This window comes from Streptomyces sp. NPDC104096, assembly GCF_055584385.1.
Genome location: NZ_JBVJMD010000018.1, coordinates 56,725 through 114,395, shown reverse-complemented (window position 1 = coordinate 114,395; position 57,671 = coordinate 56,725). Strand labels below are relative to the sequence as shown.

49 protein-coding genes (2 of these 49 only partly in view) are annotated in these 57,671 nt (G+C 72.1%); 30 read left to right on the top strand and 19 right to left on the bottom strand.

Translation table 11 applies throughout. The features are described from left to right. Positions 1–243, top strand: partial view of a sugar ABC transporter substrate-binding protein gene (locus ACZ60B_RS20285; RefSeq protein ID WP_469388766.1) — the 3' end only. Its footprint begins 729 nt before the window's first position; the window shows 243 of its 972 coding nt (coding positions 730–972); the start codon falls outside the window, past its left edge; it ends in the stop codon at positions 241–243. Between the two features lie 76 nt (positions 244–319). Here the strand turns inward: ACZ60B_RS20285 and ACZ60B_RS20280 are convergent, their stop codons facing one another. The 8 genes from ACZ60B_RS20280 to ACZ60B_RS20245 all read right to left on the bottom strand — a co-directional run bounded on the left by ACZ60B_RS20280 (position 320) and on the right by ACZ60B_RS20245 (position 6,805). Then, complete coding sequence (locus ACZ60B_RS20280; RefSeq protein WP_469388811.1) at positions 320–727, bottom strand: rhodanese-like domain-containing protein; 408 nt, start codon at positions 725–727, stop codon at positions 320–322. Next, the gene (locus ACZ60B_RS20275) at positions 718–1,269 is read right to left on the bottom strand and encodes a cupin domain-containing protein (RefSeq protein WP_469388764.1); all 552 of its coding nucleotides are present in this window, start codon (positions 1,267–1,269) and stop codon (positions 718–720) included. The genes ACZ60B_RS20280 and ACZ60B_RS20275 overlap by 10 nt, the downstream gene beginning before the upstream one ends. 79 nt (positions 1,270–1,348) lie before the next feature. Continuing rightward, positions 1,349–1,420 (bottom strand): putative leader peptide, encoded by a 72-nt coding sequence (locus tag ACZ60B_RS20270; protein WP_309544753.1) that lies wholly within the window; start codon positions 1,418–1,420, stop codon positions 1,349–1,351. A 143-nt stretch (positions 1,421–1,563) separates the two neighbouring features. Then, positions 1,564–3,165: an FAD-dependent monooxygenase gene (locus ACZ60B_RS20265; RefSeq protein ID WP_469388762.1), complete on the bottom strand. Its 1,602-nt coding sequence runs from the start codon at positions 3,163–3,165 to the stop codon at positions 1,564–1,566. Between the two features lie 232 nt (positions 3,166–3,397). After that, positions 3,398–4,306 (bottom strand): amino acid ABC transporter permease, encoded by a 909-nt coding sequence (locus tag ACZ60B_RS20260; RefSeq protein WP_469388760.1) that lies wholly within the window; start codon positions 4,304–4,306, stop codon positions 3,398–3,400. Then, the gene (locus ACZ60B_RS20255; RefSeq protein WP_469388758.1) at positions 4,303–4,971 is read right to left on the bottom strand and encodes an amino acid ABC transporter permease; all 669 of its coding nucleotides are present in this window, start codon (positions 4,969–4,971) and stop codon (positions 4,303–4,305) included. The genes ACZ60B_RS20260 and ACZ60B_RS20255 overlap by 4 nt, the downstream gene beginning before the upstream one ends. Before the next feature lie 120 nt (positions 4,972–5,091). Next, on the bottom strand, positions 5,092–5,940 hold the full coding sequence (locus ACZ60B_RS20250; protein ID WP_469388757.1) for a glutamate ABC transporter substrate-binding protein: 849 nt from the start codon (positions 5,938–5,940) through the stop codon (positions 5,092–5,094). Between the two features lie 88 nt (positions 5,941–6,028). Further along, positions 6,029–6,805 (bottom strand): amino acid ABC transporter ATP-binding protein, encoded by a 777-nt coding sequence (locus tag ACZ60B_RS20245; protein ID WP_469388755.1) that lies wholly within the window; start codon positions 6,803–6,805, stop codon positions 6,029–6,031. A gap of 296 nt (positions 6,806–7,101) precedes the next feature. On the opposite strand from ACZ60B_RS20245, the gene ACZ60B_RS20240 reads away from it, so the two are divergent. After that, entirely contained in the window at positions 7,102–7,788 is a 687-nt protein-coding gene (locus tag ACZ60B_RS20240) for a response regulator transcription factor (protein WP_469388753.1), read from the top strand. A gap of 10 nt (positions 7,789–7,798) precedes the next feature. After that, positions 7,799–9,205 (top strand): sensor histidine kinase, encoded by a 1,407-nt coding sequence (locus ACZ60B_RS20235; protein ID WP_469388751.1) that lies wholly within the window; start codon positions 7,799–7,801, stop codon positions 9,203–9,205. Here the strand turns inward: ACZ60B_RS20235 and ACZ60B_RS20230 are convergent. Continuing rightward, the gene (locus tag ACZ60B_RS20230) at positions 9,195–10,193 is read right to left on the bottom strand and encodes a TAXI family TRAP transporter solute-binding subunit (protein WP_469388749.1); all 999 of its coding nucleotides are present in this window, start codon (positions 10,191–10,193) and stop codon (positions 9,195–9,197) included. The genes ACZ60B_RS20235 and ACZ60B_RS20230 overlap by 11 nt on opposite strands. A 121-nt stretch (positions 10,194–10,314) precedes the next feature. Here ACZ60B_RS20230 and ACZ60B_RS20225 point away from each other — a divergent pair, with 121 nt between their 5' ends. Further along, on the top strand, positions 10,315–10,722 hold the full coding sequence (locus ACZ60B_RS20225) for a pyrophosphohydrolase domain-containing protein (RefSeq protein WP_469388747.1): 408 nt from the start codon (positions 10,315–10,317) through the stop codon (positions 10,720–10,722). Positions 10,723–10,780: 58 nt separating this feature from the next. Here ACZ60B_RS20225 and ACZ60B_RS20220 read toward each other — a convergent pair whose 3' ends face one another. After that, positions 10,781–12,031, bottom strand: coding sequence for a cation:proton antiporter (locus tag ACZ60B_RS20220; protein ID WP_469388745.1), 1,251 nt, complete (start codon positions 12,029–12,031; stop codon positions 10,781–10,783). A 2-nt stretch (positions 12,032–12,033) separates the two neighbouring features. Then, positions 12,034–12,519: a cation:proton antiporter regulatory subunit gene (locus tag ACZ60B_RS20215; RefSeq protein ID WP_351612175.1), complete on the bottom strand. Its 486-nt coding sequence runs from the start codon at positions 12,517–12,519 to the stop codon at positions 12,034–12,036. A gap of 334 nt (positions 12,520–12,853) precedes the next feature. Here ACZ60B_RS20215 and ACZ60B_RS20210 point away from each other — a divergent pair, with 334 nt between their 5' ends. The 4 genes from ACZ60B_RS20210 (at position 12,854) to ACZ60B_RS20195 (ending at position 16,874) form a co-directional block, all read left to right on the top strand. Continuing rightward, on the top strand, positions 12,854–13,786 hold the full coding sequence (locus ACZ60B_RS20210) for a HAMP domain-containing sensor histidine kinase (RefSeq protein WP_469388809.1): 933 nt from the start codon (positions 12,854–12,856) through the stop codon (positions 13,784–13,786). Further along, positions 13,783–14,487, top strand: coding sequence for a response regulator (locus ACZ60B_RS20205; RefSeq protein WP_469388744.1), 705 nt, complete (start codon positions 13,783–13,785; stop codon positions 14,485–14,487). Before ACZ60B_RS20210 ends, ACZ60B_RS20205 begins: the two co-directional genes overlap by 4 nt. A 115-nt stretch (positions 14,488–14,602) precedes the next feature. Then, positions 14,603–16,132: a tRNA (N6-isopentenyl adenosine(37)-C2)-methylthiotransferase MiaB gene (gene miaB / locus ACZ60B_RS20200; RefSeq protein WP_469388742.1), complete on the top strand. Its 1,530-nt coding sequence runs from the start codon at positions 14,603–14,605 to the stop codon at positions 16,130–16,132. Positions 16,133–16,160: 28 nt separating this feature from the next. After that, positions 16,161–16,874, top strand: coding sequence for a class III extradiol dioxygenase subunit B-like domain-containing protein (locus tag ACZ60B_RS20195; protein WP_469388741.1), 714 nt, complete (start codon positions 16,161–16,163; stop codon positions 16,872–16,874). A 156-nt stretch (positions 16,875–17,030) separates the two neighbouring features. On the opposite strand, the gene ACZ60B_RS20190 is transcribed toward ACZ60B_RS20195, so the two are convergent. Further along, positions 17,031–17,303, bottom strand: a complete 273-nt coding sequence (locus tag ACZ60B_RS20190; protein ID WP_469388740.1) for an antitoxin — start codon at positions 17,301–17,303, stop codon at positions 17,031–17,033. Between the two features lie 25 nt (positions 17,304–17,328). Beyond that, positions 17,329–17,607 (bottom strand): hypothetical protein, encoded by a 279-nt coding sequence (locus ACZ60B_RS20185; RefSeq protein WP_469388738.1) that lies wholly within the window; start codon positions 17,605–17,607, stop codon positions 17,329–17,331. 183 nt (positions 17,608–17,790) lie between these two features. On the opposite strand from ACZ60B_RS20185, the gene miaA reads away from it, so the two are divergent. The 6 genes from miaA (at position 17,791) to hflX (ending at position 26,122) form a co-directional block, all read left to right on the top strand. Beyond that, the gene (gene miaA, locus ACZ60B_RS20180; RefSeq protein ID WP_469388736.1) at positions 17,791–18,729 is read left to right on the top strand and encodes a tRNA (adenosine(37)-N6)-dimethylallyltransferase MiaA; all 939 of its coding nucleotides are present in this window, start codon (positions 17,791–17,793) and stop codon (positions 18,727–18,729) included. A 108-nt stretch (positions 18,730–18,837) separates the two neighbouring features. Next, on the top strand, positions 18,838–19,341 hold the full coding sequence (locus tag ACZ60B_RS20175; protein ID WP_469388807.1) for a hypothetical protein: 504 nt from the start codon (positions 18,838–18,840) through the stop codon (positions 19,339–19,341). Positions 19,342–19,410: 69 nt separating this feature from the next. Further along, a complete protein-coding gene (gene dapF, locus ACZ60B_RS20170) occupies positions 19,411–20,304 on the top strand; it encodes a diaminopimelate epimerase (protein WP_469388734.1) in 894 nt (297 codons plus the stop codon). A gap of 297 nt (positions 20,305–20,601) precedes the next feature. Beyond that, on the top strand, positions 20,602–22,788 hold the full coding sequence (locus tag ACZ60B_RS20165) for a RelA/SpoT family protein (RefSeq protein ID WP_469388733.1): 2,187 nt from the start codon (positions 20,602–20,604) through the stop codon (positions 22,786–22,788). A 130-nt stretch (positions 22,789–22,918) separates the two neighbouring features. Further along, positions 22,919–24,454, top strand: coding sequence for a M1 family metallopeptidase (locus ACZ60B_RS20160; protein WP_469388731.1), 1,536 nt, complete (start codon positions 22,919–22,921; stop codon positions 24,452–24,454). A gap of 174 nt (positions 24,455–24,628) precedes the next feature. After that, positions 24,629–26,122 carry a GTPase HflX gene (gene hflX / locus ACZ60B_RS20155; protein WP_469388730.1) on the top strand — a complete coding sequence of 498 codons (1,494 nt, stop codon included), beginning with the start codon at positions 24,629–24,631 and terminating at the stop codon, positions 26,120–26,122. An 80-nt stretch (positions 26,123–26,202) separates the two neighbouring features. On the opposite strand, the gene ACZ60B_RS20150 is transcribed toward hflX, so the two are convergent. After that, the gene (locus ACZ60B_RS20150; protein WP_469388728.1) at positions 26,203–27,429 is read right to left on the bottom strand and encodes a trypsin-like serine peptidase; all 1,227 of its coding nucleotides are present in this window, start codon (positions 27,427–27,429) and stop codon (positions 26,203–26,205) included. 312 nt (positions 27,430–27,741) lie between these two features. Here ACZ60B_RS20150 and ACZ60B_RS20145 point away from each other — a divergent pair, with 312 nt between their 5' ends. The 4 genes from ACZ60B_RS20145 to ACZ60B_RS20130 all read left to right on the top strand — a co-directional run bounded on the left by ACZ60B_RS20145 (position 27,742) and on the right by ACZ60B_RS20130 (position 34,450). Beyond that, positions 27,742–29,163: a diaminobutyrate--2-oxoglutarate transaminase family protein gene (locus ACZ60B_RS20145; protein ID WP_469388726.1), complete on the top strand. Its 1,422-nt coding sequence runs from the start codon at positions 27,742–27,744 to the stop codon at positions 29,161–29,163. A gap of 178 nt (positions 29,164–29,341) precedes the next feature. Beyond that, complete coding sequence (locus ACZ60B_RS20140; protein WP_469388805.1) at positions 29,342–31,417, top strand: IucA/IucC family protein; 2,076 nt, start codon at positions 29,342–29,344, stop codon at positions 31,415–31,417. 92 nt (positions 31,418–31,509) lie between these two features. Continuing rightward, positions 31,510–32,280 carry a GNAT family N-acetyltransferase gene (locus tag ACZ60B_RS20135; protein ID WP_469388725.1) on the top strand — a complete coding sequence of 257 codons (771 nt, stop codon included), beginning with the start codon at positions 31,510–31,512 and terminating at the stop codon, positions 32,278–32,280. 184 nt (positions 32,281–32,464) lie between these two features. Continuing rightward, positions 32,465–34,450: an ATP-dependent DNA helicase gene (locus ACZ60B_RS20130; protein WP_469388723.1), complete on the top strand. Its 1,986-nt coding sequence runs from the start codon at positions 32,465–32,467 to the stop codon at positions 34,448–34,450. A gap of 227 nt (positions 34,451–34,677) precedes the next feature. Here the strand turns inward: ACZ60B_RS20130 and lexA are convergent, their stop codons facing one another. Then, positions 34,678–35,457, bottom strand: a complete 780-nt coding sequence (gene lexA, locus ACZ60B_RS20125; RefSeq protein WP_351621887.1) for a transcriptional repressor LexA — start codon at positions 35,455–35,457, stop codon at positions 34,678–34,680. Between the two features lie 613 nt (positions 35,458–36,070). Between lexA and nrdR the strand changes: the two genes are divergently transcribed. Beyond that, on the top strand, positions 36,071–36,652 hold the full coding sequence (gene nrdR / locus ACZ60B_RS20120) for a transcriptional regulator NrdR (RefSeq protein ID WP_469388722.1): 582 nt from the start codon (positions 36,071–36,073) through the stop codon (positions 36,650–36,652). 162 nt (positions 36,653–36,814) lie between these two features. Beyond that, positions 36,815–39,709, top strand: coding sequence for a vitamin B12-dependent ribonucleotide reductase (locus ACZ60B_RS20115; RefSeq protein ID WP_469388720.1), 2,895 nt, complete (start codon positions 36,815–36,817; stop codon positions 39,707–39,709). 129 nt (positions 39,710–39,838) lie between these two features. Here ACZ60B_RS20115 and ACZ60B_RS20110 read toward each other — a convergent pair whose 3' ends face one another. Beyond that, positions 39,839–40,372, bottom strand: a complete 534-nt coding sequence (locus ACZ60B_RS20110) for a TerD family protein (protein WP_469388718.1) — start codon at positions 40,370–40,372, stop codon at positions 39,839–39,841. 154 nt (positions 40,373–40,526) lie between these two features. Between ACZ60B_RS20110 and ACZ60B_RS20105 the strand changes: the two genes are divergently transcribed. The 3 genes from ACZ60B_RS20105 (at position 40,527) to ACZ60B_RS20095 (ending at position 43,021) form a co-directional block, all read left to right on the top strand. After that, a complete protein-coding gene (locus tag ACZ60B_RS20105) occupies positions 40,527–41,132 on the top strand; it encodes a YdbC family protein (RefSeq protein WP_469388716.1) in 606 nt (201 codons plus the stop codon). A 279-nt stretch (positions 41,133–41,411) separates the two neighbouring features. Then, entirely contained in the window at positions 41,412–42,071 is a 660-nt protein-coding gene (locus tag ACZ60B_RS20100) for a histidine phosphatase family protein (protein ID WP_469388715.1), read from the top strand. Between the two features lie 41 nt (positions 42,072–42,112). After that, entirely contained in the window at positions 42,113–43,021 is a 909-nt protein-coding gene (locus ACZ60B_RS20095; RefSeq protein WP_469388713.1) for an ADP-ribosylglycohydrolase family protein, read from the top strand. A 163-nt stretch (positions 43,022–43,184) separates the two neighbouring features. On the opposite strand, the gene ACZ60B_RS20090 is transcribed toward ACZ60B_RS20095, so the two are convergent. Continuing rightward, positions 43,185–44,732 carry an MFS transporter gene (locus ACZ60B_RS20090; RefSeq protein ID WP_469388711.1) on the bottom strand — a complete coding sequence of 516 codons (1,548 nt, stop codon included), beginning with the start codon at positions 44,730–44,732 and terminating at the stop codon, positions 43,185–43,187. A gap of 188 nt (positions 44,733–44,920) precedes the next feature. Between ACZ60B_RS20090 and ACZ60B_RS20085 the strand changes: the two genes are divergently transcribed. The 3 genes from ACZ60B_RS20085 (at position 44,921) to ACZ60B_RS20075 (ending at position 47,025) form a co-directional block, all read left to right on the top strand. Continuing rightward, positions 44,921–45,544: a TetR/AcrR family transcriptional regulator gene (locus ACZ60B_RS20085; protein WP_469388709.1), complete on the top strand. Its 624-nt coding sequence runs from the start codon at positions 44,921–44,923 to the stop codon at positions 45,542–45,544. An 81-nt stretch (positions 45,545–45,625) separates the two neighbouring features. Then, positions 45,626–46,327 (top strand): ribonuclease HII, encoded by a 702-nt coding sequence (locus ACZ60B_RS20080; protein WP_469388707.1) that lies wholly within the window; start codon positions 45,626–45,628, stop codon positions 46,325–46,327. Positions 46,328–46,395: 68 nt separating this feature from the next. Continuing rightward, entirely contained in the window at positions 46,396–47,025 is a 630-nt protein-coding gene (locus ACZ60B_RS20075) for a hypothetical protein (protein WP_469388706.1), read from the top strand. A gap of 508 nt (positions 47,026–47,533) precedes the next feature. On the opposite strand, the gene ACZ60B_RS20070 is transcribed toward ACZ60B_RS20075, so the two are convergent. Continuing rightward, a complete protein-coding gene (locus ACZ60B_RS20070) occupies positions 47,534–48,154 on the bottom strand; it encodes a hypothetical protein (RefSeq protein WP_469388704.1) in 621 nt (206 codons plus the stop codon). A 305-nt stretch (positions 48,155–48,459) separates the two neighbouring features. Beyond that, on the bottom strand, positions 48,460–50,625 hold the full coding sequence (locus ACZ60B_RS20065; RefSeq protein ID WP_469388702.1) for a RecQ family ATP-dependent DNA helicase: 2,166 nt from the start codon (positions 50,623–50,625) through the stop codon (positions 48,460–48,462). A 194-nt stretch (positions 50,626–50,819) separates the two neighbouring features. On the opposite strand from ACZ60B_RS20065, the gene ACZ60B_RS20060 reads away from it, so the two are divergent. From ACZ60B_RS20060 to ACZ60B_RS20045, 4 genes are all read left to right on the top strand, one after another. Continuing rightward, positions 50,820–52,334: a DUF4192 domain-containing protein gene (locus tag ACZ60B_RS20060; RefSeq protein ID WP_469388700.1), complete on the top strand. Its 1,515-nt coding sequence runs from the start codon at positions 50,820–50,822 to the stop codon at positions 52,332–52,334. A gap of 929 nt (positions 52,335–53,263) precedes the next feature. After that, positions 53,264–55,162, top strand: a complete 1,899-nt coding sequence (locus ACZ60B_RS20055; protein WP_469388698.1) for a glycogen debranching N-terminal domain-containing protein — start codon at positions 53,264–53,266, stop codon at positions 55,160–55,162. Between the two features lie 156 nt (positions 55,163–55,318). Then, complete coding sequence (locus tag ACZ60B_RS20050; RefSeq protein ID WP_351614301.1) at positions 55,319–56,077, top strand: NUDIX hydrolase; 759 nt, start codon at positions 55,319–55,321, stop codon at positions 56,075–56,077. A 136-nt stretch (positions 56,078–56,213) separates the two neighbouring features. After that, positions 56,214–57,671: the 5' portion of an ABC transporter ATP-binding protein gene (locus ACZ60B_RS20045; RefSeq protein ID WP_469388696.1), read on the top strand. Its footprint extends 1,227 nt past the window's final position; the window shows 1,458 of its 2,685 coding nt (coding positions 1–1,458); its start codon is at positions 56,214–56,216; the stop codon falls past the right edge of the window.

Sequence of the window (57,671 nt, the reverse complement as noted above, 5' to 3'; positions counted from 1 at the left end):
GAGGACGTCGAGATCGTGACGGTCAACGGCACCGACGAGGCCCTGGCCGCCCTCAAGGACGGCCGTTTCTCCGCCACGGTCGCCAACTCGGCCGCGGACACCGGCGCACTGGCCGTCACCGACGCCGTGGCCCTGCTGCGCGAGGACGACCGGGTCGACAGGATCGCCCGGACGCCCCTGCGCCTGGTCACCAAGGACAACGCGGACACGGCCCCGCTCTACTGCCCGTCGGACGACCTGTGAGCGGACGGCCTCGGCGCGCCCGTGCCTGCCACGAGCACCGCCCTCCGGGCGGACGACGGGGATGGTCGGACAGGTCCTAGGCCACCGGAAGCCCCGCCGTCCGCCACGCCTGGAAGCCGCCGACCAGGTCGGTCGCCCGGTGCAGGCCCAGTCGGTGCAGGGACGCGGCGGCCAGGCTGGAGGCGTAGCCCTCGTTGCAGATCACGACGATGCGCAGATCGTGACCGGTGGCCTCCGGGGCGCGGTGACTGCCCTGCGGGTCGAGGCGCCATTCCAGCTCGTTGCGTTCCACGACGAGCGCGCCGGGGATCAGCCCGTCCCGCTCGCGCAGCGCCGCGTACCGGATGTCCACCAGCAGGGCCTCGCCCGCCCGGGCGGCCTCGTACGCCGCCGGAGCCTCGATCCGCTCGTAGCCCTCGCGCACCCGCTCCAGCAACTCGTCGATGCCGGTCGGCCGGCGCTCGCCCGGGCCGCTCACTGCCAGTCCTGCGGACGCTCGACGTGCTCCAGCCGCAGCACCGGGCCGGTACGGCTGTAGCGGCGGATCTGCGGCAGCGGCGGGTAGTAGGCGTGTACGGAGATCGCGTGCTCGGCGGCGGACTCGTTGAGGACCTCGTGGACGTGGTGGCGGCCGAAGGAGCGGCCCCGTCCCGCCGGGAGCCGGCGTGCGCGGTCGACGCCGTCGGAGAGTTCCAGGGTCTTCCAGCCGTCGGTGGGCAGGCGCGCGGCGAGCGAGTGCTCCTTGAGCTCGCCCCGCGCGGTGAGGAAGGCGCCGACCGACTCGGCGTGGTCGTGCCAGCCGGTGCCGCTGCCGGGCGGCCAGCCGATCAGCCAGGCCTCGCTGCCGCCGGGCCCGTCCAGGCGCACCCAGGTGCGGCCCTGCGGGTCGAGCGGGAGCGAGGCGATCAACTCGGTGTCGGCGGCGGTGCGCCGTACGAAGTCGAGGAGGTCCGCCTGCGTGGGAGTCCGGGCCGGGTGGGACAGGGAGGGGGAGGCGGGAGCGGGGGCAGAGGGAGTGACAGACACGGGCACCGTCCTGATCAGCGTTCGCGAGAGCGCGCGCGGCAGCCGAGGGCGGCGCGCGCGGGTGAAGAGGGATGCGAATTCAGCAGGACGGGCGACACACGCAGCCCGCGTAGCGGACGAGGTCCATATGGACCCTCCGCCAAAGGCGCACGCAGGTGTCGGTCACGATCCGGAGTAGACCATGCCGGTGCCGGACGGTCAACTCACTGTCACTATGCGGACCGCAGGGTGACAGCGAGTCGTGCTCGGGTGGCAGCGCGGGCGCGCGCCCGACCTCCGCCGACCTCCGCCCGGTCACGTGGAGGCGGAGCCGACCGTCGCCTCCCTGCGGGCCGGGCCGCCGAGCGTCGCCTCGGCGGCCGCGTACAGGTCGGCCGGGCGCACGCCGTTCAGGGCGGTGACGAGATGGCCGTCGGGGCGGACGAGGAGCACGGTGTGGGGGGCCGCCCCCGGGTAGCTCTCGGCGACCAGCAGTTCCGCCGGATGCGGCAGCGCGGTCACCGCGGCGGCGAGCCGGGGCATGATCCCGGCCGTCACCCAGTGCTTGCGCTCCCACACACCCGTGCCCGGTGCGACCAGGACGACGAGCAGCGCCCCCCGGCCGAGCCGCTCCCGCAGCGGTACGAAGGAGCCGTCCTCCGCCGTCACCGGTACGTCCGCGACCTGGGCGCCCGGCGTGGTGTCGACCGGGACCTCCGCCTCCAGGAGCGGCGGTGCGAGCGGGGAGCCGGCGTACCCACCGGGTTCCCCCAGCGGGCCGCGGCCCAGGTGGCCGTCGGTGAGCAGTGTCTCGTGACCCCGGGCCGAGCCGGGGACGAAGGCGCGGAGCCCGCCGCCGCCGCGCAGCAGCGGCAGTACCTGGTCGGCGGCGCGCAGCCGGGCGGCGACGACGGCACGCCGTTCCGTCTGGTAGCTGTCGAGCAGCGTCTCGTGCGGGCCGTGGTGCCAGGCGAGGGCCAGTTTCCAGGCGAGGTTGTCGGCGTCCCTGAGCCCCTCGTCCAGTCCCTGGGTGCCGAGCGTGCCGAGCAGGTGGGCGGCGTCCCCGGCGAGGAAGACCCGCCCCGCACGCCAGCGACGGGCCAGCCGGTGGTGGACCGTGTGGACGCCGGTGTCCAGCAGTTCGTACGGCGGCGTGGAGCCGTCCGTCCAGCCGGCCAGGGTCTCCCGGACCCGGGTCACCAGGAGCTCGGGGGTGACCAGGTCCTTGCCGGGCGGCAGCAGCCAGTCCAGCCGCCAGACGCCGTCCGGCAGCGGGCGTCCGGTGACCTCTCCGGCCCAGGGGCCGGACGTCCGCCACGGCGGCATCCGATGGATCAACGCTTCGTCGGTCCAGGGAAGTTCCGTGCGCAGCGCGGCCACGGCGTGTCGTTCCACCGCGGTGCGGCCCGGGAAGCGGATGTCCTGAAGTTTGCGCACCGTCGAGCGCGGACCGTCGCAGCCCACCAGGTAACTGCCGCGCCACCAGGTGCCCTTGTCGCCCCGGGTGCGGGCCGTGACGCCGGAGGTCTCCTGCTCGACGGCGTCCAGGCGGCTGTTCACGACGACCTTGACGAGCCGCTCGCCGGCGAGGGCGGTGCGCAGGGCGCCGGTCAGCACGTGCTGGGCTAGGTGCAGCGGGCCGGGTTCGGCGTCGTCGAAGACGATCTCGCGCATCACCTGCTTGCGCCGCAGCGACCGCCATCCGGCCCAGCGCACGCCCGCCTCGGCGAGCGGCATCCCGGTCAGCCGTTCCACCAGCGCGGTGGTGTCCGGGCGCAGTACGACACTGCGCGCGAGGCGTGGTTCGTCCTTGCCCGGTCCCTCGTCCAGGACGACGGACGGCACCTCCTGACGGGCCAGCGCCAGGGCGAGAGCGAGTCCCACGGGCCCCGCGCCGACGACGATCACCGGGTCCACGGCGCGGCGCCTCCTGCCCGCGGCGATGTCCTCAGGGACGTTGGTGAGCAGGAGGTCGGGGCAGGGTGCACGATCACAGAACGTATGCAACCCATTGCCACTGCTTGCGTCAAGTGACGGAGGCCGTGGCGATCACGCCACGGCCTCCGTATCGGTCACCCGACGGTTCCCGTCGGGCTTCCGCACTGGTCACGCCACTGCTCCCGGGCCGCACACGCCACTTGAGCGTGTGTCAGATGGTGCCGCCCGCGCCGGCGCCGAAGGTGCCCCCGACCTCGGCGGCGTTGAGCTCCTCGACGTCCTTGGTGCCGAGCGCCTTGCCGGTGCCCCGCTTGCTGCCGCGCAGCCGGCGCTCCAGCCAGGCGGCGAACGAGGTGAGGGCGAAGTTCAGCACGACGAAGACGATCCCCACCACGATGAAGCTGGGGACGACGTTGGCGTAGTTGGCCGCGAGGGTGCTGCGCGAGCTCATCAGCTCGGGGAAGGTGAGCATCACACCGCCCAGCGCGGTGTCCTTCACGATCACGACCAGTTGGCTGACGATGGCCGGCAGCATCACCGTGACGGCCTGTGGCAGCAGGATGCTGCTCATCGTCTGGCCCTTGCGCAGGCCGACCGCGTACGCGGCCTCCGTCTGTCCCCTGGGCAGGGAGAGGATGCCGGCCCGGACGACCTCGGCGAGGACCGAGGCGTTGTAGAGCACCAGACCGGTGACGACGGCGTAGAAGGGCCGGTCCTCGCTGGAGACGTCCGTGGAACGGACGTAGAACTCCATCGCGAACAGCATCAGCAGCAGTACCGGTACCGCCCGGAAGAACTCGACCACCACACCGGCCGGGACGCGGACCCAGCGATGGTCGGACATCCTGGCTATCCCGAAGACCGCGCCCAGCGGAAGCGCGATGATCACGGAGAGCACGGCGGCCTTCAGCGTGTTGCCGAGCCCCGGCAGCAGGTAGGTGTTCCAGGCCTGGGCGGTGACGAAGGGCTCCCACAGGGCCCATTCGAGCTGGTTCTTGTCGTCCATCATCCCCCACGCCCACCACAGCAGCAGGGCGAGCAGGAGGAAGAAGACGACCGAGATGACGATGTTGCGCTGCCTGGCCCGCGGGCCGGGGGCGTCGTAGAGGACCGAGCTCATCGCTTCACCGCCATGCGCTTGCCGACCCAGCCGAGGAGGAGGCCGGTGGGCAGGGTCAGCACCACGAAGCCGAGGGCGAAGAACGCGCCGACGGCGAGGGTCTGGGCCTCGTTCTCGAGCATCGTCTTCATCAGGGTGGCGGCCTCGGCCACGCCGATCGCGGCCGCCACGGTGGTGTTCTTGGTCAGGGCGATCAGTACGTTCGCCAGGGGGGCGATCACCGCCCGGAAGGCCTGCGGCAGCACGATCAGCCGCAGCGACTGGCTGAAGTTCAGCCCGATGGCGCGGGCCGCCTCCGCCTGTCCCACGGGCACGGTGTTGATGCCGGACCGGATCGCCTCGCAGACGAAGGCCGCCGTGTAGGCGGAGAGACTGAGCACCGCGAGCCGGAATCCCTGGACCTTGAAGTCGTCGGAAGCGCCCATGGTGACGCCGAAGATGTCGGCCAGGCCCAGCGAGGAGAAGACGATGATGACCGTCAGAGGGATGTTCCGCACGATGTTCACGTAGGCGGTGCCGAAGCCGCGCATGAGCGGGACCGGGCTGACCCGCATCGCCGCCAGCAGGGTGCCCCAGACCAGGGAGCCGACGGCGGACAGGGCGGTGAGTTCCACCGTCGTCCAGAACGCCCCGAGGACGTCGTAACCTTCAAGAAAGTCGAACACGATCTCCCGCGCTTCCGGGTGTGTGGCGTACGTGGAGGGTGGGGCGCGCCGCCGCCCGCCTGTCAGGTGGCGGGGGCGGCGCGCCCTGGGAACCCTGCGTTGCTCGGCCGGAGCCTCGCGTCACTTGACGATGTTGCCGATCGCCGGGGCGGGCTCGCTCTTGTAGTTCGCCGGGCCGAAGTTCGCGTCGACCGCCTTCTGCCAGGAGCCGTCGCTGACCATCTTCTTCAGCGCGTCGTTGATCTTGTCGACGGTCGCGGAGTCGCCCTTCTTGACGCCGATGCCGTAGTTCTCGTTGCTCAGCTTCAGGCCGGCGAGCTTGAACTGACCCTTGTACTTGTCCTGCGCGGCGAAGCCCGCGAGGATCGAGTCGTCGGTGGTCACGGCGTCCACGGCGCCGCTCTGGAGGGCGGCGATGCACTCCGAGTAGCCGCTGTTCTCCCGCAGGTTGGCCTTCGGGGCGATGGACTTCTGGACGTTCTGCGCCGAGGTCGAACCGGTCACCGAGCACAGGTTCTTGCCGTTGAGGTCGTCTCCCTTGGCGATCTTGGAGTCCGCCTTGACCAGCAGGTCCTGGTGGGCCAGCAGGTAGGGGCCGGCGAAGTCGACCTTCTGCTTGCGCTCGTCGTTGATGGAGTAGGTGGCCGCGATGAACTTCACGTCGCCGCGGGCGAGCGCGTTCTCCCGGTCGGCGCTCTTGGTCTGGACCCACTCGATCTTGTCGGCCGAGTAGCCGAGCTGCTTGGCCACGTAGGTCGCCACGTCCACGTCGAAACCGGCGTAGGAGCCGTCGGGCTTCTGGAGACCCAGACCGGGCTGGTCGAACTTGATGCCGATCTTGATCTTGCCGCCGCCGCCGGAGCCGGAGCCGCTGCTGTCGTTGTCCTTGTTGTCGCCACCACAGGCGGTGGCGCTCAGGGCGAGGGCGAGTGCGACGGCAGAGGCGGCGGTGACCTTGCGGAGCTTCATGGTGAACATCCTTCGGTGATGAGGGTAAGCGGGCCGGCGAGTGCGGGTGGCGCAGGTCGTCGGGACACGACGGGCGTGCCGGGCGCGGTCAGTGGTGCAGGATCTTCGACAGGAAGTCCTTGGCGCGGTCGCTGCGCGGGTTGCTGAAGAACTGCTCGGGCACGGCCTGTTCGACGATCCGGCCGTCCGCCATGAAGACCACGCGATCCGCGGCCGACCGGGCGAAACCCATCTCGTGGGTGACGACGATCATGGTCATGCCGTCCCGGGCGAGCTGCTGCATGACCTCCAGCACCTCGTTGATCATCTCCGGGTCGAGAGCCGAGGTCGGCTCGTCGAAGAGCATGACCTTCGGGTCCATCGCCAGCGCCCGCGCGATGGCGACGCGCTGCTGCTGCCCGCCGGAGAGCTGCGCCGGGTACTTGTCGGCCTGGGCGCCCACGCCGACCCGGTCGAGCAGCGCCCGCGCCTTCTCCTCGGCCTGCTGCTTGTTCGCCTTGCGGACCTTGATCTGGGCCAGCGTCACGTTCTCGAGCACGGTCTTGTGCGCGAAGAGATTGAAGGACTGGAAGACCATCCCGACGTCGGCGCGCAGCCGGGCCAGCTCCCGGCCCTCCTGGGGCAACGGCCTGCCGTCGATCGTGATCGCGCCCGAATCGACGGTCTCCAGACGGTTGATGGTGCGGCACAGGGTGGACTTGCCGGACCCGGAGGGCCCGATGACCACGACCACCTCGCCGCGGGTGATCGTCAGATCGATGTCCTGGAGTACGTGCAACGCGCCGAAATGCTTGTTGACGCTCTTCAGGACGACCAGTTCGTCGGTCGCGGCCGCGTTCTCCTCGGCCACCGATACTTCGGTCATCGCTTCAAGGCTCCGTCCTCCTCGGTTTCGCAGGACAGTAGTGATGCCGTACGACCAGCGTCATTACATCTGAGCGGAATCTGAGCATCACGATCCGATAGCAATCGGACACATGTCGTAGCAGTTGCGCCCGGGGCGCGTATCGGCCGGGTAACGGAACGTGCCCGGGACCGGAACCCCCTTGACGCCGTCGTCGTCAATCAGCGTGACTGCCATCGTGCACGCGTGCGTGCACGCGTTGTATCCGACGACTTCGTACCGACGTCGTACGACCGATGAACCGGAGGGGGGCGGGGGTGAGACTGCTCCTCGTCGAGGACGACAACCATGTCGCCGCCGCGCTGTCCGCGGTCCTGGCGCGGCACGGCTTCGAGGTCACGCACGCCCGCAGCGGGGAGGAGGCCCTTCAGGCGCTCGTCCCAGAAGGCCCCGGCTTCGGGGTGGTCCTGCTGGACCTGGGCCTGCCCGACCAGGACGGCTACGAGGTGTGCGGCAAGATCCGCAAGCGCACCGCCACACCGGTGATCATGGTGACCGCCCGCGCCGACGTGCGCTCGCGCATCCACGGCCTCAACCTCGGTGCCGACGACTACGTGGTCAAGCCGTACGACACCGGTGAACTGCTCGCCCGCATCCACGCCGTCAGCCGGCGCGCCGTGCCCGAGGACGCCTCCGGCGGCACCGACAGCGCGCTGCGCCTGGGGGCCGTACTCATCGAACTGCCCACCCGCCAGGTCAGCGTGGACGGCTCGGTCGTCGCGCTGACCCGCAAGGAGTTCGACCTGCTCGCGCTGCTCGCCCAGCGCCCCGGCGTCGTCTTCCGCCGCGAGCAGATCATCAGCGAGGTCTGGCGCACCAGTTGGGAGGGCACCGGTCGCACCCTGGAGGTGCATGTGGCGTCCCTGCGCGCCAAGCTGCGCCTGCCCGCCCTGATCGAGACGGTACGCGGCGTGGGCTACCGGCTCGTCGCCCCGGACGCCTAGCGGGGACAGCTTGCGCACTCGTCTGCTGCCGCTGCTCATCGTCCTGATGGCGGCCGTGCTGCTCGCCCTCGGAATCCCGCTCGCCGTCAGCGTGGCCGCCGCCCAGCAACAGAAGGTCGTCGTCGACCGCATCGACGACACGGCGCGCTTCGCGGCCCTCGCCCAGTTCGTCACCGAGGTGCCCGGCGGTTCACGTACCAGGACCAGGGACGAGCGCAAGGAGACGCTCAACACCGAACTCGCCAGCTACTACAAGGTCTACGGCATTCGTGCCGGGGTGTTCTACCGCACCGACACCCCCATGGCCCAGGCCCCCGCCGACTGGTTCCTCCCCCAGGCGGGCGAGGTGCGGGAGGCCTTCGGCGAAGCGCTCCTCAGCCGCCGCAGCCACGACCCCGAGCAGGTGTGGCCCTGGCAGCGACGTCATCTCGTCGTCGCGTCGCCGGTCATCCGGGACGGTGACGTCGTCGCGGTGGTGGTCACCGACTCGCCCACCGGGGCGATGCGGGCCCGGATCCTGCACGGCTGGCTGATCGTCGGCGCGGGCGAGATCGCCGCGATGCTGCTCGCCGTCGGCGCCGCGCTGCGGCTGACCGGCTGGGTCCTCCGACCGGTACGGGTCCTGGACGCCACCACCCACGACATCGCCACCGGACGCCTGAAGTCCCGGGTCGCGGTGGGCGGCGGACCTCCGGAACTCAGAAGGCTGGCCCGCTCGTTCAACGAGATGGCGGACAACGTCGAGGAGGTGCTGGAGCAGCAGCGCGCGTTCGTCGCCGACGCCTCGCACCAGTTGCGCAACCCGCTCGCGGCGCTGCTGCTGCGCATCGAACTGCTCGCCCTGGAACTGCCCGACGGCAACGAGGAGATCGCCTCCGTGCGGACCGAGGGCAAGCGCCTGGCGCAGGTCCTCGACGACCTGCTCGACCTGGCGCTCGCCGAGCACGCCGACGCGGACCTCACGCTCACCGACATCGGCGCGCTGGCCGCCGAGCGGGTCGCGGCCTGGGCACCGACCGCCGACGCCAAGGGGGTGCGCCTGGTGGGCAACTGCCCGCCCGTCACTGCCTGGGCCGACCCGGTCACGCTGTCCAGCGCGCTGGACGCGGTCATCGACAACGCGGTGAAGTTCACGCCCGGGGACGAGACCGTCGAGGTGACCGTCGCCTCCCACGGCGGCACCTCGACCGTCGTCGTCACCGACAACGGCCCCGGACTCACCGAGGAGGAGCTCGCCCGGGTCGGCGACCGCTTCTGGCGCAGCGGCCGGCATCAGAACGTCAAGGGCTCCGGCCTCGGCCTGTCGATCTCCCGGGTCCTGCTGGCGGCCGGCGGCGGCACGATCTCCTACGGCCATCAGGAGCCGAGCGGACTGCGGGTGACGGTGACGCTGCCGCGGTCGGAACCTACGGCTTGACCGACCGGTAGTAGCGCCGGGCGCCCTCGTGGAGCTGGAGCGGATCGGTGTAGATCGCCGTGCGCAGGTCGACCAGCTGGGCCGAGTGGACGTGCGCGCCGATGCCGTCCCGGCTCTTGATCACGGTCCGGGTCACCCACTCGGTGAGCCGGGGGTCCACGTCCGCCCGGGTGATCAGCAGGTTGGACACCGCCATCGTCGGCACGACCGCCCCGTTCTGCACGGTCGGGTAGGCGGACTCCGGCATGTTGGTGGCGCGGTAGTACCGGGTGACGTCGCCCTGCCCGTGCAGCTTCGTCACGAGCTCGGGCGTTATGGGCACGAACCGGAGGGAGAAGCCCTCGGCGAGTGTGCGCACGCCGTCCGTCGGCAGGCCGCCGGACCAGAAGAACGCGTCGATCCCGCCGGACCTCAGCCGGTCGGGCGCGGTGCCGATGCCGTCGGGCTCGGGGGTGATGTCCTCGCGCGCGTCGATGCCGGCCGCCCCGAGCACCCGGTCGGCGATGAGCCGCACCCCGGACTCCGGCGGGCCGATGGCCACGCGTCTGCCCCTCAGGTCCGCCACGGAGTGGATGTCCGAGTCGCGCGGGACGACGAGCTGGACGTAGTCGTCGTAGAGGCGGGCGACCCCGCGCAGTCCGGCGGCCCCCCTGCCGCCGTTCACCTCGTACGTCTCCACCGCGTCCGCCGCGGCGATGGTGAAGTCGGCCTGTCCGGAGGCCACGCGCGCGACGTTCTCCTGCGAACCGTCGCTGGTCCGCAGTTTCACCGTCAGGTCGGGCATGTCCCGGTCCAGCTCACTGCGCAGCAGCCGGCCGTACTCCTGGTAGACACCGCTCGGGGCCCCGGTGCTGAACGTGATCGTCCCGCCCGGCGGCTCCTCGCCGAGCGGCACCAGCCACCACAGCAGCAGCCCGAGGGCCACGAAACCGGCGGCCGCGCCCTGGAGGGCACGGCGCCTGCCGACACGGGGGATCACCTTGGACATGGGCGCGATCCTGCCAGCACGGGCGCGGTGCTGGCCAGGGGCCGAGGAGACAAGGCAGGAGGTGACCGGGGCGGGGGTCGGCCGGCCGGGACCGTCGGTGGTGGTCGGTACAGTCGGGCGCATGAGCACCTCGCCCGCCGACCTGGTCCGTGAGTTCCACCTCGCCTTCGGGCTGGACGCCCGCAGCATCCCGACCCAGGTGTCCGAGCGGCTCGCCGCGCACCGGGGCGAGCTGCTCGCGGAGGAGGCCGCCGAGGTGGCCGAGGTCTCGGTCGCGGGCCCGCTCGACAGCCTCGCCCACGAACTGGCCGACGTCGTCTACGTGGCGTACGGCACGGCCCTCGTCCACGGCATCGACCTCGACGCGGTGATCGCCGAGATCCACCGTTCCAACATGACCAAGCTGGGCCCGGACGGCCAGGTCGCCCGCCGCGCGGACGGCAAGGTCCTGAAGGGCGACCACTACGAGGCACCGGACGTGTCGGGCGTGCTGCGCCGCCAGGGATGGATGCCCGACGGAGCCGCCTGAGGAGGAGCCCGCCGACCGGGGTCCGCGCGCCGGGCCGAGGCCCCCGGTTCCCCTGGGCTCAGTCGCCCACGCTGGTCCCGGTCCGGGCACCTTCCTCCACCGCGGTGCCCTCCGCCGTGCGCGCCGCTTCCTCCGGGGCCGCCCGCCGCGTCGTGCCGCGACGGCTCCACCAGGTCGCGAGCGGCTCCGTGTAGCGCGCGGTGAGCGGGCCGAGGACGACGAGCAGCAGGACGTACGCCGTGGCCAGCGGCCCCAGGGACGGCTCGATGCCGGCCGTGACCGCCAGGCCCGCGATGACGATCGAGAACTCGCCACGGGCCACCAGCGCCCCGCCCGCCCGCCAGCGTCCCTTGACCGAGACACCCGCGCGCCACGACGCCCAGTACCCGGTGGCGATCTTCGTCGCCGCGGTGACGACGGCGAGGACGAGGGCGGGCAGCAGGACCGGAGGGATGCTCGCCGGATCCGTGTGCAGACCGAAGAAGACGAAGAAGACGGCGGCGAACAGGTCGCGCAACGGGCTCAGCAGCGTGTGCGCGCCCTCCGCGGCCTCCCCGGACAGCGCGATGCCGACCAGGAACGCGCCGACCGCCGCAGACACCTGGAGCTGCTGCGCCACGCCCGCCACCAGGATGGTCAGCCCCAGTACGACGAGCAGCAGCTTCTCCGGGTCGTCGCTGGAGACGAAACGGGAGACGACCCGCCCGTAGCGGACCGCGACGAACAGCACCAGCCCGGCGGCCCCCAGCGCGACGGCCAGCGTGAGGCTCCCGGCGGCCAGCCCCGCCCCGGCGACCAGCGCGGTGACGATGGGCAGGTACACCGCCATCGCCAGGTCCTCCAGCACCAGGACGCTGAGGATCACCGGGGTCTCCCGGTTGCCGACCCGGCCGAGGTCGCCGAGCACCTTGGCGATCACTCCGGACGACGAGATCCAGGTGACCCCCGCCAGCACCACCGCGGCCACCGGGCCCCAGCCGAGCAGCAGGGCCGCCGCCGCGCCGGGCAGGGCGTTGAGCGCGCAGTCGACCAGCCCGGACGGGTAGTGGGCCTTGAGGTTGGAGACCAGATCGCTCGCCGAGTACTCCAGACCCAGCATCAACAGCAGCAGGATGACGCCGATCTCGGCGCCGGTGGCGACGAACTCCTCGCTCGCGCCGAGCGGCAGCAGTCCGCCCTCGCCGAAGGCGAGCCCGGCCAGCAGGTACAGCGGGATGGGCGAGAACCGGAAGCGGGCGGCGACCCGGCCGAGCAGGCCGAGCGCGAGGATGATGGAACCGAACTCGATCAGCAGGACCGCTGAATGCACACTCACTCCCGTCCGAGGATCGCCGCAGCCGTGTCGACGCCCTCACGGGTGCCGATGACGATGAGGGTGTCGCCGCCCGCCAGCCGGAAGTCCGGCGCCGGGGACGGGGTGGCCCCGGACCGCCGCAGCACCGCCACGATCGACGCGCCGGTCTCGGTCCGCATCCGGGTCTCGCCCAGCAGCCGTCCGTTCCAGTACGAGCCGGCCGCGATCTCGATGCGCTCGGCCACCAGGCCCAGGTCGGTGGTGTAGAGCAGGTTCGGGCTGTGGTGGGACGGCTTCAGCGCGTCGATCAGTGTCCCGGCCTCCGCGCCGGTCAGCCGCAGCGAGTGGGCGCAGGAGTCCGGGTCGTCCGTCCGGTACATGTTCACCGTGCGGGTGCCGTCGCGGTGCGCCACCACGGACAGGTGGCGCTGTTCCCGCGTCACCAGGTCGTACTGGACCCCGATGCCCGGCAGCGGCGTCGCCCGGAGGCGTGGAGCAGACACGTTTCTTCCCCTTGCTGGTCTCTTCGCTGATCCCGTTGTGGATCTACTTGCGGACGTTCTTGCGGACCTTCGTGCGGACTCTTCCCGCGGCTCCTTCCCCGGACCGTCGTGCCGGTGCGGGAAGCGCTGCCGAGGGCGATGAGGAGGGGCGCCCGCAGGTTCCCGGAGCCGCCATGCTGCCATCCGCCCGTACGGTGACGACATGGGTGTCATGACGGATGGACGTGGTCGGCGCGGGGCGGAGAAGCTGGTCGGGGCGGCGCCGCCGGTCGAGGCGACGGCCCCTGGTGGCGGGAGCGGGTCGGCGCAGATGGCGAGAGGCGGGTACCGGACCTTGTCGCTGTTCTGGCGGATCTTCTCGCTCAACGCCACGGGCCTGGCCGTGGCCGCCGCGCTGCTGCTGGGACCGGTCACCGTGTCGACCCCGGTGCTGCCGCGCGAGGCACTGGTCGTCGCCCTGGGGCTCACGGCCCTCCTGGTGGGCAACGCCGCCGTGCTGCGGATCGGGCTCGCCCCGCTGCACCGGCTCGGCGACGCGATGGCCACCGCCGACCTGCTGCGTCCGGGACCGCGGGCCCCCGTCGCCGGTCCCGCCGAGACCGCGGCGCTGATCACCACGTACAACACGATGCTCGACCGGCTGGAGCGCGAGCGCGCCACCAGCGCCGCGCGGGCGCTGTCCGCGCAGGAGCGCGAGCGCCGACGCGTCGCCAGGGAACTGCACGACGAGGTCGGCCAGACCCTGACCGCGGTCCTGCTCCAGCTCAAGCGGGTCGCCGACCGGGTGCCCGAGGAGCTGCGCGCGGAGGTGGGACAGGCGCAGGAGGCGACCCGGGCGGGTCTCGACGAGGTCCGCCGCATCGCCCGCCGGCTGCGCCCCGGCGTGCTGGAGGAACTCGGCCTGGCCAGTGCCCTGCGCGCGCTCGCCGCCGAGTTCACCACGCCCGGGGTGACGGTGAGCCATCGGGTCGCCGGGGAGCTGCCCCCGCTGACCGAGGAGTCGGAGCTCGTGCTCTACCGGGTCGCCCAGGAAGGCCTCACCAACACCGTCCGGCACTCCGGTGCCGATCAGGCCGAGATCAGGCTGCACCCCGTCACGGACGGCGTCGAACTCCTCGTACGCGACAACGGCACGGGCCTGGAGGAAGGGCGGGAGGGAGCCGGAATCCGCGGGATGCGCGAACGGGCCCTGCTGATCGGCGCGACCTTGTCCCTGTCACCCGCGCCCGGGCGCGGTACCGACATACGTCTGCGGGTGCCCCGATGAGCCACCACGCCCCGACGCCCCCGACGCCCCCGACGCCGCCCGCGCGGCCCGGCGCCCCGATCCGGGTGCTCCTCGCCGACGACCACACGCTCGTACGACGTGGCGTACGCCTCATCCTGGAGAGCGAGCCGGACCTCACGGTGGTCGCCGAGGCGGGCGACGGCGCCGAGGCGGTGGCCCGGGCCCGCGCAGGCGACATCGACCTGGCCGTCCTCGACATCGCGATGCCCCGGATGACCGGGCTCCAGGCGGCCCGCGAGCTCTCCCGCCGACTGCCCGGCCTGCGCATCCTGATCCTGACCATGTACGACAACGAGCAGTACTTCTTCGAGACGCTCAGGGCCGGTGCCGTCGGCTACGTCCTGAAGTCCGTCGCCGACCGTGACCTGGTCGAGGCCTGCCGGGCGGCCGTGCGCGACGAACCGTTCGTCTACCCGGGCGCGGAGCGGGCCCTGGTCCGCTCCTACCTGGAGCGACTGCACCGCGGCGACGGCCTGCCGGAGCGGGTCGTCACCGACCGCGAGGAGGAGATCCTCAAGCTCGTCGCCGAGGGGCACACGTCGAAGGAGATCGGCGAGCTGCTGTTCATCAGCGCGAAGACCGTCGAGCGCCACCGGGCCAACCTGCTGCACAAGCTCGGGATGCGCGACCGGCTGGAGCTCACCCGGTACGCGATCCGGGCGGGCCTCATCGATCCGTGACCGGCCCGTGGCGCTTCCCCTCGCTCCCGCGCCGCCCCCGGGGGCAGCGGCTGCGGAGGCGGCGGCCCTGGAACACCCGGGCGGGGCTGTCGTCGGCACCGCCTACTCTGGAGGCATGACCAGCAGCAGCGACCGGAGCCTCGCAGTGGACGTCGAAGGACCCAAGAGTTACGAGATCCGCACCTACGGGTGCCAGATGAACGTCCACGATTCCGAGCGATTGTCCGGGCTGCTCGAAGACGCCGGCTACGTGCGCGCGCCCGAGGGGTCGGACGGCGACGCGGACGTCGTCGTCTTCAACACCTGCGCCGTCCGCGAGAACGCCGACAACCGGCTCTACGGCAACCTCGGCCGCCTCGCGCCGATGAAGACGAAGCGCCCCGGCATGCAGATCGCCGTCGGCGGCTGCCTCGCGCAGAAGGACCGCGACACCATCGTGAAGAAGGCGCCCTGGGTGGACGTCGTCTTCGGCACGCACAACATCGGCAAGCTGCCCATTCTGCTGGAGCGCGCCCGCGTGCAGGAAGAGGCACAGGTCGAGATCGCCGAGTCGCTGGAGGCCTTCCCCTCCACGCTGCCGACCCGGCGCGAGAGCGCCTACGCGGCCTGGGTGTCGATCTCCGTCGGCTGCAACAACACCTGCACCTTCTGCATCGTCCCGGCGCTGCGCGGCAAGGAGAAGGACCGCCGCACCGGCGACATCCTCGCCGAGATCGAGGCCCTGGTCGGCGAGGGCGTCTCCGAGATCACCCTGCTCGGCCAGAACGTCAACGCGTACGGCTCGGACATCGGCGACCGCGAGGCCTTCAGCAAGCTGCTGCGGGCCTGCGGGAGCATCGAGGGCCTGGAGCGCGTCCGCTTCACCTCCCCGCACCCGCGCGACTTCACCGACGACGTCATCGCCGCCATGGCCGAGACCCCGAACGTGATGCCGCAGCTGCACATGCCGCTCCAGTCCGGCTCGGACCCGGTCCTGAAGGCGATGCGCCGGTCGTACCGGCAGGACCGTTACCTCGGCATCATCGAGAAGGTCCGCGCCGCCATCCCGCACGCCGCGATCACCACCGACGTCATCGTGGGCTTCCCCGGCGAGACCGAGGAGGACTTCGAGCAGACGCTGCACGTGGTGCGCGAGGCGCGGTTCGCGCAGGCGTTCACCTTCCAGTACTCCAAGCGTCCCGGCACCCCGGCCGCCACCATGGACGACCAGATCCCCAAGGCGGTCGTCCAGGCCCGCTACGAGCGTCTCGTCGCGCTCCAGGAGGAGATCTCCTGGGACGAGAACAAGAAGCAGGTCGGCCGCACCCTCGAACTGATGGTCGCCGAGGGCGAGGGCCGCAAGGACGGTGCGACCCACCGGCTGTCCGGCCGCGCCCCCGACAACCGCCTGGTCCACTTCACCAAGCCGGACCAGGAGGTCCGCCCCGGTGACGTGGTCACGGTCGAGATCACGTACGCCGCTCCGCACCACCTCCTCGCCGAGGGACCCACGCTCGACGTGCGGCGCACGCGCGCGGGGGACGCCTGGGAGAAGCGCAACGCCGAGAAGGCGGCTCCGTCGGCCGGCGTCATGCTCGGGCTGCCGAAGATCGGCGCACCGGCTCCGCTGCCGGTGGCCACGGGCAGCGGCTGCGGCTGCGACTGACCACCGCGGGCGGGTTACCCTGCGGATCATGCTCGTCGCCGCCGCAGTCTGCCCCGCCCCGCCCCTGCTCGTACCGGAGGTCGCCGCGGGCGCCGCGTCCGAACTGGACGCCGCCCGTGCCGCCTGCGTGGACGCGCTGGGACTGCTCGCCGCCGCCCGGCCGGACCGGCTCGTGGTCGTCGGACCCGCCGACCAGGTCGCACGCGGCCCCTACCCGCAGGGCGCGCGGGGCTCGTTCCGCGGCTTCGGCGTGGATCTCGACGTGACGCTGGGCCGCGACACGGGAACGCCCGGCGAGCGCCCGCTGCCGCCCTCCCTCGCCGTGGCCGCGTGGCTGCTGGAGCGGACCGGCTGGTCGGACGCCCCGATCGAGGGACTCGGCGTCGGGGAGCCCCTGGCGCCCGAGCGGTGCGTCGAGGCGGGCCGGGGCCTCGTCGCCGGCGGCGAGCGGCTCGCGCTGCTCGTGATGGGCGACGGCACCGCATGCCGGACGGTGAAGGCACCGGGCTATCTCGACGCACGGGCGGAGCCGTTCGACGCGGCGGCCGCGCGCGCCCTGGGGGCGGCGGACATCGCCGCCGTCAAGGCGCTGGACGCCGAGCTGGCGTACGAGCTCAAGGCCTCGGGCCGGGCTCCCTGGCAGGTCCTGGCCGGCGCGGCCGAGGACGCGGGACTCACCGGCGCGCTGCTGTACGAGGACGCGCCGTACGGGGTCGGATACATGGTCGCCGCGTGGTCGTAGAGCGCTGACGGCGGCCGAGTCGGGCCCACCCCGTACGGCCCACTCCGTACGGCAGAGGGCAGAGGGCGGACGGTAACGGCGGACGGCCGCGAGCGTCGATGCGCCGCGGCCGTCCGCCGATCGTCGTGCCGTCCTGCCCCAGGAGTCTCCTGAGTCTCAGGAGGCCGGAGGAGGTGTCCCCGGCGGGGTGGCGGGGTCGCCGCCGGCCGTCTCCGGGCCCTTCTTGTGCGCGAGCCGGTCCATGGCGCCCTTGGCCTTGCCCGTGCCCGTCTGGATCTTGTCGCTGTACTTGCCCTTGGTCTTCTCGTCGACCACCTTCGCGGCCTTGTCCAGACCGTGGGTGATCTTGCCCTCGTGCTGATGCGCGAGGTCGGAGACCTTGTCCTTCGCCGGGGCGATCTTGGCCTTCAAACTGTCCTTCAGACCCATGGGGTCACCTTCCCTCACGGTGCGGTCACCGACGGGCGCCCTCGGCCGCCGCACGGTGGGCCGCATCCTCGGCGGACGGCTGCTTCGGGATCTCGGCGGGGTCGGCCACGGCACCGGCGACGGTGACGTCCGGCCCCGCCGTCGCGGCGGGCGTCGCCGCCTCGGGACCGGTCGCGGCCGTCTCGGCCCGCTCCCCGGCGGCCGCCGACTCCCTGCCGGTCTCCTCGGCGCCCCCGCCCGCGACCTTCTCCGTGGTCTCCTCCGTGGCCTTCGACCTCCGAAGAAGCCGAGCAAAAACGCCCATATCCACTCCATACGTTACTCGCGCGGACGAAATGTCGCGTCGCCCGGTGCGTCCGGTCGCGCCGTCCGGGTCGGTGCCGCCCAGGAACCGGCGGCCGGGATCTCGCAACGGGCAACGACGCCGAACAGGTGCCGTCACGTAACTCGTTCGAGGGCAGGCCGTGAGGTTTGCGAGACTGGTGCGGTGAGCAGCGCACCCCTCGCCCCCCGAGTCATCGCCGTCGTCGGACCGACCGCGGCCGGAAAGTCCGATCTGGGCGTCTTCCTGGCCCAGCGGCTCGGCGGCGAGGTCGTCAACGCCGACTCCATGCAGCTCTACCAGGGGATGGACATCGGTACCGCCAAACTGACGCGGCAGGAGCGCGGCGGCGTCCCCCACCACCTCCTCGACGTCTGGGACGTGACCGTCACGGCCTCGGTCGCCGAGTACCAGCGGCTCGCCCGGGAGCGGATCGACGCGCTGCTCGCCGAGGGGCGCTGGCCGATCCTGGTCGGCGGCTCCGGCCTGTACGTGCGCGGTGCCGTCGACAACCTGGAGTTCCCCGGCACCGACCCCGAGGTCAGGGCCCGCCTGGAGGAGGAGCTGACCCTGCGCGGCTCCGGCGCGCTGCACGCCCGGCTGGCCGCCGCAGACCCCGAGGCGGCCCAGGCGATCCTGCCCGGCAACGGGCGTCGTATCGTGCGGGCCCTGGAGGTGATCGAGATCACCGGCCAGCCCTTCACCGCCAACCTCCCCGGTCACGACTCCGTCTACGACACCGTGCAGATCGGCGTCGACGTGGCCCGCCCCGAGCTCGACGAGCGCATCGCGCGCCGGGTCGACCGGATGTGGGAGGCGGGGCTCGTGGACGAGGTCCGCGAGCTGGAGGCGCGAGGCCTGCGCGAGGGGCGTACGGCGTCGCGCGCGCTCGGCTACCAGCAGGTGCTCGCGGCGCTCGCGGGGGAGTGCACGCACGACGAGGCGCGCGCGGAGACCGTCCGTGCCACCAAACGCTTCGCGCGCCGTCAGGATTCATGGTTCAGGCGCGATCCGCGGGTGCACTGGTTGAGTGGGGCTGCGGCGGATCTCACAGAACTTCCCCGGCTTGCGTTGGCGTTGGTCGAACGACCGGTTACAGCCTGATCACGTGATGGCATCGGGACGCCCAGGCCGTCATCCAGGCCTGTTGCGTCATGCCATCATCGAGCTTCGATCGACCAAGTGGAGTCCGAGTTGGGAGGGCGCGTGGCGATGGAGGCCGGCCCTCGCGACACCGCACGAGACACCGAGCCCGTCATCATCGATCACGGTGATGCGGAGCAGGATGTGGATCGGCTGAGTCCCGACGGCCCCGACGAGATCCAGGGCGGTGTGACCGCCGACGGTCCCGAGCCCGAGGAGATGTTCGCGAGCGGGCCCGAGGTCGAGGTCGAGCTGCGTCCGCAGCGCCGGCTGCGCATCTGGCAGCTCGCGCCGATCGTGGCCCTGGCCGCGACCGGCTCCCTGATGTTCGCCTTCCCGCTGGCCTTCGACTTCGGCGACAGCGGCGCGGTGATCGCCATGCTCGGCCTGCTGATCTCGTCCTGCGCGGCCGGCTGGGGCATGATGGCCGCCCTCCGGGTCGGACACACCTGGCCCGGACTGCCCGCCCGGGGCTCCGGACGCCGGCCCGACTGGCGGATGGTGCTCATGTACGTGGTGCTGGTCGCCGCGGTCGTGGTCCTCGCCGTCTGGCGCGTCGCCCGGCTGCGCTGACCCGCTGTCCCCGTCGGGCGGCCCTCCCGCCGCCGTCGGGGTGTCACGCCCACCCCGTACGATCGAGGGATGAGCTCGCGGATCGCCTTCCTCAAGGGTCACGGCACCGAGAACGACTTCGTGATCGTCCCGGACCCCGACAACGTCATCGACCTGCCCGCGGCCGCCGTGGCCGCCCTGTGCGACCGCCGCGCGGGCATCGGCGGCGACGGCCTGCTGCACGTGGTGCGGTCCGCCGCGCACCCGGAGGCCAGGGCCATGGCGGCCGAGGCCGAGTGGTTCATGGACTACCGCAACGGCGACGGTTCGACGGTCGAGATGTGCGGCAACGGCGTACGGGTGTTCGCGCGCTATCTCCAGTACGCCGGCCTGGTCACCGAGGGCGACCTCGCGGTGGCCACGCGCGGGGGCGTGAAGACGGTGCACATCGCCAAGGCGACGGCCGACGGCGGCCCGGCCGCGGGCGACGTCACCGTCGGTATGGGCAAGGCGGTCCTCCCCGCGGGGGACGTCACCGTGACCGTCGGCGAGCGCAGCTGGCCCGCGCGGAACGTGAACATGGGCAACCCGCACGCGGTCGCCTTCGTCGACGACCTCGCGCACGCCGGTGACCTGCGCGCCCGGCCGCCGTTCCAGCCCGCTTCCGCGTACCCGCACGGGGTCAACGTCGAGTTCGTGGCCGACCGCGGTCCGGGCCACGTGGCGATGCGCGTCCACGAGCGCGGCGTCGGCGAGACCCGCTCGTGCGGCACGGGCGCGTGCGCCGTCGCCGTGGCGGCCGCCCGCAGGGACGGCGCCGACCCGGCCGTGACCGGAACTCCGGCGACGTACACCGTCGACGTGCTCGGCGGGCGGCTGCTGATCACCGAGCGGCCCGACGGAGAGATCGAGATGACCGGTCCCGCGGTGATCGTCGCCGAAGGCGAGATCGACTCGGAGTGGCTGGAAAACGCGGTTCGCTGAGCGGGTGCCGGGCTTGGCATCCCAGCCGCGGAACCCGTCGCGGGCACGATGTGTCCATCTGAGCGACAGACGTACGTACGAAAGCACGGCCGACCTCAACTCGCTTGGCGGGAAAGCGTAAACCTCGTTCTCATCGCTCGAATGGGTGATCCGTTTCACGCTCGGCGAGAGACGGTCGGCCGCACGTGGTGGGCTCGGTAGCATCAAGCACCGGTTCGGACGGGGGACCGTAGTCGTCCCCCGAGCCGTGCCCGCCATGGGGCACCCGTCCGCCGGTCCACGCAGCCGGAGGTGCCCATGAGTGCGGAGGCCACGAACCCCGCGACCCCAGGCCCGGTGACGCCGGCCGTCGCCGTTCCCACGGCGCCCGCCGCGCCGCGCCGGAGGGCCCGCCCCCGGATCGACCTGCGCCGCCTCGGCCGGGCAGCCCTGCTCGGCCCAGCCTCCCGGGACCGGCTGCCCGACGCGATCAGCCATGTCGCCGAGGCGCACCGCGCCCACCATCCCGACGCCGACCTGGAACCACTGCGCCGCGCCTACGTGCTCGCCGAGTCCTCGCACCGCGGCCAGATGCGCAAGAGCGGTGAGCCGTACATCACCCACCCGCTCGCCGTGACCCTCATCCTCGCCGAACTCGGCGCCGAGACCACGACGTTGACCGCCTCGCTGCTCCACGACACCGTCGAGGACACCGAGGTCACGCTCGACCAGGTGCGGGACGAGTTCGGCGAGGAGGTGCGCTACCTCGTCGACGGCGTCACGAAGCTGGAGAAGGTCGACTACGGCGCCGCCGCCGAGCCCGAGACCTTCCGCAAGATGCTCGTCGCCACCGGCAGCGACGTCCGCGTGATGTCGATCAAACTCGCCGACCGGCTGCACAACATGCGCACCCTCGGCGTCATGCGCCCCGAGAAACAGGCCCGCATCGCCAAGGTCACCCGGGACGTCCTCATCCCGCTCGCCGAGCGGCTCGGCGTCCAGGCGCTCAAGACCGAACTGGAGGACCTCGTCTTCGCGATCCTCCACCCCGAGGAGTACCGGCACACCCGCGAACTGATCAGCGACGACGCGTCCCGCCCCGACGCCCCGCTCGCCGAGATCGCCGACGAGGTGCGCGGGGTCCTGCGCGAGGCCGACATCCAGGCCGAAGTCCTCATCCGGCCACGGCACTTCGTCTCCGTGCACCGCGTCGCACGCAAGCGCGGCCGACTGCGCGGCGCCGACTTCGGCCGACTGCTGGTCCTCGTCAACGAGGACGCCGACTGCTACGCCGTGCTCGGTGAACTGCACACCTGCATGACCCCCGTCGTCTCGGAGTTCAAGGACTTCATCGCCGTCCCCAAGTTCAACCTGTACCAGTCGCTGCACACCGCCGTGGCCCGCGGGGACGGCCAGGTCGTCGAAGTCCTCATCCGCACCCACCAGATGCACAAGGTCGCCGAGGCCGGCGTCGTCGCGCTCGGCAATCCGTACGCTCCGCCCTCGGAGGAGCAGGCCGTGAGCGACGGCGAGCGCGTCGACCCCACCCGGCCCGGCTGGCTCTCCCGTCTCCTGGACTGGCAGGAGGCCGCGCCCGACCCCGACACCTTCTGGTCCACCCTGCGCGAGGACCTCGCCCAGGACCGCGAGATCACCGTCTTCCGGCCCGACGGCGGCGCGCTCGGACTGCCCGAGGGGGCCAGCTGCGTCGACGCCGCGTACGCGCAGTACGGAGAGGACGCGCACGCGTGCATCGGCGCCCGCGTCAACGGCCGGCTGGCGACGCTGAGCACGGTCCTGAAGGACGGTGACACCGTCCAGCTCCTCATGGGCCAGGACCCGGCCTCCGAGCCCTCCAGGAAGTGGCTGGAGCACGCGCACACGCCCGCCGCCCGGATCGCCATCCAACGATGGCTCGCCACGCACCCGGTGAGCGAGGACGAGGACACGGAGATCCGCGACGAGGCCGACGCCGGGGGCGCGGTACGAGCGGCGGAGGCGGCGGGAGGCGCGGACGGCGGACCGGCCACCACCGGGGGCGGATCCCGCCCCGCCGCGAGTGCCGTGGTCGACCTGCCCGGCGCGACCGTACGACTGGCCGGCTGCTGTACGCCCGTACCGCCCGACGAGGTCACCGGCTTCGCCGTACGCGGGGGAGTGGTGACCGTGCACCGCGTGGAGTGCGCCGGGGCCACGCGCATGAAGGACGCGGGCCGCCCGGAGATGGGCGTGCACTGGGGGGACACCACCGCGTGCCGGGTCACCCTGGTCGCTGAATCGTTCGGCCGCCCCCACCTCCTGGCCGACCTCACCGAGGCCATCGCCCAGGAAGGCGCCGAGATCGTCTCCGCGACCGTGGAGCCCCCGAGCCAGCAGCGCGTCCGCCACACCTACACCCTGCAACTCGCCGACGCGGCCCACCTGCCCGCCCTCATGCGGGCGATGCGCAACGTGCCCGGCGTGTTCGACGTGAGCCGCGCGCAGCATCACGCGCCGGCGATCTGAGCACCCCCGGCCGCGCCGCACCGCACCTCGTCGCGCCCCACCGCACCATGAGTGCGCCCGAATTACCCGTTCGGGTGGGTTCGACGCGCGCCGTCACCACGGTGCATGCATGCGCTGGTAGCCGTGGTGCATGTCGCACACCCTCCGCATCCGGGCTTCCCGGCCGCGTACCCGGGCCCCCCGACGGCTGACGGCAGCGCTGCTCGCCTCCGCCGTCTCCGTCTGCCTCGTCGCCGCGAGCGCCCCGCCGACCCCGCTCGGCGTCGGCGACCGCCTCTTCCCGTACCTGGGCAACCCCGGCTACGACGTGGCGTCGTACGACCTCTCCTTCACCTACCCCGGCCGCAACGACAAGCCCCTCCAGGCGGTCACCACCATCGACGCCTGGACGACCGCCCCGCTGGACCGCGTCAACCTCGACTTCGCCCACGGCACGGTACGGTCGGTCGAGGTCGACGGCCTGCCCGCCTCCTTCACCACCGCCGGCGACGACCTGGTGATCACTCCCGGGACACCGCTGCCCGCGGGCAGTTGGATGCGCATCACCGTGCGGCACACCAGCGATCCCCGGCCCGTCGAGGGCCGGGACGGCGGCTGGGTGCGGACCGCGGACGGACTCGCCATGGCCAACCAGGCGGACGCCGCCCACCGGGTGTTCCCGTCCAACGACCACCCGTCCGACAAGGCGATGTTCACCATCCGGGTCACCGCGCCCAACGCCTACACCGCCGTCGCCAACGGGATCCCCACCGGGGTCGACCGGGCGGGCGGGTCGACCACCTGGACCTACCGCACCCAGCACCCCATGGCGACCGAGCTCGCCCAGGTGTCCATCGGCCGCTCCAGCGTCCTGCACCGCCAGGGGCCGCACGGACTGCCCGTCCGGGACGTCGTGCCCACCAAGGACCGGGCCGTGCTCGAACCGTGGCTCAAGAAGACGCCCGACCAGATCGCCTGGATGGAGAGCAAGGTCGGGCCCTACCCCTTCGAGACCTACGGCCTGCTCATGGCCCAGGCCTCCACCGGCTTCGAACTGGAGACGCAGACCCTCTCCCTCTTCGAACGACACGTCTTCACCGATCCCGCCTACCCCAAGTGGTACGTCGAGTCGGTCATGGTGCACGAGCTGTCCCACCAGTGGTTCGGCGACAGCGTCACCCCTCGCACCTGGTCCGACGTGTGGCTCAACGAAGGACACGCCACCTGGTACGAGTCCCTCTACGCGCAGGAGAAGGCGCACAAGCCGATGGAGGCGCGGATGAAGGCGGCCTACACCGCCTCCGACCGCTGGCGCGCGGCCGGCGGACCGCCCGCGGCCCCCAAGCAGCCCGACCCCGGCCAGAAGATCGGCATCTTCCGGCCCAACATCTACGACGGCGCCGCCCTCGCCCTCTACGCCCTGCGCCAGAAGATCGGCCGCGAGCGCTTCGAGCGCCTGGAACGGATCTGGGCGCAGACCCACCGCGACCGCACCGTCACCACCGCCGAATTCGTACGCCTCGCCTCGAACGTCGCGGGACGCGACCTGACCGGGTTCTTCAGGGCGTGGCTCTACGGGAAGAAGACCCCGCCGATGCCGGGCCACCCGGACTGGAAGTCCACCACCCCCGCCTCCGCCCCCGTCGCCCCCGCACCCGCCCGCACCGGCCGGCACGGCGCGCGATAACACGGATGACGGCGCGGCTCGTCCCGTGCGACCATCGTCGGACCGGCGGCGCGCCCGGCGGTCCGCCCTCCGTGTCACGAGTGGCCGGGAATCTCCCGGGGTACTCCGACGTTGTGAGGTGTGACGGATCGCGCTCCGTCGCCGAACCCGAATCACGATCGACGTAAGGATCCAATGACCTCCTCTTCTTCCTTTTCCCAGGACACCAAGCGCTTCGCGCACGCCTACCCCGAAGGTCTTCGGGCCGATGCCCTGATGGAAGAGGACGTCGCCTGGAGCCACGAGATCGACGGAGACCGGGACGGCGATCAGTTCGACCGCTCGGAGCGCGCGGCCCTGCGCCGCGTGGCCGGCCTCTCCACCGAGCTCGAGGACGTCACCGAGGTCGAGTACCGCCAGCTCCGCCTGGAGCGGGTCGTGCTCGTCGGCGTCTGGACCTCGGGAACCGTGACCGACGCGGAGAACTCCCTCGCGGAGCTCGCCGCCCTCGCGGAGACCGCGGGAGCGCTCGTGCTCGACGGCGTCATCCAGCGCCGCGACAAGCCCGACGCCGCCACCTACATCGGCTCCGGCAAGGCCGAGGAGCTGCGCGACATCGTCCTCGAGACGGGCGCGGACACTGTCATCTGCGACGGTGAGCTCAGCCCGGGTCAGCTGATCCATCTCGAGGACGTCGTCAAGGTCAAGGTCATCGACCGTACGGCCCTGATCCTCGACATCTTCGCCCAGCACGCGAAGTCCCGAGAGGGCAAGGCACAGGTCGCGCTCGCGCAGATGCAGTACATGCTGCCCAGGCTGCGCGGCTGGGGTCAGTCGCTGTCCCGCCAGATGGGCGGCGGCAAGGGCGGCGGCCTCGCCACCCGTGGTCCCGGTGAGACCAAGATCGAGACGGACCGGCGCCGGATCCGCGAGAAGATGGCGAAGATGCGCCGGGAGATCGCGGAGATGAAGACCGGCCGCGAGATCAAGCGGCAGGAGCGACGCCGCAACAAGGTGCCGTCCGTCGCCATCGCGGGCTACACCAACGCCGGAAAGTCCTCGCTGCTCAACCGCCTCACCGGCGCGGGCGTCCTGGTCGAGAACGCCCTGTTCGCGACCCTGGACCCGACCGTGCGCCGGGCCGAGACCCCGAGCGGCCGGCTGTACACGCTGGCCGACACCGTCGGGTTCGTCCGGCACCTGCCGCACCACCTGGTCGAGGCGTTCCGCTCCACCATGGAGGAGGTCGGCGACGCCGACCTGATCCTGCACGTGGTGGACGGCTCGCACCCGAACCCGGAGGAGCAGCTGGCCGCAGTGCGCGAGGTGATCCGGGACGTCGGCGCCACCCAGGTGCCCGAGATCGTCGTGATCAACAAGGCCGACGCGGCCGACCCGCTGACGCTCCAGCGGCTGATGCGGATCGAGAAGCGTTCCATCGCCGTCTCGGCCCGTACCGGCCGGGGCATCCCGGAACTGCTCGCGCTGATCGACAACGAGCTGCCCCGGCCCTCGGTCGAGATCGAGGCGCTCGTGCCGTACACGCACGGCAAGCTGGTCGCCCGTGCCCACTCCGAGGGCGAGGTGATCTCCGAGGAGCACACCCCGGAGGGCACCCTGCTCAAGGCCCGGGTGCACGAGGAGCTCGCGGCGGACCTCGCGCCGTACGTGCCCGCTCCCGCGCTCTGACCGACTGCGCGAAGGCCCGCCGCCCCGGAGACATTCTCCGCGGGGGCGGGCCTTCGCGTACGAGGGGCCAGCAGCAGTAGCTAGTGGGCGAACTTGTCGCTGACCGAGTCGTACACCTTCTTGGCCACCGGGCCCAGCCGCGGGCCCGCCAGCCAGCCCGCGGTCACCGGGCCGATCGAGGTGTTGGACACCAGCGCGGGCTTGCCGTCCGCACCGGCCGCGACCCAGCCGCCGCCCGAGGAGCCACCGGTCATCGTGCACCCGATCCGGTACATCGTCGGGTCCGAGGCGTTGATCGACAGCCGGCCCGGCTTGTCCTGGCACCGGTACAGCGTCTGACCGTCGTACGGCGGCGCCGCCGGGAAGCCCGTCGCCGTGATGCTCTTCACCTTGGGCACCGCCGGGGCGTCGAAGTTCACCGGGAGCGCCGAACCGACCGTCTCCTCCAGGGACTTGCCCGTGCCGCCCTTCTCCGGCGTCACATGGATGACGGCGTAGTCGTACGGGGCGCCGTCGCCGCCCGTGGGACCGCCCCCGTTGATCCACTGGTCCGAGGTCTGGGCCCAGTCGGCCCACCACACGCCGTAGGGAGCGACCTCCTCCTTGGGCGCGGTCTGCAACTCCTCCGCCGTGTCACCCGAGTTGTTGTACGACGGCACGAACGCGAGGTTGCGGTACCAGCCGCCCTTCTTGCCGGCGTGCACACAGTGGCCCGCCGTCCACACCAGGTTGGACTTGCCGGGGTGGGCCGGGTCCCGCACGACCGTCGCCGAGCAGACCATCGTGCCCTCCGGGGAGTCGAAGAGCACCTTGCCCGCCTCCGGGGCGTTGGCGTGGTACTCGGGCGCCACCGACGCGGCCCGCACCGGCGCGGGCGTCGGGTCGGTCACGCCCTGGTCACCCGAGAGGTCGTTCTCGTCCACGCCCCGGTCGGGGTCGTCGGCGCCCCGCATCCGGTCCGGACTCCACAGCCCCTCGATGATCGGGTTGACGTAGTCCTGCGCCTCACGCAGCCAGTCGTCCTTGTCCCACTTCTTCCAGTCGCCGTTCTTCCACTTGTCGATGTCGATCCCGTGCTGCTTGAGCTTGTCCCTGATGTCGTCCGGGATCTTGATCTTGTCGTCGCCGCCGGTGGCCGCGGAGGCCGACGCGGACGCCTGGATCCCGGCGTCCGTCCCGCCCGACGAGCACGCGGTGGCGGTGAGCGCCAGCGCCGAGGCCAGGGCGACGGCGGCCGGCACGGGGGAGGTCCTGCGGCGCGCACTCCCCCCACGTCGAGCGGTGAACGACGGCCGTATGGATCGCATGGTCTGACTCCCCCTGAACGGAAACGACTTGGCGTGTGGCGCACGCCGTGGGAACGGCAACACACACTATGCGGTCGCCGTGGGGGAGCGCCGACGGATCGGCAACGGTTCGGCTACAAGGCGTGTGACCTGCCAGGTCGTCGGGGGAGCTGCCGAATCGGCGGCCCTTCACACCCGGCTTCCACACCTGGTTGCTCCCTCCCCGCGGGTCCCGGCGCGGCAACGATCTTGAAGCGGGCCGTAACCCGGCGGGCGGTCCGCGGTTGTTACCGGTGGGGACTGCGCGGGGGCATGTGGGGAGGAGTGTGAGCCGTGGCGGTGACCGAGGGAATCCTGCGGCGGCAGTCGGCACGCGAGTCGGCGGCGCGCACCTACGCGCGCGCCCTTCCGATCGTGCCGGTGCGGGCCCGCGGGCTGACCATCGAAGGCGCCGACGGCCGCCGCTATCTCGACTGCCTCTCCGGTGCCGGGACCCTCGCCCTGGGGCACAACCACCCGGTCGTCCTGGACGCGATCCGCAAGGTCCTCGACTCGGGCGCGCCGCTGCACGTCCTGGACCTGGCGACCCCCGTGAAGGACGCCTTCGTCACCGAGCTGTTCCACAACCTGCCCCCCGGACTGGCCGACCGAGCCCGCGTGCAGTTCTGCGGGCCGGCCGGCACGGACGCGGTGGAGGCCGCGCTCAAGCTCGTACGGGCCGCGACCGGCCGCTCCGGCGTCCTCGCCTTCACCGGCGCCTACCACGGCATGACGGCCGGAGCCCTCGCCGCGTCCGGCGGGGCCTGTGACGTCCGCGTCACCCGCCTGCCCTATCCGCAGGACTACCGCTGCCCGTTCGGCGTCGGCGGTCCGAGCGGCGCCGAACTCTCCGCCCGCTGGACCGAGTCCGTCCTCGACGATCCCAAGTCGGGGGTGCGGCAGCCCGCCGGGATGATCCTCGAACCCGTCCAGGGCGAGGGCGGGGTGATCCCCGCGCCGGACACCTGGCTGCGGCGCATGCGGCAGATCACCGCCGACCGGTCCATCGCGCTGATCGCCGACGAGATCCAGACCGGGGTCGGCCGGACCGGCGCCTTCTGGGCCGTGGAGCACAGCGGTGTCACCCCGGACGTGATGGTGCTCTCGAAAGCCATCGGCGGCAGCCTCCCGCTGGCTGTCGTGGTCTACCGCGACGACCTCGACGTCTGGGAACCCGGCGCCCACGCAGGCACCTTCCGGGGCAACCAGCTCGCCATGGCCGCGGGCACCGCGACCCTTCGCTACGTCCGCGAACACCACCTCGCCGAACGGGCGGCCACCCTCGGTTCGCGCATGCTGGCCCGACTCCGCGACCTGGCCCGGGAGTTCCCGTGCATCGGGGATGTGCGGGGGCGCGGGCTGATGATCGGCGTCGAACTGGTGGACGCAGAGGCAGAAGCAGAGACAGAGGCGGCCGGAGGCGGGGGCAGGGTCGCATCCGCGGGCGGGCCGCGCCCGGCGGCCCCCGAACTCGCGGCCGCCGTCCAGCGGGAGTGCCTACGACGCGGCCTGATCGTCGAACTCGGCGGCCGGCACTCCAGCGTCGTACGCCTGCTTCCGCCGCTGACCATCACCGACGACCAGGCCTCCGCCGTGCTCGACCGCCTGGCCGAGGCGGTGGCGTCGGCGGCCGGCGAGCGTGGGGGCCGGGACCGGGCGCCGGTGCCGCAGGGCCGTCGACCACGTCAGGGCGACCGCGCCGAACGCGCGGGGTAGCGAGCGACAGACGGCTCACCCGTGCGGCCGGTGTTCCGTGCCGGGCGTGCCGGGCCGCGTTCCCGTCGGGGCCACGCCCCCGAGGCAGCCGCCCCGGACGCCGGGCGCCGCCGCGCCAAGCCAGAAACACCCGTGAGGAACCGACTTGAACATCACCTCCCATGCCACCTCCGTGCCGATGCCGGACCATTCCGGGGCGCGGACCCAGCCCGCCGTGGACACGGGTTTCGACGAAGGGTCCGTCCCCCGGCAGCAGCAAGGAGTCCAGCCGACGAACGGACGTCTCACGGGGGAAGGATTCCCGGCTGCGGGCGGACTCCCGGCTGCGGGCGGACTCCCGACCGCGGACGGATTCTCGACTGCGGACGGATCCTCGACCGTGGACGTACTCGGGGCCGCGGGCGACCTCCTGGAGCATCCCGACCCGCTCACCGCCGCCGAGGCCGCCGCCGTCGAGAACCTGCTGCGCTGCTGGGTACGCGAGTCCGGCCTGTCCGCACCCGACGACGGCATCCTGCGCATCCCCCTCCCCGGCAGCGCCACGGCCCTGCTCGTCCCCGTCCGCTACTGGTCCCCGACCGGCTGGCACCGCTTCGGTCTTCCGCGCCTGGCCGGCACGCCTGCGCAGTCCCCACCCGCCGACGCGGTCACGATCGCCGCCCTGCTCACCCGTGAGACGCCCGCAACGTCCCGCCCCCGAGCCGCCACCGGCAACAGCACCGGTCCCGCTGCCGTTGCCGATACCGACGCAGACGTCGGGGCCGGGACATCCGCGGACCTGGTCGCCCAGGTCGCCGACTCGGTCCGGCGTACCGCCGTGTTCGTCCGCGCGCGCAGGGAACGGCCCGCCGACGCCAGCGACCTCTTCCTCGCGGCCGAGCAGGCACTCGTGCTGGGGCACCCGATGCACCCGACCCCGAAGAGCCGTGAGGGCCTCTCCGCGGCCGAAGCCCGGCTGTACTCACCCGAGCTGCGCGGATCGCACCACCTGCACTGGCTGGCTGTCGACCCCGCGGTCCTCGCCACCGACTCCGCCTGGACCGAGCGCGGTCGTCCGGTCTCCGCGGCCGCCCTCACCGCAGAGCTCGCGGGAACCGGGCTGCCCCTGCCCGACGGCTGTGCGGCCCTGCCCCTGCACCCCTGGCAGGCCCAGGAGGTCCGCCACCGGGCCGAGACCGCGGCCCTTTTCGAGTCCGGTCTGCTCCAGGATCTCGGCCCGCACGGTTCGCCGTGGCACCCCACCTCCTCGGTGCGCACCGTCCACCGGTCCGGCGCCCCCGCCATGCTCAAACTCTCCCTCGGCCTGCGCATCACCAACTCACGCCGGGAGAACCTCCGCAAGGAGCTGCACCGCGGCGTCGAGGTGCACCGCCTGCTGCGGGCGGGACTGTCCGAGCGGTGGCAGGCCGCGCACCCGGGCTTCGACATCGTCCGCGACCCCGCCTGGCTCGCCGTCGACGGCAGGGACGGTGACCCGGTGACCGGACTCGACGTGGTGATCAGGCACAACCCGTTCACCCCCTGGGACGACGTCGCCTGCGTCGCCGGGCTCGTCTCGCCCCGCCCGTACGACCGCCCGGCCCCGGACGGGTTCCCGGGCGGCACCGCGTACCAGGGGGCGGGCGTGCCCGGGGCGCGGTCCCGGCTGGCCGAGGTCGTCACCCGACTCGCCGGCCGGACCGGCCGCCCCCTCGGAGCCGTGGCCGCCGAGTGGTTCCTGCGCTATCTCGAACAGGTCGTACGGCCCGTGCTGTGGCTCGACGGACACGCGGGCATCGCACTGGAGGCGCACCAGCAGAACACGCTGCTCCTGATGGACGGCGACGGCTGGCCCACCGGCGGCCGCTACCGCGACAACCAGGGCTACTACTTCCGGCAGTCCCGGCGCGCGGAGCTCGACGCCCAGCTGCCCGGCATCGGAGAGCACAGCGACACCTTCGTCTCCGACGAGGTCACCGACGAGCGCTTCGTGTACTACCTCGCGATCAACAACGTCCTGGGGCTCGTCGGCGCGTTCGGGTCCCAGCGCCTCGCCGACGAGCGGCTGCTGCTCGCCGCCTTCCGCCGCTTCCTTCACTCCGTCGCCACCGGCCCCGACCGGCCGCGCACCTCCCTGCCCGCCCGCCTCCTCGACTCACCCGTCCTGCGCTGCAAGGCCAATCTGCTGACCCGGCTGCACGGCCTCGACGAACTCGTCGGCCCGGTGGACACCCAGTCCGTCTACGTCACCATCGCCAACCCCCTGCACGCCTGACCCTGCCCCCGGGCGTTCGCGTCGCCCGACCGTCGCCGTCCCTTCGCGCCCGAGGAACACGCCCCAGCCCCACTCCTGAGAGGAGCGTCGCCGTGCCTGCCACCGACGCCGGTTCCGAAGCCGGCACCCTCCCCGTCGCGGACACCGTGAACACCGAGGACACGCTGGACCTGCGGTTGCCCGACGAGCTGCTCGCGTTCATCACGCAGGAGGGGGCCGGGCCCGACCTGGGACGGAGTCCGGACGGGCCGGCCGGCGCGGCACCGGCGGGGCCGTACGAGGCGGCCGGCGGCGACCTGCTCGGGGGTGTCGCCGACTGGGGTCCGGTCACCACCCCCGCCGGCGAGTTCCGTCTGGTGCCGGTCAGCCTCGACCGGGACCTCGCCCTGATCGGCGCCTGGATGAACGATCCGGCCGTCGCGGCCTTCTGGCACCTGGCCGGCCCTCGTACCGCGACGGAGGACCACCTCAGGGACAGGCTCGCCGGTGACGGGCGTGACGTGCCCTGTCTCGGGCTGCTGGACGGCACCCCGATGAGCTACTGGGAGATCTACCGGGCCGACCTCGACCCGCTCGCCCGTCACTACCCCGCGCGACCTCACGACACCGGGATCCACCTGCTGATCGGAGGTGTCGCGGACCGTGGACGAGGGCTCGGCAGCACCCTGCTCAGGGCCGTCGCCGACCTCGTCCTCGACCGGTGCCCCGCCGCCGCACGCGTGGTGGCCGAACCCGACCTGCGCAACACGCCCTCCGTCGCGGCGTTCCTGAGCGCGGGATTCCGGTTCTCCGCCGAGATCGACCTGCCCGCCAAGCGGGCCGCGCTCATGGTCCGGGACCGCAGCCGCCGCCACCTCATGTGACGTCCCGCCGCCGCCCGGCCGTACAGGCGCACAAATCGCCTCCGGCCTCGACCCCCGACGCGAGAAGCCCCACCTTGACTCCCCCCTCGGCCCCGCCACCGACCCGGCCCGCGCCCGCGCCGTCGGCCACGATCCCCTGCTTGATCGCCCGTTTGTCAGTGCCGAGCCGTAGGGTGGTCGAGCTATGACGAAGCCCTCCCTCCCCGAACTCCTGCACGCTGCCGTCACCGCTGTCGGCGGCACCGAGCGCCCCGGCCAGGTGACCATGGCCGAAGCCGTCGAGGCGGCGATCGACGACGGTTCCCATCTGCTGGTCCAGGCGGGCACAGGCACCGGAAAGTCGCTCGGCTATCTCGTGCCCGCGCTCGCGCACGGGGAGCGTGTGGTCGTGGCGACCGCCACCCTTGCCCTCCAGCGTCAGCTCGTGGAGCGGGACCTGCCCCGCACGGTCGACGCGCTGCACCCGCTGCTGCGCCGCCGCCCGGAGTTCGCCATGCTCAAGGGCAGATCGAACTACCTGTGCCTGCACCGCCTGCACGAGGGGGTCCCGCAGGACGAGGAGGAGGGTCTCTTCGACCAGTTCGAGGCGGCCGCGCCCAGCAGCAAGCTGGGCCAGGACCTGCTGCGCCTGCGTGACTGGGCCGACGAGACGGAGTCCGGCGACCGCGACGACCTGACTCCCGGCGTCTCCGACCGGGCCTGGGGCCAGGTGTCGGTCTCGTCCAGGGAGTGCCTGGGCGCCACGAAGTGCGCGTACGGCGCGGAGTGCTTCGCGGAGAGCGCGCGGGAGCGGGCCAAGCTGGCCGAGGTCGTCGTCACCAACCACGCACTGCTCGCGATCGACGCCATCGAGGGCGCCCCGGTCCTCCCGCAGCACGAGGTGCTGATCGTCGACGAGGCGCACGAGCTGGTCTCGCGGGTCACCGGGGTCGCCACCGGCGAGCTCACTCCGGGCCAGGTCAACCGCGCGGTGCGCCGCTCCGCCAAGCTCGTCAACGAGAAGGCCGCCGACCAGCTCCAGACCGCCGCCGAGGGCTTCGAACGGCTGATGGAGCTGGCGCTGCCCGGCCGCCTGGAGGAGATCCCGGAAGACCTCGGCTACGCGCTGATGGCGCTGCGCGACGCCGCCCGTACGGTCATCTCCGCCATCGGCGCGACCCGCGACAAGTCCGTCCAGGACGAGGACGCGGTCCGCAAGCAGGCCCTGGCCTCCGTGGAGAGCGTGCACGACGTGGCGGAGCGGATCGTGAACGGCTCCGAGTGGGACGTCGTCTGGTACGAGCGGCACGACCGCTTCGGCGCCTCCCTGCGGGTGGCCCCCATGTCCGTGTCGGGCCTGCTGCGGGAGAAGCTCTTCGCCGACCGGTCGGTGGTGCTGACCTCGGCGACGCTGAAGCTCGGCGGCGACTTCAACGGCGTGGGCGCCTCCCTGGGCCTCGCCCCCGAGGGCACGGCGGGCAAGGACGACGAGGACGTCCCCCAGTGGAAGGGGGTCGACGTGGGATCCCCCTTCGACTACCCCAGGCAGGGGATCCTCTACGTCGCCAAGCATCTGTCGCGTCCCGCGCGCGACGGTGACCGGGCGGACATGCTCGACGAGCTGACCGAACTGATCCAGGCGGCCGGCGGCCGTACGCTCGGCCTCTTCTCCTCCATGCGCGCGGCCCAGCTGGCCGCCGAGGAGCTGCGCGTCCGGATCCCCGAGTTCCCGATCCTCCTCCAGGGCGAGGAGACCCTCGGCGAGCTGATCAAGAACTTCGCGGCGGATCCCCGTACGTGCCTGTTCGGCACGCTGTCGCTGTGGCAGGGCGTCGACGTGCCCGGTCCGAGCTGCCAGCTGGTCGTCATGGACAAGATCCCGTTCCCGCGTCCGGACGACCCCTTGATGAGCGCCCGGCAGAAGGCGGTGGAGGACGCGGGCGGCAACGGCTTCATGGCGGTCGCGGCCACGCACGCGGCCCTGCTCATGGCCCAGGGGGCCGGCCGCCTCGTACGGGCGTCGGGGGACCGGGGTGTGGTCGCCGTGCTGGACCAGCGACTGGCCACCGCGCGTTACGGAAGCTATCTGAAGGCGTCGCTGCCCGATTTCTGGTACACCACGGACCGTAATCAGGTGCGCAGATCGCTGGCGGCCATCGACGCGGCGGCGAAGCAGCCGGAAACGGAGTGACGGTGGTGGGCCGGCCCGCGCCACGACCGCGCCCGGCCGCCCCATGACCGTGGGGGCGGCTCCGAGGGCCGCGTGCCGGGCCGCCCCACAGCACCGTGCAGGAGCCCGTGGCGGGCCCTGCCGCGGCGGCGGGAGGCGATCCCGGACAACGCAGGGCCCCGGAACCGGCGCAGGGGTCCCGGGGCCCAGTCAGGTGGCGGGTCGGTGCGATCGACCCGCCGCTGTCCTCACACGCGGCGCAGCACGGCGACGACCTTGCCGAGGATGGTCGCGTCGTCGCCGGGGATCGGCTCGTAGGCCGCGTTGTGCGGGAGCAGCCAGACATGGCCGTCCTCGCGCTTGAAGCGCTTGACGGTGGCCTCGCCGTCGAGCATCGCCGCGACGATGTCGCCGTTCTCGGCGACGGGCTGGCGGCGGACGGTGACCCAGTCGCCGTCGCAGATCGCGGCCTCGATCATCGAGTCGCCGACGACCTTCAGGACGAACAGTTCACCGTCACCGACCAGCTGCCTCGGGAGCGGGAAGACGTCCTCGACGGATTCCTCGGCGAGGATCGGGCCACCGGCGGCGATACGGCCCACCAGGGGGACGTACGACGCGGCCGGCTTGCCCGCGGTGTCCGTGGGCTGCACGGAGGCGGCCTGGTCGGAGCCGCGGACCTCGTACGCGCGCGGGCGGTGCGGGTCGCGCCGCAGGAAGCCCTTGCGTTCCAGTGCCATGAGCTGGTGTGCGACCGAGGAGGTGCTGGACAGGCCGACCGCCTGGCCGATCTCCCGCATCGACGGCGGGTAGCCCCGCCGCTGCACCGAGTCCCTGATGACCTCGATCACCCGGCGCTGCCGGTCGGTGAGTCCCGAGCTGTCCGCCCGGATCCCTGGAGGTCGGCCCGGCAGGGAGCGCTTGTGCCCCTCGGGACTCGTGGCTTCGTTCATCGCATGCACCGGCTCGAGTCGGCCCTGGGAGCGGTCCTGGTCAGTGATGGTGGCACTGTCTGCGGTGGTGGTCACGTCGGCCCCTCTCGATGGTCTCCCTGCTGGACAACGGTAGTTGCTTTCGAAAGGTTGCGCCAAACACACGTTCGAGTGAAAAACCGCGGATCCACTGCCGTGATCATGTGTCTGGGTGTATGGCTGACGGGCTGCCCGGCGGTCGAAAGGGTCGCTCGTTGTACCCTTCGTCGTCGGGGTCGACGACCTGCCGGGGTGTCGCCCCGGTCTGCCGTCCGCGGTCCCGTCGACCGTGAAGCGCTCGTGTCTCCGTGCGGGAGTGCCGTGCCCCTCCGTGTGCCGCTCACGCTATCCCTGTCGGTGCCGAAACGGTACGTCCGTGTCCCCCGTTCGCCGCGTACGGCGCCCGCGCATCCGGGTGAAGAGCCGGGTCCGGGCGTTCCGCGGGGTGGTACGGGCGTCCGGCACGTGCCAATCCTCACGCCACACACATGTTCGGCGTGTTTGTGTGAGTCGGGCCCCACATCTAGTGGTTGGATTGCTGTCTCGGCCCAGAAGTTGTGGTCCTATGGGTCTCGAGCCCGGCGGCGATCGCCTATGCTTGGGGCTGCTTCGAGGGGCCCGAGAGGGCTTTCGAGGATGTTGAGTCTGCTGTGAGGAGGGTTCGGAGTTCATGCACTGCCCCTTCTGCAGGCACCCCGACAGTCGCGTCGTCGACAGCCGTACCACCGACGACGGCACGTCGATCCGCAGGCGCCGCCAGTGCCCCGACTGCTCCCGTCGTTTCACGACCGTGGAGACGTGCTCGCTGATGGTGGTGAAGCGGTCCGGAGTCACCGAACCGTTCAGCCGGACCAAGGTCATCAACGGCGTGCGCAAGGCGTGCCAGGGGCGGCCGGTCACCGAGGACGCGCTCGCGCAGCTCGGCCAGCGGGTCGAGGAGGCCGTGCGGGCCACCGGGAGCGCCGAGCTGACCACCCACGACGTGGGGCTGGCCATCCTCGGCCCGTTGCAGGAACTCGACGTCGTCGCGTATCTGCGATTCGCCTCGGTCTACCGCGCGTTCGACTCGCTCGAGGACTTCGAGGCCGCGATCACGGAACTGAGGGAACACACGGGACACCCCGCCGCGGTCGACGAGGACCGCGAGGGCTGCGCGTGCCGCGAGGGCGGTGCGGTCGCGGGGGGCCGGGAGGACCGGCGCGGGCACGGCGGGACCGGCCAGGTCCCCGAGCCTGCCCACACCGCCGACTGACCGGCGGGCCGGGACCGGGCGCAGGCACCGGAAGCGGCCGGCGGCGGCGATCCAAGACTTGTTGCGGGCGGCAGCACGAGGGTGCCCGCAGCACCAGAGAGAACACCGTGCCACGGGAACATCGGGGCACTTCAGGGCGTTTTGCCCGTAATGGGAGGCGGCATGACAGAGACGGCGAGCGGTCCGGCACGGAGTTCCCGCGCCAAGGGCACCAAGGCGAACAAGGGGCTGCGCGTCGAGCGCGTCCACACCACCCCCGGCGTGCACCCGTACGACGAGGTGGCCTGGGAGCGCCGTGACGTCGTCATGACCAACTGGCGCGACGGCTCGATCAACTTCGAGCAACGTGGCGTCGAGTTCCCCGACTTCTGGTCGGTGAACGCGGTCAACATCGTCACCAGCAAGTACTTCCGGGGCGCCGTCGGCACCCCGCAGCGCGAGACCGGTCTCAGGCAGCTGATCGACCGCATCGTGAAGACGTACCGGAAGGCCGGTGAGGACCACAAGTACTTCGCCTCGCCCGCCGACGCCGAGATCTTCGAGCACGAGCTGGCCTACGCCCTCCTGCACCAGATCTTCAGCTTCAACAGCCCCGTCTGGTTCAACGTGGGCACCCCGCAGCCCCAGCAGGTCTCCGCCTGCTTCATCCTGGCCGTCGACGACTCCATGGAGTCGATCCTCGACTGGTACAAGGAAGAGGGCATGATCTTCAAGGGCGGCTCCGGCGCCGGCCTGAACCTCTCCCGCATCCGCTCCTCCAAGGAGCTGCTCTCCTCCGGCGGCAACGCCTCCGGCCCGGTCTCCTTCATGCGCGGCGCCGACGCCTCCGCCGGCACGATCAAGTCCGGTGGTGCCACCCGCCGCGCGGCCAAGATGGTCATCCTCGACGTCGACCACCCCGACATCGAGGACTTCATCGAGACCAAGGTCAAGGAGGAGGAGAAGATCCGCGCCCTGCGTGACGCGGGCTTCGACATGGACCTGGGCGGCGACGACATCACGTCCGTCCAGTACCAGAACGCCAACAACTCGGTCCGCGTGAACGACGAGTTCATGAAGGCCGTCGAGAACGGCGGCAAGTTCGGCCTGCGTGCCCGTATGACCGGCGAGGTCATCGAGGAGGTCGACGCCAAGTCCCTGTTCCGCAAGATGGCCGAGGCCGCCTGGGCCTGCGCCGACCCGGGCATCCAGTACGACGACACGATCAACCAGTGGCACACGTGCCCGGAGTCCGGTCGTATCAACGGCTCGAACCCGTGCAGCGAGTACATGCACCTGGACAACACGTCCTGCAACCTCGCCTCGCTGAACCTGATGAAGTTCCTCAAGGACGACGGCAAGGGCCACCAGTCCTTCGACGTCGAGCGCTTCGCCCAGGTCGTCGAGCTCGTCATCACCGCGATGGACATCTCCATCTGCTTCGCGGACTTCCCGACCCAGAAGATCGGCGAGAACACGCGCGCGTTCCGCCAGCTCGGCATCGGCTACGCCAACCTCGGCGCCCTGCTGATGGCGACCGGCCACGCGTACGACTCCGCGGGCGGCCGCGCCCTCGCCGGCGCGATCACCTCCCTGATGACCGGCACGTCGTACCGCCGTTCGGCCGAACTGGCCGCGGTCGTCGGCCCGTACGACGGCTACGCCCGCAACGCCGACGCCCACCAGCGCGTCATGAAGCAGCATGCCGACGCCAACGGCACGGCCGTGCGCATGGACGACCTGGACTCCCCGATCTGGGCCGCCGCCACGGAGGCCTGGCAGGACGTCGTCCGCCTCGGTGAGCAGAACGGCTTCCGCAACTCCCAGGCGTCCGTCATCGCGCCGACCGGCACCATCGGTCTCGCGATGTCCTGCGACACCACCGGTCTTGAGCCCGACCTCGCCCTGGTCAAGTTCAAGAAGCTGGTCGGCGGCGGCTCGATGCAGATCGTCAACGGCACCGTCCCGCAGGCCCTGCGCCGCCTGGGCTACCAGGAGGAGCAGATCGAGGCGATCGTCGCCCACATCGCCGAGCACGGCAATGTCGTCGACGCCCCCGGCCTCAAGCACGAGCACTACGAGGTCTTCGACTGCGCGATGGGCGAGCGCTCCATCTCCGCGATGGGCCACGTCCGCATGATGGCCGCGATCCAGCCGTGGATCTCGGGCGCCCTCTCCAAGACGGTCAACCTCCCCGAGACCGCCACCGTCGAGGACGTCGAAGAGGTCTACTTCGAGGCCTGGAAGATGGGCGTCAAGGCGCTCGCCATCTACCGTGACAACTGCAAGGTCGGCCAGCCCCTCTCCGCGAAGACCAAGGAGAAGGAGAAGGCCGAGGTCACGGCGAAGGCCGAGGACACCATCCGTACCGCGGTCGAGAAGGTCGTCGAGTACCGGCCGGTCCGCAAGCGCCTCCCGAAGGGACGCCCCGGCATCACCACGTCCTTCACCGTCGGCGGCGCCGAGGGTTACATGACCGCCAACTCCTACCCGGACGACGGTCTCGGCGAGGTCTTCCTGAAGATGTCCAAGCAGGGCTCCACCCTCGCGGGCATGATGGACGCCTTCTCCATCGCGGTCTCCGTCGGCCTCCAGTACGGCGTGCCGCTGGAGACGTACGTCTCGAAGTTCACCAACATGCGCTTCGAGCCGGCCGGCATGACGGACGACCCGGACGTGCGGATGGCGCAGTCGATCGTCGACTACATCTTCCGCCGCCTGGCGCTGGACTTCCTGCCCTTCGAGACCCGCTCCGCGCTCGGCATCCACTCCGCCGAGGAGCGTCAGCGCCACCTCGAGACCGGCTCCTACGAGCCGACCGAGGAGGAGGAGATCGACGTCGAGGCGCTGGCCCAGTCCGCCCCGCGCCAGACGGACCTGAAGGCCGTCGCCGTGCCGAAGGCCGAGGAGCCCAGGCCGGCCGCCCCCAAGCAGGCCCACACCAGCGCCGAGCTGGTGGAGATGCAGCTGGGCATCCAGGCCGACGCCCCGCTGTGCTTCTCCTGCGGCACCAAGATGCAGCGGGCCGGCTCCTGCTACATCTGCGAGGGCTGCGGCTCGACCAGCGGTTGCAGCTGACCCGCGAGCAAGACGGCGAGTGCCTCGAGTCTCTGAGGCAACCGGCGCCGGGTTCCTGAGAAGAGGGGTGCCGACCACGTGTCGGCGCCCCTCTTCCCGTCGGCGCCCGCGGTGCCACCGGGGCGTGGGTCAGGGCCTCTGCTGCCGGCCCATGGTCCGGGTGAAGGTCGCGGGGTCGCCGTCGAAGCCCTCGACACCCGGGTGGAAGGCCCAGCCACCCGACGGGTCGCGGACGAACTCCGCGACCGTCGCCGCCGTCGAGCCGAGGACACCGCCGAAGTCCTCCTCGGCCAGGACCTGGTAGCCCTCGCGTATGCGCAGCCCCGGGTTGAGGACGCCGACGAACGTCCGGTCGGCGGTGCGCTGCTGGATGACGACGCCGACCACCACGCGCGCGTACCGGGCGTCGAGCCGGTCGAGCTCCAGGGTCATGACCTCGTCCCAGCCGAACCCCTTGCCGTCCTTGCTGTCCCGGTTGAGGTAGATCGTGCCGTCGGGGGAGCGGCTGTCGAAGTACACCGCATAGGCAGGGGTGCCGTGCGGATCGCCCGCGAGATAGGTCGCGGCGACGATGTCCAGGTCGGTGGGAGGTTCCGCCGGCGGACTCGGATCCCACTTCAGCGCGACTTCGACCTTGCGGATGCCTTTGCTGAGGCCGCTCACCGAACTCCCCTTCCCCGTGCGCCCTGCTGTTCTCGGGCCGAACTGCCCTTTCCGCAGGGCCGTTTGTCCATCCTGCCACGCGCGCGTGGCGATCGGGCGGCTGCTCTCGGCCGCACCGTGACGGACGCCACGCTCCGGGCCGTACGATGGCGCGGTGCTGGTCAAGTGGATTCGCTGCACCGTGGTGGACCGCCGCGGCTTCGAGCGGGGGCAGCGAAAGTGGGCGGGGCTTCTCGGCGAGCCGGGGTTTCGGGGGCAGGGCGGGGGCTGGAGCAGGGCACGGCCCTCGGTGGCGCATGTCTTCGCGTTCTGGGAGAGCCGCGCCTTCTACGACTCCTTCATGGCCCGTTCCCACGACCGGCTGGCGGCGTCCCAGGCCGGCACGTTCAAGGACAGCCAGGTCAAGCTGTTCGACCACCGCTTCGACGTGAAGACCGGTTTCGAGCCGCGCTTCACCGACGCGGACCTGATCCGGGTGGCTCTCTGCCGCGTCCACGAGGAGCGCGCCGAACACTTCACCCTGATGCAGGAGAAGGTCTGGAACCCCGCGATGGCCGGTTCGCCCGGCATGATCCGCGGACTGTTCGGCGAGGCGCCGGGGCCCGAGTTCCTCGTCCTGTCCATGTGGCGCTCGGAGGCCGAGCACGGCAAGTACCGCACCGAGCGGGTGGAACGGCTCGCGCTGCGGGCCCAGTTGGAGGCGGACGTCGCCGCGCTGACCGGGGACATCGTGGAGATGGAGCCGGGCTGGACGGTGTGACGAGCGCCGGGACGGTGATCGGTGCCCTTCTGCGCCGTCGTGACGCCGCGTCGTCGTTTCGTCGTAGGGACTTCGGTACGGCGATCGAATCGAATTTTCGTACGATATGCGGCGTGCGGATCGGGTGCTTTCGTGCGGCTTCGACGCGGTCGACCTGGGCCGCGTCCGGTTCGGTCGACGTGGTGCTGATGTGGCCCCAGGTGTGAGATCTGTGTGACCTACGCCGTATGCGGGCCGTAGAAGTCTTCGCCGGGCCGTCACTCGATCTAGGGTTTTGGCATGGCACGACCACGGCGCATCGTCCTTGTCCGGCACGGCGAGTCGACGGGCAATGTTGATGACACCGTCTACGAGCGGGAGCCCGACCATGCCCTCGCCCTGACCGAACGGGGCTGGCGGCAGGCCGAGGAGACGGGCAAGCGGCTGCGCGAGGTGTTCGGCCGCGAGCGCGTCAGCGTCTACGTCTCCCCCTACCGCCGCACCCACGAGACCTTCCGGGCCTTCCACCTCGACCCCGAGCTCATACGCGTGCGTGAGGAGCCGCGGCTGCGCGAGCAGGACTGGGGGAACTGGCAGGACCGCGACGACGTGCGGCTGCAGAAGACCTATCGGGACGCCTACGGGCACTTCTTCTTCCGCTTTCCCCAGGGCGAGTCCGGCGCCGATGTGTACGACCGGGTCGGCGGCTTCCTGGAGAGCCTGTTCCGCAGCTTCGAGGACCCCGACCACCCGCCGAACGTGCTCCTGGTGACCCACGGACTGGCCATGCGGCTGTTCTGCATGCGCTGGTTCCACTGGACGGTCGCGGAATTCGAGTCGCTGTCGAATCCGGGGAACGCTGAGGTCAGGATGCTCGTTCTGGGGGACGACGGCAGGTACACGCTGGACCGGCCGTTCGTACGCTGGCGGGATCCGGAGCCGTACGGGATCACCGGATAGATCCGGAACCGTACGGGATCACCGGATAGAGTGGGAGAGCGATGACCTCTGATTCCTCACGCGACGGGCGCCTGGACCGCGCCCTGGCGAGCCTGCGCGGACTGGCGGTGGGGGACGCGCTGGGCTCGCAGTTCTTCGTGCCCGCGAACTATCCCCTGCTCACGCGGCGAGAGCTGCCGTCCGGCTCCTGGCAGTGGACCGACGACACCGAGATGGCGTGCTCCGTGGTCGCCGTCCTGGCCACCCACCACCGCATCGACCAGGACGCCCTGGCCCGGTCCTTCGCCGAGCGCCACGACTTCGACCGCGGGTACGGCCCGGCGGTCAACCGCCTGCTGCGCCTCGTCCGGGAAGGCGGCGACTGGCGCGAGCTGGCCGCGGCGCTCTTCAACGGACAGGGCTCGTGGGGCAACGGCGCCGCGATGCGGATCGCCCCCCTGGGCGCCTACTACGCGGACGATCCCGAGCAGGCGACCCACCAGGCGGAGATCTCCGCCTATCCGACGCATCAGCACCGTGAGGCCGTCGTCGGCGCCATGGCCGTCGCCGCGGCCGCCGCGCTGGCGGGCGCCCCGGGCGGGCCGCCCAGCGCCGAGGAGCTGTTGGACGGGGTCGTCGCGCTGATCCCGAAGAGCGCCGTCGGCGCGGGGCTGCGGCGCGCCCGGAGCATGCTGGACTACGGGGACGCGGGCACGGTCGCGGCCGTGCTGGGCTGCGGACGGCGTACGACCGCCCATGACACGGTGCCCTTCGCCCTCTGGTCGGCGGCACGCGCGCTGGGTGACTACGAACAGGCGTTCTGGACGACCGCACAGGTCGGCGGTGACGTGGACACGACCTGCGCCATCGTGGGCGGGGTGCTGGCCGCGGGCAAGGCGGGGGCACCGCCGGCCGGCTGGCTGGAACGGACGGAGGCCCTGCCGGACTGGGCCGTGCCGACGTCTTCGTGAGGTCGGGACGCTTCCTGACGGTCGCGCGGCCGTGACGTACGGAGTGCACGGGCGGTTCTCGACCGCCGCGGACGTGATGCGGGGGACCGGACCGCCGGCGGCCCTGCCGTCGGTCCGCCGGGTGCGGCCCGGTCACCCCTGGTGCGTCGAGGGACCGGCCGGATCAGCCGGCCGTGGGGCCCGCCGTTCCCGCGAGCGCCTCCAGATCGCTCCGGCGGACCCGGATCACCAGCCAGGCCGTCACCAGGGCGAGCAGGGCCATGGCGGCGGCCGGGACGAACGCGGTGGAGATGCCCTGGGCGAGTACCTCGTGCCCCCAGGGCGCGGGCAGTTGGTGCGTCCTGGCGAACTCCGCCTTCTGCTCCGCGGAACCGTCGGCGAGGAACTTCGGCAGCTGTTTCTCCGCCTCGTTCTTGCTGGCCGTGCCGAACACGGTCGTCAGAATGGACAGACCGAGCGAACCGCCCACCTGCTGCGTCGCGTTGAGCAGCCCGGACGCGGCGCCCGCCTCGTGCTGGGCGACCCCGGAGACCGCGGTCACCGTCACCGTGACGAAGTTCAGCCCCATGCCGAAGCCGAACACCAGCATCGGCCCCAGCACCCCGCCCGCGTAGGAGCTGTCGGGGCTGATGAGGGACTGCCAGGCGAGCCCGACCACCACGAGCGCGGAGCCGGTGAGCAGGAACGGCTTGGGGCCGAGCACGGGCAGGAAGCGTTGCGACAGCCCGGCGCCCACCGCGATCGCGGCCGTCACCGGCAGGAAGGCGAGACCCGCCTTGATCGGGCTGTAGCCGAGCACGTTCTGCACGAACAGCACGATGTAGAAGAACATGCCGAACATCGCCGCCGCCAGGCTCAGCATGATCACGTACGTGCCCGAGCGGTTGCGGTCGGTGAACATCCGCAGCGGGGTGATCGGCTCCCGTGCCCGCCTCTCGATGAACACGAAGGCCACCAGCAGCACTGCCGCGACCCCGAAGGAACCGCGGGCGAGACCGTCCCGCCAGCCTTCCTCGGCGGCTCGGATGAAGCCGTAGACCAAGGACGCCATGCCTACCGTCGAGGTCAGCGCGCCCGCGATGTCGAAGCGTCCGGGATGCCGTTCGGACTCGTTGATGTAGAGCGGGGCCAGTACGGCGATCAGCACACCGATCGGCACGTTGACGAAGAGCACCCAGCGCCAGTCGAGCCACTGGGTGAGCATGCCTCCCGCGAGCAGGCCGATGGCTCCGCCGCCCGCGGACACCGCGGCGAACACACCGAAGGCCCGGTTGCGTTCCGGGCCCTCCGGGAACGTGGTGGTGATGAGCGCCAGCGAGGTGGGCGACGCGATCGCGCCTCCCATGCCTTGCAGGGCGCGCGCCGCCAGCAACTGCCAGGGCTCCTGGGCGAGTCCGCCCAGGAGCGAGGCGAAGGTGAACAGCAGGATGCCGGTCATGAACACCCGGCGGCGGCCCAGGATGTCTCCTGCCCGCGCGCCGAGCAGCAGCAGCCCGCCGAAGGTGAGGGTGTAGGCGCTGACCACCCAGGTGAGATCGGTCGTGCTGAATTCGAGCGCGTCTTGAATGTGCGGGAGAGCGATGTTCACAATCGTCGCGTCGAGTACCACCATGAGTTGGCAGGCCGCGATGACGGTGAGTGCTATGCCGGGATGCCCCTCCCGGCGAGCCGCTCCTGGCTTCTGGTTCTGAGTCAACTGAGAGGTTGTCACGATGGGTCCCCCACAAGAGCGTTAGTGAACGCTCGCGTTCACTGTCGCGTCAACGGTAGTGAGTCCCCGATAGTGAACGCAAGCGTTCACTTAATGCTTTGCCGCTCGGCGTGTCCCCCCAACGGCGCCGCACGGCACGTCCCCTGTCCCCGGAACACCCGCTTCCCCTGCTCGTTGGAGACGCTCAGATGGTTACTTCGCGCTGGACGGCCGCCCCCGCTCAGGCGGCCTCGCTCCGTCGGCGCGGCGCCGTACTCGAACGCGCGATCCTGGACGCCGCGCTGGAGCAACTCGGCACGGTCGGCTGGAACGGCCTCACGATGGAAGGAGTCGCCGCCGGCGCCCAGACGGGCAAGGCCGCGGTCTACCGGCGGTGGCCGTCGAAGGAGGATCTGGTCGCGGACGCGCTCCAGGCCGGACTGCCGCGCCTGGACGCGGCCCCCGATCTGGGCAGCGTGCGCTCCGACCTGATCACGCTCTGCTCGCAGGCACGCGCGGCGATGTTCTCGCGCCCCGGCCTCGCCCTGCGCTCGGTGATTCACGAATGCGACCAGGCGCAAGCCGAACGCTTCCATCAGGTGATCGTCGAAGGGGTCGTGGAGCCGACCATAAGGCTCCTGCGCGAGATCATCGAGCGTGGTATCGGGCGGAACGAGGTCCGATCCGACGCGGTCAGCAGCTACGTCCTCGACGCCATCCCGGCCATGATGATGTACCGATCGAAGATGTGCGTGAGCGAATGGAGCGATCGGGAGATCGAGGAGATGATCGACCAGCTGATGATGCCGCTGCTGCGTCCCGCCGGTGTCTGAGGGTGCTCCGACGAGGTGCCGAGACCGTCAGGCGAACCGGGGTGTCGCGCGGGGATCGGGGCGGCGTAGGCTAAGGGCGCCATGCCGTACGAACCACCTACCCACACCGTCGAGCGCTCCCTCCGCGCCACGACCGGAGCGAAGGTCATTGCCGGTGTCGACGAAGTGGGGCGCGGTGCGTGGGCCGGTCCCGTCACCGTCTGCGCGGCGGTCACCGGACTGCGCCGGCCCCCGCAGGGGCTCACCGACTCGAAGCTGCTCACCGTCAAGCGGCGCAACGAACTCGCCCTGGAACTCCGGACGTGGGTGACGTCGTACGCCCTGGGTCACTCCTCTCCGCAGGAGATCGACGACCTGGGGATGACGGCGGCGCTGCGGCTCGCGGCGGTGCGCGCCCTCGACGCCCTGCCGGTCCGGCCCGACGCGGTGATCCTCGACGGGAAGCACGACTACCTGGGCGCGCCCTGGCAGGTGCGCACGGTCATCAAGGGCGACAGGTCCTGCGTGGCCGTCGCGGCGGCCTCGGTGATCGCCAAGGTGCAGCGCGACAAAATGATGGCCGAACTCGGCATCGACCATGCAGACTTCGGTTTTGCGGACAACGCGGGCTATCCGTCGCCCGTCCACAAGGCCGCACTGGAGGAGCGGGGCCCCACCCCGTACCACCGGTTGTCGTGGGCGTATCTTGATGCGCTGCCCCAGTGGCGGCATCTCAAGAAGGCCCGCAGCTGGGCGGTTGGAGGCGTTCCGGAGATCGAGGGCCAGCTCGGCTTCGACTTCTGACGATTCCGCTCGCGCCGATGTGTCACCCGCTGACGCGAGCCGCACCAATGTTTGATAGACAACAGCTCATGCCTCTCATTCCCGAGGAGCCTCAGATTCACGAGAGTGCCCAGGGTCCCCGCGCGACTCCGGCCAGCGGCCGTACTGCGTCGACCCCCCGCCCCGTACCCGGCCCACGTCCCGCGGCGCCATCACGCCCCGGTCGTCCCGGACCTCTTCGGCCCGTGCCGCCGGTGCAACGCACTTCGCGCGACGTGGCCAAGCCCGAACCGTCGGGCCCCGCTGTTCCCGTCCCCGCCGCCTCGGCGACTCCGCAGCTCCAGCTGATCCCGGCTTCGGCCGGGGGCGCGCTCGACGCCGCGGAGGAAGCCGTGGATCTGCTCCTGGACTCGGGTCGTGCTCCCGGTGACGTTCTTGTGCTCACCACCGGCGATCCGCACCCCTGGGCCGCTCACGAGCTGTCCTTCGGTGAAGCCTCCTACTGGGCGCAGCACGACGCGCGAGACGACGTCTTCTACACCGACGTCACCATCGCGGGCCGTGCGGGATCCCGTCCCGTGGTCGTCGTGGCCGTCAACGGCGGCCCGGCCGACGCTGCCGCCTCCGCGCTGTCGCTCGCTCGGGCCAAGGCCGGTGTGCTGCTGATCGTCTGCGGCGACCCGCAGCAGATCGACAAGCTGCCGGGCGCGGGCGCCTGAATCCAGCACGTCGGTTCCGGCGGACGCCGGAGCGACGGAGATGCCACTGCGGTGGCATCGGCACGGTGGGCGCTTCGGCATGCCCGGACGACCGTGGGCGTGCGCTCTGGGCGGGCTCTGGCCCGCTCCGGGGACGCCGCCCGGATGCCGCACGGCAGGTCGGGCTCCACCGCCCGGACCGATGGCCGGAACGACTCCTCGACGCACGGCGGTCAGCCGACCGCGCCGTCCGAACGGCGCGTGCGGCTGACCGCCGTCCGCCGTGCGGATCGGGCGGCCGTGCCGGCCGGTGATGTCACGAGGGCGCGACGAAGCCGTACTCCGTACGAAGATCACGCTTCGCACGGTGAAGCCAGGCTCCGTACGGAAGTCGCGCACCACCTGGCAGGAAGCCGTGCGGCTCGCCGAGCGGATGTCTTGCAGGCACGGCGAGGCACGGCCCCGCTGCCGCCGAAGCACCCGGACCGCAGAGGCCGGAACTCCACCGGTGCCGCCGGGCGGCCGGTCCTCAGCGGGCGGCGGCCCGCAGCAGGACCTCCGAAGCGGCGCCACCGGTACGGGGGATGCGTGGCGGCATCTCGGACAGCGCGAAGGGCTCCGGCGCCGAGTCGGCATGCGGACGACGGCCACCACGGCCCTCGCCGAAGACCTGCCAGCCGTCGTCGGTCAGCGTGATGTACGCCCCGCACCGCAGCCCGTGCAGTGTGCAGGCGTCGCGCAGACCCCACATCCAGGCGCCGTCCTCCTCCGTCCAGCGGGCGTCGCCCTCACGGCAGTAGAGCAGCACCGCGGTGCGTACCGGGGTGCGGCGCCGCAGGTCGTGCGGAATGACCCGGCGTAGTTGGGCGAGCAGCGCGTTACGGAACATCCACCCGTCGGCCGGAGCCGACCGGCGGACGAAGGAGGCACTCGCCAGTACGCGTTCCTCCTGGTCGAGCACCGCCACGATCGCCATCGCCGGCCGAGGGCTGTGCCGGGAATGGAGGCCGCTGACGACCTCTCGTGGGCTGCGCAGCAACGGAATCCCTGCGGCGGCCCACTCCGCGGGTTCGAGCTTGCGGCTGACAGAAGCGGCGGACGTGGATGTCGACAACGATGCTGCCGAGGACGGAGCGAATCCGAAGGTCACGGTCCTCCCTTCGGCTACGCGCCCACTGCGGGCGGGTCGGATTCGGGGGAGCGCGCACCGCAGCAAAGCCCTACCTGGTCACGGACGGACGAGCCGTGCGGGGAGCGGACCTCAATTCTTGCTGTCGAACTTGGATGCGGCAACGAGCAAATGGGGCCACCGACCTGTATGTGGCCGTGTGTGACTTATATCCCTACCCCGTGTTTCACCCGGTGATACGTGGGACGGCGCCACACGTCTCGTTCGGCGCTGGTGAGGGAACGGAGCGCGGCGAATTCGATCGCCCGCCCATGTCCGGCGTCCGGTCAGCCCTGCACGGCGAGCACCAGCGGCAGCACCTCCTGAGCGCCGGCCCGGCGCAGCATCCGGGCCGCCATCGCCAGCGTCCAGCCGGTCTCGGTGAAGTCGTCCACGAGCAGGACCGGCCCGCGGGCCTCGGCGAGCGCGGCCGCGAGCGCGGGCGGCACGGCCAGCGCTCCGTCGAGCGCCTTGAGGCGCTGGGCGCTGTTGCTGCGGAAGACCGCGGCGGCGTCCCCGGCGTACTCCATGCCTCCGAGCAGCGGCAGCCGTCCGACCTCCGCGATACGGGCGCCCAGGGACTGCACCAGCCGCGGTCGGGTGCGAGAGGCGACCGTGACCACGCCCACCGGGCGCTGCCGGGCGTCCGCAGCGCCCGAGGCCCAGCCGTCGGGACCCTTCGCCCAGTCGGCCAGCACCCCCACCACGGCCTTCGCCACATCGTCCGGAACCGGCCCGTCGGGGGCCGTGGGCGTGAGCATCGGCCGCAGCCGGTTTCCCCAGCCGATGTCCGACAACCGCCCGAGCGCACGCCCGGAAGCGGCCTGTTCGGCGGCGGGAATCCGCCCCTTGAGCTCCACACCGATCGCCGGCAGCCCCGTGGGCCACATGCGACGGGGCTCCACCTCGACGCCGGCCCGGCCCAGATCGCCTCGCGCGGCCTCCACCGAGACCGAGGACGTGTCGGCGACGAAGCGCGCGCCCGCGCAGTTGTCGCACCGGCCGCAGGGCTTGGCGCCCTCGTCGTCGAGCTGCCGCTGGAGGAACTCCATCCGGCAGCCCGTCGTCCGCGCGTACTCGCGCATCGCCTGCTGCTCGGCCTTTCGCTGCCGCGCCACCCAGGCGTACCGCTCCGTGTCGTAGGTCCACGGCTGCCCGGTGGCGACCCAGCCGCCCTTGACCCGCCGGACCGCCCCGTCCACGTCGAGCACCTTGAGCATCGTCTCCAGCCGGGAGCGGCGCAGTTCCACCAACGGCTCCAGAGCGGGCAGCGACATCGGCCGGCCCGCGTGGGCGAGCACGTCGATGGTCCGGCGCACCAGATCCTCCGGCGGGAACGCGAGCGAGGCGAAGTACTCCCAGATCGCCTCGTCCTCCCTCCCCGGAAGGAGGAGCACCTCGGCATGCTCGACACCGCGACCGGCACGGCCGACCTGCTGGTAGTAGGCGATGGGGGAGGAGGGCGACCCCAGGTGCACCACGAAGCCCAGGTCGGGCTTGTCGAATCCCATCCCGAGGGCGGAGGTGGCGACCAGCGCCTTGACCTTGTTGTCGAGCAGATCGTCCTCGGCCTGCTGCCGGTCGGCGTTCTCGGTCTTTCCCGTGTACGAGGCGACGGTGTGCCCGCGCTGCCGCAGGAAGGCGGAGACCTCCTCGGCGGCCGCCACGGTGAGCGTGTAGATGATCCCCGACCCCGGCAACTCGCCCAGGTGGTCGGCGAGCCACGCCATCCGGTGAGCGGCGTCCGGCAGCGGCAGCACCCCCAGGCTCAGGCTGTCCCGGTCCAGCGGGCCGCGCAGCACCAGGGCGTCCGACGTGCCCCCGGTGCCGAGTTGTTCGGCCACATCGGCGGTCACGCGCGCGTTGGCGGTGGCGGTGGTCGCGAGCACCGGCACGCCTGTCGGGAGATCGGTGAGCATGGTCCGCAGGCGCCGGTAGTCGGGGCGGAAGTCGTGACCCCAGTCGGAGATGCAGTGGGCCTCGTCCACGACGAGGAGTCCGGTGGCGGCCGCCAGCTTCGGCAGCACCTGGTCGCGGAAGTCCGGGTTGTTCAGCCGCTCCGGGCTGACCAGCAGGACGTCCACCGCGCCGGCGGCGATCTCCTCCTGGACGGTGTCCCACTCCTCCGTGTTCGCGGAGTTGATGGTCCGGGCGTGGATGCCGGCCCGGGACGCGGCTTCGACCTGGTTGCGCATCAGCGCGAGCAACGGGGAGACGATCACCGTGGGACCGCTGCCCCGGGCCCGCAGCAGCGAGGTCGCCACGAAGTAGACCGCGGACTTTCCCCACCCCGTGCGCTGCACCACCAGCGCCCGGCGCTTCTCGGCGACGAGCGCCTCGATCGCCCGCCACTGGTCCTCGCGCAGCCGGGCCGCGCCGGTGGGGTCCCCGACGAGGCGGGCGAGGACCGTGTCGGCGGCCGCCCGGAGGTCCGCGTTGCTCGTGTGCTCCATGCGGTCCATACAACACGACCGCACTGACAGGCGGCGGCTGCGCCGGGATCCGCCGGGGTTTCGGCCGGTTTCCTTCGGGATGACGTGTCCCTGATCGGAGTTGTCCACAGGGGCAAGCGGAAATTCGCAGTCCGCGAGATCGTCGGCCCATGACGAATCACGGCGAAACGACTGGATCGTTCGAAAACGGCGACATGGCACGTCACGCGGGCATGGAGCAGCACCACGCCTTCGCGGCTCCCGCCGACACGCACCACGTCACCCTGCGCACCCCGGCCGAACTGGCCGACGCCCTGCCCTATCTGCTCGGGTACCGACCGGAGGACAGCATCGTCCTGGTCGCCCTGCACGACCAGGGCGGACGGGGCCGGTTCGGCGGCAGGGCCCGGCTCGGCATTCCGGCCGGCCCCGACGACTGGGCCTCGGCGGCCCGCCAGCTGGTGCACGGACTGGTGACCGGCAGCGAGCGCAGGGGTCACCGGCCCGCGCAGATGGTCGCCTACCTCTGCCAGGAACCGGGCAAGGAGGAATCGGGCCGACAGGTCATGGAGCGGCTGCGACCCCTGGCCCAGCACATCCGTCTCGAGTGCGGTCTGCTCGACGCACCGGTCGTCGAAGCGCTGTGCGTCTCCGGCGGCCGGCTGTGGTCGTACTGCTGTACCGGCGAAGCCTGCTGTCCGGCCGAAGGCATCGCCATGGGCCTGCCCGGGACCTCCGTACTGGCCGCCGCGGCCACCTACGCCGGACTCCAGGTGCGCGGCACCCTGCGTGAACTCCGGGCCAGGCTGCTGCCCTGGGAGACGGCGGCAGCGCTCGAGCAGGAGGCGGCCCTGGACGACGCCGGCCGGAAACTGGTCCCCAGGATCCTGGACGACGCGAGCCGTGCCCTGGTGGCGGACGAGACCATGGCGCTGGCCCGGCAGGTCATGCGGCGCTACGCCGAGGCGCCCGCCGTCTCCGGCACGCTCCCGGCCGACGGCCGGGACGACGAACTGCTGGAACACACCGAAGCCGCGGTGCTCATCCTCGGACTTCAGGACCGCACCACCCGCGACTGGGCCGCCGCATGGATGGAGGGCGACGAGGCCGGCCCCGCTCTCCGGCTCTGGCGCGCACTCGCCCGCCGCTGCGTGGGGTCCTACGGCGAACACGCGGCCGCGCCGCTCACCCTGGCCGGCTGGGTCGCGTGGTCGACGGGCGACGAGCTGGAGGCCAGGGAAGCGCTGGCCATGGCTCTGGGGGCCGACCCGGAGTACCTCTTCGCCCGGCTGCTGCACCAGGCCTGCAACGAGGGCCTCGCTCCGGAGTCGGTCCGCCGCTGCCTGCGCGCCGAGCGCCTGGAACGCGAGCGCCGCGGCCGTCCCGCGCTCGAGCAGGCCGAACAGGCCGAACAGGCAGTCGAAGCGGGGCCTACGGGGACCGACGTCCGGGCCTCGGACGGGATGACCGAGTCGATCGCCGACGCCGACGCCGCGCCGCTGCCGGGTTCTGCCGCGAGCCCCGCGGCCGCCCCCGCTCAGGCGGAGGGGTCCCGGCGTCGACGTCGCGCCCGCCGGGCCGGTACGGCGGAGGACCGCGCCGGCACCACTGCGCCGGGCCACACGCGTCCGCCCGGTGCCGGGACGGGGAAGGCCACCGGGCGGCGTCGGAGTGCGGGTGGCGCGGGAGGCGTGCGCCTTGGCCGAGGCGAGACCGAGGCGGAGGCCTGAGCCGTCGGGCCGACGGCCCCCGGCCGCTGACGCGCTCCCTCACGCGAGTGGCGGCGGACGGGGCGCGGGACCGTGCCCCGGAGCCGGAGCCGGAGCCGGAGCCGGAGCCGGAGCCGGAGCCGGAGCCGGAGCCGGAGCCGGAGCCGGGGGCGAAGCCGGAGCCGGAGCCGGAGCCGGGGGCGAAGCGGGGGGAGCTGTGGCGCCGCCATTCGGTGGGGCTGTCGCGGCAGGGCCGTGACCCGAGGGTTCAAGTCTCCGTTCACCTGAGTGGCGGAACGCGTGGACGGGGCGCGCCGCCACACCCCACGTACCGCCCCAGCACTCCGCCCGGCGCCGCCCACGCCCAGGGGCGCACAGAGCGCAGAAGAAGCCACCGCATGCACAGACACCAGCCCACTCCGCCCTTCGCCGCCCATACCCCCTTCGCCTCCGGGCGGCCCGCACCACCTTTCCCGCCCGGCGCGGATCCGCAGGACGCGGACGATTCCGGCACAGGCCGCAACCAGCCGCCCGCGCCCCCGGGCCCGGGACAGTCGCCGGTATCCGAGAGCCCGGGGCATTCGCCCGGGCCCGCGCATCAGGAGGAGCTGTCGTACGCACCGGTGAACCAGGACCAGGCATCCGAGCCCGAAGGCCAGGGGCCGCTCCCCGCCCCCGGGAGCCCTGACCAGGTCCGCCTGCCCGCGGGCCAGGACCGCACCGCCCGACCCGCGGGAGAGGGATCACCCGCCTCACCTCCTTCACCTCCTGCGCCCGCAGGCCGGACGCAGCCGCCCCGGCCGGCGAACCGTGCGTGGGCGCCGTCCCCACGCGCCGGCCAGGCGCGCCGCCCCGCCACCTCCGCGTCGGAAGGGGCTTCGCAGCCGGCCCCGCTCCCCACTCCCCGCCGTGCCACCGATCTGCCCCCCACCCACACCGCGCTGATCTGCGTGGCTCTTCCCGGGCTCGCGATCTCCACCGATCAGGCGCAGCTCACCGGCGAGGGACTGGATGGGTACTACCGAGCGGGCCGACGCCTGCTGTCCCGTTGCCAGGTCCGCGTGGCCGGGCGCGAACCGCTGGCGGTCCAGGCGCGGATGACCACGGCGGACCAGGCCCGCTTCCTGGGGACCCTGCGCTCCTCGCCCGGCGCCGGCCCCGATCCGGACATCGTCGTCGAGCGGATCCGTCATGCGGACGGCACGGAGCGGATCACGCTGCGCAGCACCTCGCCACGCCCCCTGCGTTTCCCGGTCGAGGTGGCCCTGGGCACCGACCTGGCCGACCTGGGCGCCATCGCGTCCGGGACCGCGGGGCCCGAGCTGCCCGCCAGCGTCCATGACGGCGGCCTGCGCTGGTCCTGCGCCCTCGGCACGTCGGCGGTCACCGCCGATCCGCCGCCGGCCGACGCGCTGGCCTCGGCGGGACTGCTGCGCTGGGACATCGAACTGCCTCCCGGAGGCAGGACGACCCTGGAACTGCGCGTGCGATCGGACGGCGCCGGACCCGTCCGCGCGGTGGGCCGGACAGCGACGACTCCGCTCGCCGCCGCGCGGGCGACTGGCGAGCATCCGGGCGCCCAGGCCCTGATGCGGGTGAGTGTCGAGGACCTCCAGGCACTGTTGCTGCGGGACCCTGCGCACCCTGCCGACACCTACCTCGCGGCCGGGGTGCCCTGGCGCTGCGGCCTGGCGCCGGCCGAGGCGCTCACCGCGGCCCGGATGATCCTGCCGCTCGGCACCCGGCTGGCCGCGAGCACGCTGCGCGTCCTCGCCCGCACCCAGCTCCCGGGCTCGGGCGCGATCCCGGGCCCGCTGCGGGACGCGGGCCCACGGCTGCCTCCGACCTGTACATCCACCGAGGCCACCGTGCTGTTCCCGGTGCTTCTCGCCGAGGCGCGCCGCTGGGGGCTCCCCGAGCGCGAGACCGAGGAGTTGCTGCCGGCGGCCGAACGCTGTCTGACCTGGCTGCGGACCGCGGTGGGCGACGGGACCTACCTCTACGACCCGCAGACCGACGGCCCCGCCCGCTGCGAGACGCAGGCCCGCGCCCACCGTGCCGCACTGCTCGGCGCCGATCTGCTGGACGCCTGCGGACGGCCCGGCGGTGACGGACTGCGGCAGTGGGCGAGAGCACTGCGGGGCGCGTTCCGGGAGGACTTCTGGGTCGAACACCCCGGTGGCGGTCGGCCCGCGGCCGCGCGTGCCTCGGACGGACGCCTCCTGACGCACCTCGGCGCCTTCGCCGTCCACCTGCTCGACACCGGCCTGCTCGGCGGAGGCGAACCGGCACCCGGTCTGCTGGACAAGGTACGGACGGAGCAGCTCGCCCGACTGCTCGGCGGCCCGGCGATGGACTCCGGCTGGGGACTGCGCGGGCTCGGCGCCGATGAAGCGGGGTACAACCCCCTCGGTCACCGCGGCGGTGCCGTGCGGGTCCAGGAGACAGCCGTGGCCGTCGCGGGTCTCGCCGTCGCGGGGCACGAGGAAGAAGCGACCTCACTGCTGCGCGGAGTCCTCGCGGCAGCCGACGCCTTCGGCCACCGGCTGCCGGAGATGTACGCGGGCGAGCAGCGCGCCGACGGGAGCGCTCCCGTACCGCACCCCGCGGCCTGCCGCCCGGCGGCCGTCGCGGCAGCCGCCGGGGTCCTGATGCTGACCACCCTCGCCGGGATCCGCCCCGACGCCCCGGCCGGCACCGTCATGCTGCGTCCCGTGCGCGGCGCGCCCCTGGGTGAGATCGGCCTGACCGGCCTGCGCGTCGCGGGCGCGCCCTTCTCGGTGCGGGTCGGCCGACTCGGCCTCGCCATGGTCGAGGAGGCGGCCGACGGACTCCAACTGGGAATGTGACCCCAAGCCGCACCCCACCGCGCAGGGCACCGCACCGTCCCTCGGCGGCCCGGGCGGGCAGACCGCCGTGAGGTGCTATTCGAGCGGGGTGGATCAGCCGTCGACGGGACCGAAGAAGGGAGTGTTTATCGTCAGGAAGACGACTATGATCACGGCATGCCCTACGACCCGTCAGCCTTCCCGCCCTTTGCCGTCACCGTGGACCTGGTCGTGCTGACCGTGCGCCGCCATGCCCTGTGCGCGCTGGCGGTACGCAGGGGGGAATCGCCGTTCCAGGGGCGTTGGGCGCTTCCCGGCGGCTTCGTGCGGGCCGACGAGGATCTTTCACAGGCCGCGGCGCGTGAGCTCGCCGAGGAGACGGGGCTGCGCGCCCACGACCCGGACGTCCCCGCCCAGGACAACGGTGCCCACCTCGAGCAGCTCGCCACCTACGGCGACCCCAAGCGGGACCCGCGGATGCGTGTGGTCAGCGTCGCCCACCTCGCGCTCGCCCCGGATCTGCCGGCGCCCCGCGCCGGCGGCGACGCCAGCAACGCGCGCTGGGCACCCGTGGAGGAACTGTTGCAGCAGGGCGGTTACGGCCGTGACGGCGAACCTGTCGCGCCCCTCGCCTTCGACCACGCCCAGATCCTCTCCGACGGCGTGGAGCGCGCCCGCTCCAAGATCGAGTACTCGTCGCTGGCCACGGCGTTCTGCCCCACCGAGTTCACCGTCGGCGAGCTGCGGAGGGTCTACGAGGCGGTGTGGGGCGTGGCGCTCGACCCGCGCAACTTCCACCGCAAGGTGACGGGCACGCCCGGCTTCCTGGTCCCCACCGGCGGTACCACCACCCGGCAGGGCGGCCGCCCCGCCCAGCTGTTCCGGGCCGGCGGTGCCACGCTGCTCAACCCTCCGATGCTGCGCCCCGAGGTCTGAACCCGGCCGTCGGAAGCCGTCATTGTGGTGGGCCGTCCCGCAATGACCGACAGCCACCGGGCCAACCGGTCGTCTGCTGTCGCAGCACGCCGCGCGATACCTGGCAAATCGGATATAGCGCGCTATCTTGCTTCAGGTGATCCAGGCCTTCGGACTGACCAGCAACCACCGCAAGGACCTTCCGCCCGCGGTCGACGACGTCTCCTTCGAGGCGCGCGGGGGCCGCGTGACCACGCTGCTCGGCGCAGCGGACGCGGGCAAGACCATGGCTCTGAAACTCATGCTCGAACTCCAACACGGCCGTGGTGTCACCCACTTCAGAGGGCGCCCGCTGCACCACATCCCCCATCCGTCGCACGAGGTGGGCGTGCTGCTCGGAGACGTTCCGGGGCATCCGGCCCGTACGGTCCGCGGCCACCTCCGCATGCTGTGCGCCGCCGCCGGCGTCCCGGCCCGCAGAGCCGACGAAGTCCTCGAGGTCGTCGGTCTCGTCAGTCTGCGCCACGAGCGCCTCGGCACCCTCTCGCGCGGCATGGACCGACGCCTCGGTCTCGCCTGTGCTCTGCTCCCCGACCCGCACACCCTCGTGCTCGACACTCCCACGGCGGGCCTCAACGCCCGCGAGGGCCGGTGGCTGCACGGAATGCTGCGCGCGCACGCCGCCCAGGGCGGCACGGTCCTGCTCACCACCGCCGACCCCAAGGAGGCCGCCCGCACCGCCGACCGGATCGTCACGCTGGAGCGGGGCCGGGTCGTCGCCGACCAGGAGGCGGAGGACTTCGCCCGCACGCGGCTGCGCCCCCGTGTCGTCGTCCGCAGCCCGCAGGCCACCCGGCTCGCGACCGTGCTCTCGAAGGAGGCCCGCGCCGCCCGGCGGTCCGTCGAGGTCGTGCAGGACGGCGGCAACCGCCTCTGCGTCTACGGCAGTACCTGCGCCGACGTCGGCGAGACCGCGTTCCGGCACGGCATCCTCGTACACAAACTCGCCGACGAGACCGGCGACATGGGGCCCGGAGCCGAGGCCGGCCCGAACGGCCCGTGGAGCGGCGAGCTGCCCGACGCGGGTGAGCCGGGGACGAGGACCCGCCGGAGCGGGAAGCTCCCCGTCGCCTCCGACACCGCCCCCCTCGCCGTCAGTCCTCCTCCCACTCCCACGGAGCCCTCGTTCGAACCCGGCACGGCCCACCCCGCCGGTCGGCCGCGTTCGTCCGACGAGGACCTGCTGTCCGTCGATGTGCCGCATCCGTCGGCCGACGACCTGTCGTCCGTCGATGTGCCGGATCCGTCCGACTACCGGCCGCCCTCGTCCGGCGCACCGCATCCGTCCGCGGACGAGTCGCCGTCCGCCGACGTACCGCGTCCGTCCGCCGACGTACCGCGTCCGTCCGTGGGCGAGCCGAAGTCGGCCGACGTACCGCAGCCGGCCGTGGACGTGTCGTGCCCGTCCGTCGACGGGCCACCGCCCATCGACGTCCGGCAGTCCACGGCCGCCGCGTCACTTCCGTTCACCGACGCGCCCGCCCCCCTCGCCGACGCGCCACCCCGGCGCACCGACGCACCGCTTCCGTCCCCGGCCACGTCGCTGCATCCCCGT

What these genes read in the sequence shown, in the direction of transcription:
- ACZ60B_RS20260 (WP_469388760.1), bottom strand. Translation starts at nt 4,306, where the DNA reads ATGAGCTCGGTCCTCTACGACGCCCCCGGCCCGCGGGCCAGGCAGCGC.
- ACZ60B_RS20250 (WP_469388757.1), bottom strand. Translation starts at nt 5,940, where the DNA reads ATGAAGCTCCGCAAGGTCACCGCCGCCTCTGCCGTCGCACTCGCCCTC.
- ACZ60B_RS20245 (WP_469388755.1), bottom strand. Translation starts at nt 6,805, where the DNA reads ATGACCGAAGTATCGGTGGCCGAGGAGAACGCGGCCGCGACCGACGAA.
- ACZ60B_RS20230 (WP_469388749.1), bottom strand. Translation starts at nt 10,193, where the DNA reads ATGTCCAAGGTGATCCCCCGTGTCGGCAGGCGCCGTGCCCTCCAGGGC.
- ACZ60B_RS20225 (WP_469388747.1), top strand. Translation starts at nt 10,315, where the DNA reads ATGAGCACCTCGCCCGCCGACCTGGTCCGTGAGTTCCACCTCGCCTTC.
- ACZ60B_RS20205 (WP_469388744.1), top strand. Translation starts at nt 13,783, where the DNA reads ATGAGCCACCACGCCCCGACGCCCCCGACGCCCCCGACGCCGCCCGCG.
- miaB (WP_469388742.1), top strand. Translation starts at nt 14,603, where the DNA reads ATGACCAGCAGCAGCGACCGGAGCCTCGCAGTGGACGTCGAAGGACCC.
- ACZ60B_RS20195 (WP_469388741.1), top strand. Translation starts at nt 16,161, where the DNA reads ATGCTCGTCGCCGCCGCAGTCTGCCCCGCCCCGCCCCTGCTCGTACCG.
- ACZ60B_RS20190 (WP_469388740.1), bottom strand. Translation starts at nt 17,303, where the DNA reads ATGGGTCTGAAGGACAGTTTGAAGGCCAAGATCGCCCCGGCGAAGGAC.
- ACZ60B_RS20185 (WP_469388738.1), bottom strand. Translation starts at nt 17,607, where the DNA reads ATGGGCGTTTTTGCTCGGCTTCTTCGGAGGTCGAAGGCCACGGAGGAG.
- ACZ60B_RS20175 (WP_469388807.1), top strand. Translation starts at nt 18,838, where the DNA reads ATGGAGGCCGGCCCTCGCGACACCGCACGAGACACCGAGCCCGTCATC.
- dapF (WP_469388734.1), top strand. Translation starts at nt 19,411, where the DNA reads ATGAGCTCGCGGATCGCCTTCCTCAAGGGTCACGGCACCGAGAACGAC.
- ACZ60B_RS20165 (WP_469388733.1), top strand. Translation starts at nt 20,602, where the DNA reads ATGAGTGCGGAGGCCACGAACCCCGCGACCCCAGGCCCGGTGACGCCG.
- ACZ60B_RS20160 (WP_469388731.1), top strand. Translation starts at nt 22,919, where the DNA reads ATGTCGCACACCCTCCGCATCCGGGCTTCCCGGCCGCGTACCCGGGCC.
- hflX (WP_469388730.1), top strand. Translation starts at nt 24,629, where the DNA reads ATGACCTCCTCTTCTTCCTTTTCCCAGGACACCAAGCGCTTCGCGCAC.
- ACZ60B_RS20150 (WP_469388728.1), bottom strand. Translation starts at nt 27,429, where the DNA reads ATGCGATCCATACGGCCGTCGTTCACCGCTCGACGTGGGGGGAGTGCG.
- ACZ60B_RS20140 (WP_469388805.1), top strand. Translation starts at nt 29,342, where the DNA reads ATGCCGGACCATTCCGGGGCGCGGACCCAGCCCGCCGTGGACACGGGT.
- ACZ60B_RS20130 (WP_469388723.1), top strand. Translation starts at nt 32,465, where the DNA reads ATGACGAAGCCCTCCCTCCCCGAACTCCTGCACGCTGCCGTCACCGCT.
- nrdR (WP_469388722.1), top strand. Translation starts at nt 36,071, where the DNA reads ATGCACTGCCCCTTCTGCAGGCACCCCGACAGTCGCGTCGTCGACAGC.
- ACZ60B_RS20115 (WP_469388720.1), top strand. Translation starts at nt 36,815, where the DNA reads ATGACAGAGACGGCGAGCGGTCCGGCACGGAGTTCCCGCGCCAAGGGC.
- ACZ60B_RS20100 (WP_469388715.1), top strand. Translation starts at nt 41,412, where the DNA reads ATGGCACGACCACGGCGCATCGTCCTTGTCCGGCACGGCGAGTCGACG.
- ACZ60B_RS20095 (WP_469388713.1), top strand. Translation starts at nt 42,113, where the DNA reads ATGACCTCTGATTCCTCACGCGACGGGCGCCTGGACCGCGCCCTGGCG.
- ACZ60B_RS20085 (WP_469388709.1), top strand. Translation starts at nt 44,921, where the DNA reads ATGGTTACTTCGCGCTGGACGGCCGCCCCCGCTCAGGCGGCCTCGCTC.
- ACZ60B_RS20080 (WP_469388707.1), top strand. Translation starts at nt 45,626, where the DNA reads ATGCCGTACGAACCACCTACCCACACCGTCGAGCGCTCCCTCCGCGCC.
- ACZ60B_RS20075 (WP_469388706.1), top strand. Translation starts at nt 46,396, where the DNA reads ATGCCTCTCATTCCCGAGGAGCCTCAGATTCACGAGAGTGCCCAGGGT.
- ACZ60B_RS20065 (WP_469388702.1), bottom strand. Translation starts at nt 50,625, where the DNA reads ATGGAGCACACGAGCAACGCGGACCTCCGGGCGGCCGCCGACACGGTC.
- ACZ60B_RS20060 (WP_469388700.1), top strand. Translation starts at nt 50,820, where the DNA reads ATGGCACGTCACGCGGGCATGGAGCAGCACCACGCCTTCGCGGCTCCC.
- ACZ60B_RS20050 (WP_351614301.1), top strand. Translation starts at nt 55,319, where the DNA reads ATGCCCTACGACCCGTCAGCCTTCCCGCCCTTTGCCGTCACCGTGGAC.